The following is a 54,282-nucleotide window of genomic DNA, read 5'->3' on the forward strand; positions in this document are numbered from 1 at the left end:
GATGACTTCAGCATCTTTGCGATGTCGGATCGTGATCTGGTGATGGCGGTGGTCGATCCTTCGGGGCAGGTGCATTGCAACGACGACGTGTACCAGCTGAATCCCGGCGTCACGCTGACAGGGGCGGCAGGCGATTATCAGATCTTCGTCGGCGGCTATGGACAGGGAGGCGACGGCTCGACCTATGATCTGTACACCTCGGTCGGCGCGCCGGCGTTCTCGAACGCCATCGTCGATCTGGACGGCGCGCCGCGCGCAGGCACAATCAGCTTCGATCTGAGCGATGCGGGGCAGGGGCAATTGCTGGCGACCGGGCCGGTCCACGCGTTTGATCCGGTCAATCTGTTGCCAATGAGCAGCGATTGCCGGGGGTACACCGATCTGTCGGCCCCCGATCTGGTCATGACGCTTGATGCCGCCGAGCCGATGATCTCGCTCTACGCACGCTCCGAGACGGATCTGGTCATGGCGGTGCGCGCGCCGGACGGCAGCTGGTCGTGCAACGATGACAGTTTCGAGCTGAACCCGGGCCTGAGTTTCACCGATGCGCAACCGGGTGAGTATCTGGTCTATGTCGGCGCCTATATGTCCGACGTGACGGGCGAGTATAACCTCTACGCGTCGATGGGGTCGCCCAACTGGGGCGGTGCGGTCCCGGCCGGGGGCTCGATGGCGCCCGACAGCCTGAACGTCACGGCCGAACCGACGGTGGGCACGCTGTCCTTCGGGCCGGACACTCTGCTTGATCCGCGTATCATCTTCGATATCGAGGCCAGCACCACCGAGGCTTTTGGCATGGGAACCGGCTGTGCCGGGTTCATCTCGCCCAGCCAGCCGGATCTGGTGATCGATGCGCAAAGCGGACTGCCGCAGCTGATGATCTACATGGTCGGCGATGTGGACAGCACGCTGGCTGTGGTCGGACCGGACGGTCAGATCTATTGCAACGATGATTTCGAGCAACTGAACCCCGGTGTGATGATCCCCAACCCGCAGCCCGGGCCCTATGCTGTCTTTGCGGGCAGCTATGGCGGCGATGGCGGTCTGGCGACGCTGGGTGTCACCATTGCCTCGCCGCAATGGGTCATGGACCGCGAGCACTGAGCACGCCCCGCCCCCCGGTTTTTGCGCCGGGGGGCGACCACGCTATTTTGCCGACGCGTATTTCCGGGGGGTTCCCATGCGTTTTTCCACTGATTCTTTGACCCGTTTGGGTTTTGCTCTTGGCGTCAGCCTGATGATCGGGCTGCCGGGGGCGGCTCTGGCGCAGGAAAACACCTGCCGCTGGGCGAATGACAACGAATGCGATGAAGCGCGCTATCAGGGGACCGGGGCCTGCGACAATGGCACCGACGCCAATGATTGCCGGGCCGAGGCCGCGGCGTGGCAGCGGCTGATGGACGCGGTGCCCTCGGCCGTGCGGGCCTCGTTGGGCACCGACAGCTGCCGCTGGGCCAATGACCGAGAATGCGACGACATCAATTTTGGCGGCACCGGGGCGTGCTCGCCGGGCACCGATGCGTCCGACTGCCGGGCGCTGGCAATCGGCGGCGACGAGAGCTGCCGCTGGGCGCATGACAATGAATGCGACGAACCGGGGATCGGCACGGGGGTCTGTACCTCGGGCACGGATACGTCGGATTGCGCGGCAGCGGCTTTCCTGCGCAACCGCTCGAACAATTGTGAGACCGCGTTCAACGATATCTGCGAAGAGCCGGGCAGCGGGCGCGGCTCGTGCCGGGCCTATACCGACACCGCCGATTGCGTGGGCCGGGATCGGCCCGTGACCGGGCGTGACCATTACTTTGGCCATGACGACCGCGTTCAGGTCGATGTCACGCAAATGCCGTGGCGGGCTGTCGGTTTGCTGACGCTCGAAGATGGCTCGTGCACCGCAACGCTGATCGCACCGCGACTGATCGCGACGGCAGCGCATTGCATGCAGGGCGAGAACGGCGCGATGGCCAAAGTGGTCAGCTTCCGCGCCGGGGCGCGCGGGGATACCGAACAGGGCCGCGCCGGTGTGATCAGCAGCGTGGTCGCGCCGGATTACTCGGATCAGAGCGCCCCGCCCAATGGGGGGAATGGCGACGACTGGGCGATCCTGACGCTGGACCGCGATCTGGGGACCGAAATCGGCTTTGTGCGGCCCTACGTGTTCGACAAGACCGACCTGTCGGCGATCAGAGCCGGGACATTTATGGTGAGCCAGGCGGGCTATAGCTGGGATACGGGCGGTTATCTGTCGGGGCACATGGATTGCCGGATCCTTACGGCCTATCGCGACGGTTCGATGATCCATACCTGCGACACCACCCGGGGCGACAGCGGTTCGCCGATCTTGCACCAGATCAACGGCGAGTGGCGGCTGATCGCGGTGGACAGCCAGTTCTTCGACGCGCAGCCGCCGTTCCCACAGATGTCGTCGTCGCATCTTGCCGTCGACACCCGCGCTTTCGCGGACGCGCTGCGCCGCGCTGGTGCGCTGAACTGAATGGATAGGCAGGGGCGGCGCTCGCCCCCATCGAGGGGGCTCGCGCCGCTCGGGGGCGCTGCCCCCGCCGGGCCGTTCCGGCCCGCCCCCGGGATATTTCAGGCATAAAGTTGGACAAGGTTAACGAAAAGTTAAGCCCAACTTTATGCTCTAAATATCCTCGGGGGGTGAATTTGGCTTTAGCCAAAGAGGGGGGCAGAAGGCCCCCCTTTCTACTGTCCTGTCAGCGGCGGGACTTCAGGGCCTGAGCCGAGCCATAGCCTTGCGCGAAGGCGGCGATTACCGCGGTCAGGGGGCTTGCCGGGGGCGGCGGCAGGCGACGGGGCCGGCGTATCAGCAGGGCCAGAGTCGCGCCGCCGATGATCAGCAAGGCACCGCCCATGGCAGCGGCGGTCCACATCGGGCCCCAACTCAAGACCAAGGCGATCCAGACAGCGCGCAGCAGCAAAACCAGCCCCGCCCCGGTGAGGGCGAGGCCGAGGGCCCCGACGACCGCCGTTTTAGCGATGTGACGGGGGTCAGGCAGCATCAGCGGCGCGTCGCCAGAGCGCCGACGAGAAAGCCCACCGCAGCGGCACCGGCAACGGCACCTGCGGGGTGTTCCTTGAGCAGATCTTCCGCGTTCCCTGCGACGGTTTCCGCCGTCGAGCGCAGGTTTTGCAGCTGCTTCTCACCTGTTTCACGGACCGAAGCGGTCACCGAGCCTGCGGTGTCGCGCACCGAGGCAGCCGTGTCGGCCGCGCGTTGGCTCATCGAGCGTTCCTGCGCCGAAGCAAAGGCGCGCAATTCACTGGTCAGCGCGCCGAGGTCTGCTTTCAGGGTGTCGAACTCTTTCTTCAGGTCGGCAGTGCTAGGCTGGGTCGTTCTGGCCATGGTGGCCTCCTTTGAATACGTTTCCACGTCTGGTGGTAAAACGCGTCAGCGCGGATCGGGTTCCACACCGCAAGCAGACTCTTTTTTCGGAACCAATTGTCGCAGGCCCCTGTTGATGTGGTGAAGGTCGGGCATTTTGCTCGCCACATTTTCAAAGGAGAACTGCCATGCTCGGTTGGGCCCTCACGTTCTTTGTCATCGCCATCATCGCCGCCGTCTTTGGGTTTGGCGGCATCGCCACTGCTTCGGCCGGGATCGCCAAGATCCTGTTCGTTATCTTCCTGGCGCTGTTCGTCATTGCCCTGATCGCCCGCGCCGTGCGCGGTCAGCCGCCAGTCTGACGCGCCGGTAAAAGGCTCAGTCAGCCTGACGACCGTCCTGAAAGGCTGACCAATCAAGGGGCGGGCAGTGTGCTCGCCCCCTGCTTTTTCAGCACCCTGAGACTATTCTGAGGAGACAACACCATGAAAGATCTTCGCACCGTTACGCCCGACGCCACCAAAGTGAACACCGGCGTCAAGAACCCCGAAAAAGTCGCGGAATCGCTGACGCAATTGCTCTCGGGCACCTACGATCTGCTGATCCGCACGCATGAAGTGCACTGGAATATCGAAGGTCCGATGTTCTACTCTGTCCACATGCTGACCGAAGGCCAGTACGGCGAGCTTTTCACCGCGACCGATGTGCTGGCCGAGCGTATCCGTGCCCTTGGTCAACTCGCGCCGATCCAGCCCGGTGGCTTGGTCCATCCCGACGCGCCCAAAAAGGACGCGGCACCGGCAACGGCCGAAAAGATGGTCGAAATGCTCAAAGACCGGCACGAGGCGCTGGCGCGTCTGTCGCACGAGTTGGTCGAGATTGCCGAAAAGGCGAAGGATCCGGTGACGGCCGATCTGGCGACTGCCCGGTCGACGGTTCACGAAAAGGCCGCGTGGATGTTGCGGTCGATGATCGCGCACTGACGGTCTGGTGCAGGCTCCGATCGATCCCTCGTACAACCGCTCGGGCTTGTAAAACTGCCCCGCGTCCAGACGGGCGCGGGGCTTTCTTTTCCGTCGCCTTCCGCGCTGTAACAAATAAGGGCGCCCCGAAGGGCGCCCTCATGCGATAAAAGCGACTGCAAATGCCGGATCAGGCGCGCAGTGTTTCGGTCGACGCGAAGAACATCGCCTGGCTGACCGCCGAGCGAACCTGTTCTTCGGTATAGGGTTTGGTGATGACAAACGCAGGCTCGGGCCGGTCGCCGGTCAGCAGACGCTCGGGGAAGGCGGTGATGAAGATCACCGGCACATCGGCGGCGCTTTTGAGGATCTCGTTCACGGCCTCGATGCCCGACGAGCCATCGGCCAACTGGATGTCCGACAGGATCAGATCCGGGCGTTCCTTGCCAAACAGGGCGGTTGCAGCCTTGTGGGTCGGTGCGACACCAGTGATCCGGTGGCCCATGTCGGCGACGATGGATTGCAGATCCAGCGCGATGATTGCCTCATCTTCGATGATCAGGACGCGGCCGGCGATGCTGTCTTCCATGTCGCGCAGGGCGATGCGGTACAGCTCGGTCACTTCGCTTTTCTCGACGCCCATGATCTCGGCGATCTCGTCTTCGGTGAATTCCTCGATGGTGCGCAGGAGCAGCACTTCACGGGTGTTGGGTGCCAGACGCGACAAATGGCGTTGGGCGCGCGCAGAGATACCGCTATCGGTGCTCTCGGTCAGGGCGCCTGAGGTGGACCAGATCGCATGAAACGACTTGAACAGCGCAACCTTGTGCGAATGCCCTTCGTCGAACACCGAACGATCAGTCAGCAAGGCTTCGAGCGTGGCGGCTGCATAGCGGTCGCCGGTGGACTGGTTTCCACTGAGGGCACGCGCGTAACGGCGCAGGAACGGCAGCAGATCAGCGACGATGACAGAGAGGAACTGCTCCTTCTGGGAGGTCGGCATTTTTTATCAGTCCTTTCGCGAATTTTCTTGGAACCAAACGCGGCTCAGGACGTTCGGTTCCAAACGACGTACAACTTTTTTGCGCCACAGGCACGCATCCCGAGAAGGGCACATGGATCAAGAAACAAATCAACACGACATCGAGGACCAGATCTCAGAGAATCTTCGCCGGGCGTTCAAAGAGCGCGCGGATGAAAAGGTTCCGGATCGGTTCCTCGATCTCCTTCGTCAACTCCGTGATCAGGACGGAGAGCAAATGAATGGCCAATGACACGCCACAGATCGATCCGAGAGACGATCTGGTCAATCACCTCGGACCGATGCGGGCCTTTGCGCTGTCCTTGACGCGCAACGGTGCCGAAGCTGATGATCTGGTACAAGAAGCGGTGATGAAAGCCTGGAAGAACATCGAAAGCTTCCAGGTTGGCACGAACATGCAGGCGTGGCTCTTCACCATCTTGCGCAACACGTTCTACTCGCTGCGCCGCAAACGCTCGCGCGAAGTGTCGGATCCCGATGGGATCGCCGCCTCGCAGCTGTCGGTGAAACCTGCGCATGATGGCCGGTTGCAACTGGGTGAGTTCTTCGAGGCCTTTGCCAAGCTGCCGGTCGAACAGCGCGAAGCGCTGGCGCTGGTCGGGGCATCTGGCTTTTCGTACGAAGAAGCGGCCGATATGTGCGGCGTTGCTGTCGGCACGATCAAGAGCCGCGCGAACCGCGGTCGTGCGCGGCTTGCCGAACTGATGCACACCGGCGAAGAGGGCTATGCCGACATGACGGACCGTGTCACAACGGCTATCGTCAATTCCGGTGCACAGGGGCGGCTGATCGCGTGACAAAGACATCCTGGTGGCCGTTCCGGGGCCTGGCGGCTCGGGTCGCCGGGACACTGGCAGTGGCGCTGCTGCCGATCGGGGCGATTGCCGTGTTTCAGGCCGTCCAGATCGGGGCGGAAGAACAGCGGCGCCTTGAAGCCGCCCTGCTGACCTCAACGGCCGAAGCGTCTGCCGGTGAAGCCCTGGCAATCGCCTCGGCTTCCGGGGCAGTGTCGACACTGGCCGCGCATATGGCTGCCGATGGCAGGACGGGCGACAACTGCTCGGACATGTTCGAGACGCTGGTGCAATACACGCGGCAGTTTTCCTTCGCCGGATACACCGATCTCGACGGCACGTTGCAATGTGCCTCGGAAGGGGTAGGGCGCGATATGCGCGACGGCATGGTCTTTCCGATCATGGACGAACAACGCCGCCCGTTGGTTCTGGCCAGCGGCTATGGTTCGATCAGCGGAACGTCGGTGATCGTGTCGGCAGCGCCGGTCTATCGCGGCACCGACTATCTGGGGTTCGTTGCGGTCTCGGTGCCGCATTCGCGTATTTTTGGGATTCCCGGGAGTGTAGGCACCGAAAGTGCCCTGAACATCGTCACCTTCAACGCCGACGGTGCCGTGCTGTCGGCGGATCGCGCGTTCGACCGGCTGGAGAACACGTTGCCCGTGGGGCGCGCGCTTACCTCGCTGGTCAGTCCGCGCCAGTATGCGTTTTCCGGGCGTTCCGTGGATGGCGAGGACCGGATGTTCGCCGTCGTTCCCATCATCCCCGGCGTGATCTACGCCCTTGGCAGCTGGCCGCGCGAGACCATCGTATGGTCGCGCCTTTCCCCCGTGCTGTTTCCGGTGCTGATGCTGATCGTCGGGCTGATCGTGGCCTTTGGCGCGGTGAATGCGCTGGTGATCCGCCATATCCGGCGGCTCAAGAACAACCTCAAGGTCTTCTCGGGCTCACGCCGCATCGTGCCGCTGTCGAATGGCCGGGGCATGGCGCAAGAGCTGGCCGAGATTGACGAGGCCTGGACCGATCTGGCCAGCCAACTGGTGCATGACGAGGCCGAGCTTGAGAACATGGTGCACGAAAAGAACGTGCTGCTCAAAGAGGTGCACCACCGGGTCAAGAACAACCTGCAACTGATCGCCTCGATCGTGAACCTGAAGATCCGGCGCGCCCATTCGCCCGAAGCCCGGCGCACCTTGAAAGAGGTGCAGGGCCGGGTGATGAGCATCGCGTCGGTACACCGGGCGCTCTATTCCAGCCCGAGCAACGCGCAGGTTCGCGCCGACGAACTGCTGCGCTCGGTGATCGACTCGACCATCATGGCGGGCACGACCGAGGATTGGAGCGTCGAGATCAACCAGACCTATGCGCCGGTGCTCTTGTATCCCGATCAGGCGGTGCCGCTGTTGCTGCTGGCCAGCGAAGCCGTCACCAACGCCTTGAAATATATCGGACGTCTGGACGATGGCCGCGCCGAGCTGGACATTGCCCTGACCTCGGTGACCGAGGATGAAGCGATGCTGCGCGTCAACAACACGCGCGGCACGCCGTTCATTCCACCTGATCAGGTGGCGGGTTCCGGGCTTGGTCGCTCGCTGATTGCCGGCTTTGCGACGCAGGTGGGTGGCACGGTCGAGACGCTGGTGGATGACAATTTCTACGACTTTCGCCTGACGTTCGAGGCCGAGGCTTTCGATCCCTCAGAGCGTGAAACCATCGTCGAGGATGTTGAACTCGACCGCGAGGGCGACAGCGATTGAACAAACACCGCGCAAGGCATGTGCCCTGCGCGGTGTTTGGCTTTCGCGGTGATGATCCGTTACGAATAGCTTGGATCAGAAGCCAGCCGTTGCGACGCCGCGCTCCACAGCGCTTGCGACCATAGCACCAGCGGGATCGCGACGATGCCGCCGATCGGCCCCCACAGCCACAGCCAGATCGTCAGCGACAAGAACACCAGCAGCGGGTCCAGTTTCAGGCGCTGGCCGACAACCATCGGGGTGACGAATTGCGCCTCGATCAGGTTGATCGACAGATAGATCACAGCGGGAACCACGACGGCGAACCCGTCAAAACTGACGGTCCCGGCCAGCAACAGGGCACCGGCCACCACCGCCGGGCCGAGATAGATCACGAAATTGGCCAGCGCCACGACCATGCCCCAGACCGGAGCACCAGGCAGGCCATAGGCGGTCAAGGCCAGCCCCACCGCCAGCCCGAGCCCGGCGTTGATCAGCGAGACCGCACCAAAATAATGCGCGACGCGCGCTTCGGCGTTCTCGAAATCCGCGCGGGTGAAACCGGCAACTTCGGCCCAGCCATACGCCCGGTCCTTGCCCAGCAGGAAAAAGAACAACCCGCCCAGAAACAGCAGCGCCTGCGCCATCACCTGCGGCGCCAGCCATGCCGCATCGGCGAGCGAGGGCAGGGCGCTGCCATCGCCGCCGGCATCTGCACCGGCGCTATCGGGGGCGATCGCCTCCATCACCTCGCGTTGCAGGTTGAACAGCCCGGTCAGCTTGCTGCGCAGGTCCAGCCCGGCCGAGCGCAGTTCGCGCACCAGTTGCGGCCAGTCGGCGATGATATCGGCCACCCAGGGCCGGAAGATCAGCATGAGCGCCGCAATCACCGACAGCGCCAGAAACAGCGTGGCCAGCGCAGCGGCGGCGGCGGGTGCGCCCATCCGGCGAAAGGCGTTCTGGGCCGGCGCAAGCACCAGAGCCGTGACGAAGGCCAACACCAGCGGCGCGAGGACGACTTCGGCCTCGCGCAGGGCAGCGGCGACAAGCAGCAAGGCGATGATCGTCTCGGGCCAGCGTTGGCGCAGAAAGGCGGACATGGGGAACCTGTGCGGTGAGAGGGGTGGGGGCACTTACGAAAAAGCGGGGCCCAAAGGCCCCGCTCTATGTAGCATAGTTACCGGATTACATCTCGACTTCCGGCATGGCTTCCAGTTCTTCCTCGGTGTAGCTCACGGTCACGAAGTCCAGATCGCCATTGTCATCCATCGACGCGGTGGCCGAGGTGGCGTCAATCGCAACCGGCTTTTCACCGATGCCCAGGAAACCACCCACGTCGATCACCAGACGCTCTTCACCTTGGGTCTGCGAAGCAGGCAGCACCGCGCTGATTTCGCCGACCAGCTCTTCGTTCTGGTCAAACACGCGGACGCCGACCAGCTCTTCAGCCGTCGCCAGCGTGGTAATCGACGGGGCCGCGTCCATCGGCGTGGTGGCGGTCGCGTTGTCGTCGGTCATCAGCAGCGGCGAGGTCGCATCGTCGGTCGCCTGATCTGCCGGGAGCGTCGCTGCCGGGGCTTCAGGCTGGATGGTCACGTCGGTATTGGTGTTGGCGTCCATGGTCTGGGCGTAAGCGGCGGTCGAACCGGCGGTCAGGCCAAGCATCATGGTGATAAGCAGAGCTTTGTTGGTACGCATAATCTCTCTCCATCATGTCGACGCGTTGCTGCGTCTTCTGGGTATACAACGCAAGGTTGGGTGGATGGTTCCTGACCGGGGCAGATTTCTTTCGCGAATCGGCGGATAATTTTCTTATAAAATCAATGTGATAAGCGGGATTTCGCCCAAAGGAAAGGCGCGGCTCACCTAAGGTGGGCCGCGCCGGTGGTCGGGTCCGAAGACCCGGCCGGGGGGAGCTGTTAGCGGACCACCTGCACGATGCGGCGGCTTTCGCGTTCCACAACGACCAGATCGCCGTTGACGTTCAGATAGGCCAGTTCAGAGGCCTGCGGCACGTCATACACCATGACGTCAGCCGGAACCGCCGCGCCAACCACCGGCTCACCGGTCAGGAACACGGGCTCGACCGGGTTTTCGGTGATGTAATAGGTGACCTCGGGGTCAACGGTCGCGTTGGCCGCAATGCCCGACACCATGCCGCCAACAACCGCACCCACCGGACCCGCGATCAGCGCCCCCGCGATGGCACCTGCACCGGCCATCACCGCCGTAGCCTCGTCGCGCTCACCGGTGTCTTCGATCACGGTGACAGTCTGCGCGGTCATCTCGGGCAGGGGTTTGGCCGTGCCTTCGTCATCGAACATCAGGTAAGGGGCATAGGCCCAGCCCTGTGCATCGCCATTGTTGACCTCGCACCAATCCTGGGTGGACAGGCAGCCGGAAACCATCACGCTCTCGTCGCTCTGGATCACGTCGAGGATGTTATACTGCGGCCCGGGACCGGCGCGCAGGTTCAGATCCGAGGTCGCCGACGCCGTCAGCGCAGCGGCCATACCGCCCGAGGTAGCAAGGGCCAGAATCGACGCAGCGGCGATGGTATAGGGTTTCTTGATCATAGGTCACTCCATTCATTCTCCGCTCGGGCAGTCGCTGCCTGCGGTCACGGGGTGAAAACAGCGGCCCCCTCAGATCGGTTCCGGCACAAATTTTTCGCACGGCGGGGAACCGCCTGCTGCTTGCCTGCGCAAACCGGTAGCCCAAACGCGGTTTTCTGCGCTTGCACGGTAGCGGGATAAGCCTATTCTGCCCGGCAAATGGAGGGACGCTGATGGCGAACCGGAACCTCAACTTGCTGGATTATTCGGAAATTACCGGAGCGGCGCCGATTGCGCTGCGCACCCATGGCTGGCGGGCCAAATGCCTGCAGCGGCTGGTCCGGCTGGACATGCCGGTGCCCAAAACGGTCGCATTGTCGTTCGAGGCCGTGCGCGCCATTGCCGCAGGGTCGATGCCGGATCTCAGCGGATTGGTAGGGCGGTTTGATGCGGGGCAGCTGTTGTCGGTGCGCCCTTCGGCCGAGAATACCGACTGGGGCGGTCCCGGTGCCGTGCTCAATATCGGCATGAACAACGCACGCTATGCCGACATCACCGAAACCCATGGCGAGAAAGTCGCCACGGCGCTGTATCTGAGCTTTGTGCAGGCCTACGCCCAGCACGTCGCGCGGCTGGACCCCGACATGTTCGCCGTCAGTGAACCCAGCCCGCGGGCGCTGGAAGCTGCGCTCGACGATTATGAAAAGGAAATGGAAGAGCCGTTTCCGCAAGATCCAAAGAAGCAGTTGGCCGAGGTGCTGCGCTCGATGGCCCGCGCGTGGGAGGGGACGTCGGCCCGCTTGTTGCGTCAGGCCAAGGGCGCGTCGGCCGAGGCCGGGCTGGGGCTGGTGGTACAGGCAATGGCAGGGGGTTACGGCGCGCCCGAAACCGGCGCCGGTGTCATCCAGTTCATCGAGCCGGTGACGGGCGCGCCGCAGATCACCGGGCGCTATGCCGAGCGGGGGCAGGGGCGCGAGGCGGTCTCGAACAACCCGCAAGCGATGTACCTGACCTGCGACCCACGGGGCGCCTCGCTGGAAGAACTGCACCCCGCCGCGTTCAAAAGCCTCGTGCGCCACGGGGCCGATTGTCGCGAGAAGTTGCGCGAAGAGATGCAGATCGAGTTCACGGTGGTGAATGGCGAGGTCTCGGTGCTGGATGCCGTCAAGGTGCAGCGCAACAGCCGTGCCGCTGTGCGCGTCGCCGTGTCGCTGGCCGAGGATGGCATCATCACCCGCAAGGAAGCGCTGATGCGCGTAACACCGCGTGCGCTGTCCGAGCTGCTGCACCGTCAGGTCGATCCGCGCGGCCCGCGCGACGTGCTGGCGCGCGGTATCGCCGCCAGTCCGGGTGCTGCCACCGGGCGGCTGGTCTTCACCTCGACTGCCGCGCAGGCCAGTGCCTCACGCGGGGAACCCTGCATTCTGGTGCGCCGCGAAACCTCGCCCGAGGATATTCGCGGCATGCACGCCGCCGCCGGTGTCCTGACCGAGCGTGGCGGGATGACCAGCCATGCCGCCGTGATCGGGCGGGGGCTGGGCGTGCCCTGCATCGTGGGGGCAACGGGGCTGCGCATTGATCTGAAGAACCGTCAGTTGCACACGGGCCGTCGCGTTCTGTCCGAGGGCGATCTGATCACCATCGACGGCACCGCCGGGGAAATCCTGCCGGGCGAGGCTGATATGCTGGAACCGGCGCTGGACCAATGGTTCACCACGCTGCTCGACTGGGCGGACGCACTGCGCGACATCGGCGTGCGCGCCAATGCCGACACCCCCGCCGACGCCCGCATCGCGCGTGGCTTCAAGGCTGAAGGGATCGGTCTGTGCCGTACCGAGCATATGTTCTTCGAGGATGATCGCCTGACGGTCATGCGCGAGATGATCTTTGCCGACACCGGCCCTGACCGGGCGGCGGCGCTGGCGCGGCTGTTGCCGATGCAACGCTCGGATTTCATCGAGCTGTTCTCGATCATGGAGGGATTGCCGGTCTGCATCCGCCTGTTCGATCCGCCGCTGCATGAATTCCTGCCCCATACCCGCGAGGGGATGAAACAACTGGCCGATGCGCTGGACAAGCCGCTCAGCGAAGTTGTGCGCCGGTCCGAGGAACTGGCCGAGTTCAACCCGATGCTGGGCCTGCGTGGCGTCCGGCTGGGCGTGACCCTGCCCGAGATCTACGAGATGCAGGCGCGCGCGATCTTCGAGGCGACGATTGCCATCGGACGGCGGGGCGGCAAGGTGGTGCCCGAGATCATGATCCCGCTCGTGTCGGCGATGCGTGAGGTCGAGCTGGTCAAGGCCCGTATCGACGCCGTCGCCGCTGCCGTCCGGGTCGAGCGCGGCAACGGGTTCGAATACCGGCTGGGCGTCATGGTCGAAACCCCACGCGCTGCGCTGCGCGCCGGTGAGATCGCTCAGCATGCCGAGTTCATGTCATTTGGCACAAACGATCTGACGCAGATGACCTATGGCCTGTCGCGCGACGATGCCGGGCGCTTCATGTCGTACTATGTGCAGGCCGGGGTCTTCCCCGAAGACCCGTTCCATGTGCTCGACACCGATGGGGTCGGAGAGCTTTTGCTCATCGCTGCCGAGCGCGGCCGCAAGGCGCGTAAAAGTCTGACATTGTCCATTTGCGGCGAGCATGGCGGCAGCCCCGAATCGATAGCGTTCTGTCGCGATGCGGGCTTTGACTATGTGTCCTGCTCGCCGTTCCGTGTGCCCGTCGCACGGCTCGCTGCGGCGCAGCTGACGATCAAGGGCGACGAAGCGTCGGATCAAATGCCAGACCTTCGATGACTGACGTCTGCGCTTGAATCTTAGCGATAATTTAACCTGTGACGGACCGATGAACCCGCACGCTGCGCCCGAGTCGCGGCGCTGCGGCAATCGGCTTGGGCGCTGATCCGGGAAAACTGTTTCGATTTCTGGACTTGTGACGCGTTTTGCGCTATCCGATGTGACGGTGATACTGCGGCCGGGGGGGGAATCCGGGCCGCGATACTCCCCAAAACAACCAAAAGAGGCCGCCCTTTCCGGGCGGCACACCGGACGCCCTTGGCAAAGCCTTCGAGCTGCCTCTGGCTGACACAGGATGGACGGTATGGGACTCGTGAACCAATTGGCACCCCTCGGGGTCGCCCTTGCTGTCGCTTTGTCTGCGCAAAGCGCGGCGGCTGATTTGCCGCTGGAACAGTCACTGGCGCTGGCCTTCAGCGCCGAGCGTGAGGCGATGCGCGGCATGACCTCGTCGCTGGTCAGCCGGGCGACGACGCCGCTGGACGATCCGACGGCGATCCTGCGCTATGACGCCAGCTATCTGGTGACCATGCCGCAATCGAGCGACGAAACGGTGCAGTGTCTGGCCGAAGCGATCTACCACGAAGCGCGCGGCGAAGACGTGTATGGCCAGTTCGCCGTGGCCGAGGTGATTCTGAACCGCGTTGATCTGCCGAACTATCCCGGCAGCGTCTGCGGCGTGGTTCATCAGAACGCCAGCCGCCTCAACGCCTGCCAGTTTTCCTATGCCTGCAATGGCCGCTCGCGCGCCATGACAGAGCCGGGTGCGCGCCGGCTGGCCAATGCCATCGCGCAGGTCATGCTCGGCGGTGCGCCGCGTGAACTGACCGACGGGGCCACGCATTTCCACACCAACGGGGTGCGGCCCCGCTGGGCGCTCAGCTTTCACCGCACCGCGCAGTATGGATCGCATCTGTTTTACCGCGAGCCGGTGCAGCTGACCAGCAACTGACCGCCATGCGCTCGCGTTGCGCCGATCGGAAACGCCCGGGGGTCGCCTCGGGCGTTTTTCTTGCCGGGTTCAGACTGGGCATCGGGGCCTGCGCAGAGTAAGTCCCTGACAGGTTCCCTTGACCGGAGGCTCGCCATGAGCACCGACATCCATCTGGCCTTTGCCCATCCCGAAGAGCGCGCCGAGGCGACCGCCTCGGCAGATCCGCGCGACCGCATCTCGGTGCGCGATTTTCTGGTCGAGGCCGAAATCGGCGCCTTCCAGACCGAGCGTGGCCATACCCAGCGGCTGATGTTCAATGTCGTGGTCGAGGTCCGGCCGCAGACCGGCCCGGTCGATGACGACGTGGACCGCATCCTGTCCTATGACCGCATCACCGAGTCGATCACCGATGAGCTGGCTCTGGGCCGTCTCAACCTGCTCGAAACGCTGGCCGAGCATGTGGCCGAGCGCGTGCTAGCCTCGCCGCAGGCGATGCGCGCCTTTGTGCGGGTCGAAAAGCTGGATCGCGGGCCGTTCAAGCTGGGGGTCGAGATCGTGCGGACCCGCGCCGCGCAACCCGTTGCCAGCCAGATTGAGGGGGCGGATCTTCACCCCATCGTGGTCTATTTCGACAACGCCGCCATCGCCGCCGCCGATTTCAGCGACCGGCTGGACCGGCTGGAGAAGCGTGGCGCGCCGGTGGTGATCTGCGTCGGCTTGCCCGAAGCCACGGTGCCGCAGGTCGGCGTGACCGCCGTGCAGCGCCGTATCAACCTGCTGGCGGTCGAGCAGAACGCCTGGGCGCTGGCCGCGCGCGACCGCCGCTGTCTGGTGGTCGAAAGCCGGACCGAGATTGACTGGGCGATCCGGCAGGGCAACACCATCGTCTGGGCGCCGTCCAAGCTGGTGCTCGACGCGCCCGACGGCCCGTTGAACCATGCGCATAACGGCCCCGCTCTGGCGCAATGGCTGGCCGAGTCGCTGGCGGCGCAGGCGCTGCTCTTGCCGTGGGGCGTCAAGCTCTCGGCCGGAAGTCGCGTGCCGGTTGAAACATTTCCAGCCTGACATGCGGGATTCTTGCCAAGCGGACCGCGATCTGATTCACCAAGTGTCATGACAGCCTTCATCCCGTTCCGAGTAAGCCCGCGTACCGATATCCCGCGTCCCAAGAATGCGCTGCCGGTTGCCGGAAGTGCCCATGTCTGGTGGCGCGACGAGAGTGCCGCACAAAACCCTGTCTGCCGCGCCCGGATCATGGCGCCGCGGGTTATTCTGCCCTCATTGCCCACCGACCGCCCTCTGGTCATGGGCATCGTCAATGTGACCCCCGACAGCTTCAGCGACGGCGGCACGGCGGACACGCTGCACAGCGCGCTGGCGCGGACGCGCGCGCTGGTGGATGCCGGGGCCGATATTCTGGACATCGGCGGCGAAAGTACGCGCCCCGGTGCTTCGGTGGTGCCGCTGGTTGATGAGATCGCGCGCACCGCCCCGGTGATCGCCGCCATCCGCGCTGCCGGGATCACGACGCCGATCTCGATTGACACACGCAAGGCCGCCGTGGCCGAGGCGGCGCTGCAGGCCGGGGCGGACATCGTCAATGACGTGTCGGCGCTGACATGGGATCCCGATCTGGCCCGTGTCACCGCCGAGGCCGGCGCGCCGATCTGTCTGATGCACGCGCAGGGCACGCCGCAGACCATGCAGAGCGATCCGCGCTATGGCGATGTGCTGCATGAGGTTTACGACTATCTGGCCCGCCGCATGGATTACGCGGTGTCGAAAGGCATTCATCCCGAGCGTATCATCACCGACCCCGGCATCGGTTTTGGCAAGACAGTACAGCATAATTTGACTCTATTGCAGGGCCTCGCCCTGCTGCACTCTCTGGGCGCGCCGATCCTGCTGGGAGCGTCGCGCAAGGGCTTCATTGGCGCCATTTCGGGCGTTCAGAAAGCCTCGGCGCGCATGCCCGGCTCGCTTGCCGTGGCTTTGGCCGCCGCCGCGCAGGGGGCGCAGATCATCCGTGTGCATGATGTCGCGGAGACGGTACAGGCGCTGGCGCTCTGGCGCGCGCTGACGACGGCGGAGGACGGGAAATGAGCCGGAAACTTTTTGGCACCGATGGCGTGCGCGGACAGGCCAATTCATGGCCGATGACCGCCGAGCTGGCGCTGAAACTGGGGGCCGCCGCCGGTCGCTATTTCCGTCAGGACGGCAAGAACGGCCACCGCGTCGTGATCGGCAAGGACACGCGCCTGTCGTGCTACATGCTGGAAAACGCGCTGACCGCCGGGCTGACCTCGACGGGCATGAATGTGCTGCTGCTGGGGCCGGTGCCGACGCCAGCGGTAGGGTTCCTGACCCGCTCGATGCGGGCGGATCTGGGGATCATGATCTCGGCCAGTCACAACCCGGCCACCGATAACGGCATCAAGTTCTTTGGCCCTGATGGGTTCAAACTGTCGGACGAGGCGGAATCCGAGATCGAAGCGATCCTTGCCGCCGAGGCGCAGCTCGCCGCACCGCTGGAAATCGGCCGGGCGCGGCGCATTGACGATGGTCTGGGGCGCTATGTCGAATACGCCAAGACGACGCTGCCGCGCGGGGCGCGGCTTGGCGGTCTCAAGGTGGTGATCGATTGCGCCAATGGCGCGGCCTACAAGGCTGCGCCCGAGGTGCTGTGGGAATTGGGGGCCGAGGTAATCCCGCTGGGCGTCACGCCCAATGGCACCAACATCAATCAGGGCGTCGGCTCGACCGCGCCCAAGACCGCAGCGGAAACCGTGGTGGCGCATGGCGCGGATCTGGGCATTTGTCTGGATGGCGACGCCGACCGGGTCATTCTGATCGACGAACACGGTCAGGTGGCCGATGGCGATCAGCTCATGGCGCTGCTGGCCGCGCGCTGGGGGGCGGACGGGCGGCTCAACGCGGGCACTCTGGTGGCGACGGTGATGTCGAACCTCGGGCTTGAGCGCTTCTTGCAAGGGCAGGGGCTGCATCTGGAACGCACCGCTGTCGGTGACCGCTACGTGGTCGAGCGGATGCGCGCGCAGGGGCTCAATCTGGGGGGCGAGCAGTCGGGTCACATCGTGATGACCGACTACGCCACCACTGGCGACGGGTTGATCGCCGGGCTGCAATTCCTGCTGGCGATGGCCGAAACCGGCCAACCGGCCAGCGCGCTGACCCGCCAGTTCGAGCCGGTGCCGCAAAAGCTGCAGAACGTGCGCTACGCGGCGGGGCAGGTACCGATGGAGGCCGCCTCGGTCGTCGCAGCCATTGCCGAGGCTGAAGCACAGCTGGTTGGCCGTGGCCGTCTGCTGATCCGCAAATCGGGCACCGAGCCTTTGGTGCGGGTCATGGCCGAGTGCGAGGATCCCGGCCTGCTGGATACCATCGTCGCCGGGCTGGTCGCCGAAATCGAAGCCGCGCTCTAAACCGGCGCGCGGCGGCGGCGCCAGCTGACCCGGCTGACCGCAAGCCCGGTCAGGATCAGCCCCAGTGCTGCCAGAAACTGTGGCGGCAGGGGTTCGCTCAGGACCAGAACGCCGAACAGCACGGACCAGACCGGCACCTGATAGTTGGTCTGGGTCAGGAAGGTCGGCCCCGCCGAGCGGATCACATGCACCATGATCAGCGTCGCCAGCGCCGTGGGCATCAGACCCAGATACACCAGCGCCAGCGCCGAGCGCAGCGGCGGCATCGGGGGCAACCCGCCTTCAACCGCGAACGTCAGCGGAACCATGATCATCCCGGCCAGAATCAGCGCGGCAGTGGAAAACGCGATCGGGTCCACGCGCGGGCTGCGCCGGGTGATGATCGACCCGACAGAATAACTGAGCGTCACGCCGATGCAGGCGATCCGGGCCACCATGTCCAGCGCATTGTTGCCCATGTCCAGCGCGCCGACGCCGATCAGCACGACCACCCCGACCAGACCCAGCGCCACACCTGCCATGCGCGACAGCGTCAGCCGTTCACCGGGCAGGAACCCATGCGCCAGCACCAGCGTGAACAGCGGCACCAGCGCCATCGTGATGCCGACAAAGCTGGATTGCACATGCGTTTGTGCCCAGGCGATCAGCGTGAACGGCAGCGCGTTGGAAAACACCGCAAAACCCAGCGCATGCAGCCAGACCTTGCGCTCGGCCAGCGGGGGCAGGCGCAGCCCCATGGCCATGCTCAGCGCCCCAAGGGTCAGCGCGGCCAGCGCGATGCGGCCCGTGGCGATCCACAGCGGCTGCATCCCGTCCAGCGCGATGCGCACCGACAGGAAACTGCCGCCCCAGATGATCCCGAGGGCAACGACTTCAAGCCAGTTCAAAAGACTGGGTTTGCTGGGGCTGGATATGTCGGTCATGGTGGTCCTCCCCGCATGACGTCCCACGGACGCTGAACATGTGCAAGAGCCTCCCCCTCGCCATGAGCGTGACAGCGTGTCAGGATAGCGCAGGATCGGAGGCAGCATGAGCAACAGCGACGGGTTCACGGGCAAGGTCGGGGCGCTGGTTCAGGCGATGCCGCTGCGCGCGGCGGGGTTCATCGTGACGCTGTATGGCGACGCGGTGGTGCCGCGCGGCGGGGAGATCTGGATCGGCACGATCATCGAGACCTGCGCGCTGGTCGGCATCTCGGAAACGCTGGTGCGCACGGCGGTGTCGCGGCTGGTCGCGGCTGGTCAGCTTGAGGGCTGGCGGCGCGGACGGCGCAGTTTCTATCGGCTGAGCGAGCGGCTGCAGGCCGAGTCCGAGGCGGCCTCGCGCCTGATCTACGGCCCGCCCGAGCCGTGGCGCTGGCGTTTCGTGCATCTGCCCGAGGTCGGCGCGGACAGTCTGATGGCGCTTCTGGAGCGCGAGGGCTTCGCGCGCCTGCGTCCGCAACTGGCTGTCGGCCCGGCGCGGGGCACGCTGCCCAAGGGCGTGCTGGTGTTCGACGCCGCGCCTGCGGCGGGCGAGGCGTTGCTGGCCGACTTCGCGGCACAGGCCTGGGATCTGACCCCGCATTCTGCCGCTTATGCGACGTTGCTGGCGCAGTTCGGCCCGCTGGACGGGGTGCCGCCCGACGACGGCGCAGCGGCGCTGACCGCGCGTCTGCTGCTGGTCCACGCCTGGCGTCACGCCCTGTTGCGCGACCCGCGCCTGCCCGATGCCGCACTGCCCGCCGACTGGCCCGGCCACGCCGCGCGGGCCTTGTTCCACAGGCTCTATGCCACGCTGTCCCCCGCTGCCGATTCGCAGATCGGCACGCGGTTCGAGGGCGCGCAGGGGCCCTTGCCGGTCAGCACACCGCACCTCACCGCGCGGCTTGCGGTTGAGAATTCCGAGCCGGGCCAAGGGCTTTACCCGGCGGCACAGCTGGCGGGATGACATGTCACAAGATTTCTGAACATGAGCGTTGATTTGTGACACGTCAAAGTCTATACAATGACCGAGCGGTCAGCGAATTTGGGAGGGGACGATGACTGAGGCCTTTATCTGCGATGCCGTGCGCACACCGATTGGTCGCTACGGCGGGGCGCTGTCCTCGGTCCGCGCCGACGATCTGGCCGCAGCCCCGATCAAAGCCCTGATGTCGCGCAACGCCGCTGTCGACTGGTCGCAGGTCGATGACGTGATCTATGGCTGCGCCAATCAGGCCGGTGAAGACAACCGCAACGTGGCGCGCATGGCCGTGCTGCTGGCGGGCCTGCCGGTCAGCGTGCCGGGCACCACGGTGAACCGCCTTTGCGGCTCGGGCATGGATGCCATCGGCATGGCGGCGCGGGCGATCCGGGCGGATGATGCCGACATGCTGATCGCCGGTGGCGTCGAAAGCATGAGCCGCGCGCCCTTCGTGATGCCGAAAGCCGACAGCGCCTTTTCGCGCGCCAATGCGGTCTATGACACCACCATCGGCTGGCGCTTTATCAACCCGGCGATGAAGGCAGCGTTCGGCGTGGATTCCATGCCGCAGACCGCCGACAACGTCGCAGCCGACTGGGGCATCAACCGCGCCGATCAGGACGCCTTCGCGCTGCGCAGTCAGGAACGCTGGGCGGCGGCCCATGCTGCCGGGCTGTTCGCGGATGAGATCGCCGCAGTCCTCATCCCGCAGCGCAAGGGCGATCCCAGGATCGTCGACACCGACGAACACCCGCGCCCCGACGTGACGGCGGCGCAACTGGCCAAGCTGCGCGGCGTGAATGGCGCCGAGCTGAGCGTGACGGCGGGCAATGCCTCGGGCGTGAACGACGGGGCGGCGGCGGTGGTCGTGGCCTCGGAAGCCAGCGCCAAGGCCAACGGCTTGACCCCGCGCGCCCGTGTCGTCGGCATGGCTGCCGCCGGTGTCGAGCCGCGCGTGATGGGCGTCGGTCCGGTGCCTGCGGTGCGCAAACTGCTGGCGCGGACGGGGCTGAGCCTTGAGCAGATGGACGTGATCGAACTGAACGAAGCCTTCGCCGCGCAGGGCCTTGCCGTGCTGCGCGACCTCGGCCTTGCGGGTGATGATCCGCGCGTGAACCCGCTGGGCGGGGCGATCGCGCTGGGGCATCCGCTGGGCATGTCCGGTGCCCGCCTTGTCGGCACCGCGATGTGGCAATTGCAACGCAGTGGCGGGCGCTATGCGCTGTGCACCATGTGCGTTGGCGTCGGTCAGGGCATCGCCCTGATCCTTGAACGGGTCTGAACAGGAGAGACTGTCATGTATGCTCAAATGGTGAAGTCCGAAGCGGCAAACGACGATCCCGCGCTGCTGGCCGCGTTTCAGGCCCGCATCGACGCGGGCGAGCGTATCGAGCCGAAAGACTGGATGCCCGACGCTTACCGCAAGACGCTGATCCGCCAGATCGGCCAGCATGCGCATTCCGAGATCGTCGGTCAGCTGCCCGAGGGCAACTGGATCACCCGCGCCCCAACGCTGGAGCGCAAGGCGATCCTGCTGGCCAAGGTGCAGGATGAGGCGGGGCACGGGCTGTACCTGTACTGCGCCGCCGAGACGCTGGGCGTCACGCGCGACGATCTGACCGAGCAGCTCTTGTCGGGCCGGATGAAATATTCCTCGATCTTCAACTATCCCACCCTGACCTGGGCCGATATTGGCGCGGTCGGCTGGCTGGTCGATGGCGCGGCGATCATGAATCAGGTGCCGCTGCAGCGCACGTCGTTCGGTCCCTATGCCCGCGCCATGGTGCGGATCTGCAAGGAAGAGAGCTTTCACCAGCGGCAGGGCTATGACCTGATCACCAAGATGGCGCAGGGCACGGCTGAGCAGAAGGCGATGGCGCAGGATGCGCTCAACCGCTTCTGGTATCCGTCGCTGATGATGTTCGGGCCGTCCGACAAGGATTCGGTCCATTCCACGCAGTCGATGGCGTGGAAGATCAAGATCAACACCAATGACGAACTGCGGCAGAAATTCGTCGATCAGACCGTGCCGCAGGCGAAATACCTCGGCCTGACGGTGCCCGATGAGAACCTGAAGTGGAACGATGATAAGGACGGCTGGGACTTCAGCGAGCCGGACTGGAACGAGTTCTACGACGTGCTCAAGGGCAACGGGCCGTGCAACACGGACCGGCTGTCGGCGCGCCAGAAGGCCTGGAGCGACGGCGCGTGGTTCCGTGACGGGCTGATGGCGCATGCGAAGAAGGCCGAAGCCCGGCGCGTGGCGGCCAAGGTCGCGGCAGAGTAACAGGGAGGGGGGCTAGCCCCCCTCTGGGCCCTTGGCCCATTCACCCCCCAGCGTATTTTCAGCAAGATGAAAGGGCTACGTCGTGTCCAATGAATGGCCGCTATGGGAAGTCTTTATCCGGGGTCAGCACGGGCTGAACCACCGGCACGTCGGCAGCCTGCATGCCCCCGACGCCGAACTGGCGATGCGCCATGCGCGCGATGTCTACACCCGGCGTAACGAGGGGGTCAGCATCTGGGTGGTGCCCTCGGCGCAGATCACCGCCTCGGCCCCGTCGGACAAGGGTCCGCTGTTCGAGCCGGCGAATGACAAGGTGTATCGTCACCCGACGTTTTACGACATTCCCGATGAAGTGGGGCATATGTGATGCCCTCGCTTCCCGATGTGATGACCCCCGACGCCGCACAACTGGCGCAGGCGGCGGGCGGCGAGGGGCGCGCGCCCTTGGAGACGGGCTCGCCCGAGCATGACCTTTTCACCGGGCTGACTCGGCTGGGCGATACCACGCTGATTCTGGGACACCGGGTCAGCGAATGGTGCGGGCTGGCGCCGGTGCTGGAAGAGGACATCGCGCTGGCCAATATGGCGCTGGACCTGATCGGGCAGACGCAGCTGTGGCTGGGGCTGGCCGGTGAGGTCGAGGGCCGGGGCCGCGACGCGGATGCGCTGGCCTTTCGGCGCGACGGCTGGGAGTTCCACAATCTGCTGCTGGTCGAGCGCCCGAATGGCGATTTCGGCCGGACGCTGATGCGCCAGTTCCTGTTTGACGCCTATCACCTGCCGCTCTTGAAGGCGCTGGAAGGTTCGACCAACCCGCGCATCGCCGAAATCGCGGCGAAGGCGGGCAAGGAAGTGGCCTATCACGTCGAGCGCTCCGCCGATCTGGTGATCCGGCTGGGCGATGGCACCGACGAGAGCCACGCGCGCATGCAATCCTCGCTGGACGCGCTCTGGGGCTATACCGGCGAGGCGTTTATCGGCGATGCGGTTGACGCCCGGCTGGGCGAGGCCGGGGTCATGCCCGCGCCCGAAAGCCTGCGCTCCGACTGGGACCGGACCGTCAACGCGGTGCTGGCCGAGGCGACGCTGGAGCGCCCGGCGAGCGACTTTGCCCACAAGGGTGGCAAGCAGGGCCGGCACAGCGAGCATCTGGGTCATCTGCTGACGTCGATGCAGTGGCTGCAGCGCTCGTATCCTGACGCCACGTGGTAAGATGAAACCCGCCGTCGAACAGGTCTGGCAGTGGCTGGGCGAGGTGCCGGACCCGGAAATCCCGGTGATCTCGCTCACCGATCTGGGGGTCATCCGCGACGTCGCCTATGAGGGCGACACGCTGGTGGTCACGGTCACGCCGACCTATTCGGGCTGCCCGGCGACGGCGGTGATCAATCTCGATATCGAGAACAAGCTGCGCGACAACGGCGTCACCGATCTGCGCCTGAGCCGTCAGTTGTCACCGCCCTGGAGCAGCGACTGGATCAACCCGGCTGCGCGCGAGGCGCTCAAGGACTACGGCATCGCGCCGCCCATTGACGGCACCGCCGCCGATGGCGTGCTGGCCGGGCGCATCGCGCGGCTGGGCGGGGCTGGCAATCTGGTGGTGGCCTGCCCGCGCTGTGGGTCAAACCATACCGAGAAGATCAGCCAGTTCGGCTCGACCCCCTGCAAAGCGGCGTATCAGTGCCGCGACTGTCTGGAACCCTTCGACTATTTCAAATGTATTTGAGGCACTGACATGGCCCGTTTCCTGCCCCTTGAAGTGACCGACGTCCGCAAGGACACCCGCGACGCCGTCGTCGTCACCCTGCGCCCGCGCCCCGAGGATGCGGCGCGCTTTGCCTTCATTCAGGGCCAGTACCTGACCTTTCGCCGCGAGTTCGACGGCGAGGAGCTGCGCCGCTCGTATTCGATCTGCGCCGGGCTGGACGAGGGGCTGCTGAAGGTTGGCATCAAGCGTGTCGATGGCGGCGCGTTCAGCACCTGGGCGAATGAGAACCTCGCACCCGGCGCGGTGATCGAAGCCATGCCGCCGATGGGCAATTTCCACACTGCCTTGCAGGCTGAAACACCCCGGCACTATCTGGGTTTTGCCGGCGGGTCAGGCATCACGCCGGTGCTGTCGATCCTGAAAACCGTGCTGGCGCGCGAACCCAAATCGCGCTTCACGCTGGTCTATGCAAACCGGCAGATCAACTCGATCATGTTCCGCGAAGATCTTGAGGATTTGAAGAATTCCTACCTTGGGCGGCTGTCTGTGCTGCATGTGCTCGAGGCAGAAGGTCAGGAAATCGACCTGTTCACAGGCCGCATCGACGCCGAGAAAATGTCTGCCCTTTTCACCCATTGGGTCGATCCGGCCAGTGTCGATACCGCATTCATATGCGGGCCCGAACCCATGATGTTGACCATCGCCGACAGCCTCAAGGCCAACGGACTGAGTGACACGCAGATCAAGTTCGAGCTGTTCGCCAGCGGGCAGCCGGGCCGCGCCAAGACCAAGGCGGTGAGCACGGTTGCCGACAGCGGCGAGGCTTGCGAGGCGACCGTTACACTGGACGGCACCACCCGTACCTTCCGAATGCCCAAGACCGGGGAGAGCCTGCTCGACGCGGCGCTGTCGAACCGGCTGGACGCGCCCTATGCCTGCAAGGCCGGGGTCTGCTCGACCTGCCGCGCCAAGGTGCTTGAGGGCGAGGTCGAGATGATGACCAACCACGCGCTTGAGGATTACGAGGTCCGGCAAGGCTATGTGCTGACCTGCCAATGCTACCCACTAAGCGACCGCGTGGTCGTGAGCTATGACCAGTAACCCGGGGGAGCGATCATGACCGATATGAGCATCGAGGACTATCTCGCCCATGGCGGCAAGCTGACCTCGCCGGGGAATGTTCCGGCGCGCTATCGCGGCGAGCTTTTGCGCCTGATGGCGTCATTTGTGGACAGCGAACTGGCGGCCTCGGCCGGGTTCGCCGACACGATCAACGATGCGCCGGGCATCAAAAGCCGCATCGCCGCCGCGCGGATCACGCTGGAAAAGGCCGACCATGCCGAGCGCGTGTTGCGCCTGATGTCGGAATTCGGCGTCGATACCGAGCGGTATGAAGACGTCCACCCTTGGGCTGCGCGCGTCGCGCGTGACGCCGATCTGGGCGCGCAGCGCCATGGCGGCGACATGCGGCTGTCGGTGTTCCACTACCCGCTGACCGGCTGGATCGACGCCGTGGTGATGAACGTGTTGCAGGGGCTGGCGGCCAAGGTGCAGTTGGCCGAGCTGTCGCAGGTCTCGTACCAGCCGCTGGCCGAGGTGTTCCGCGCCATCGCCCCGACCGAGACGCGCCATGCCGAGCTGGGCGTCGAGGGGCTGGCGCAGATCGTCCAGTCCGAAGAGGGGCGCGCCGCCGCCGAAGCCTCGATCGCCTACTGGCGGCCCCATGTTGCCGCCGGTTTCGGCGCGACCAATTCGGCCCGTTACGAGCGGCTGTCGCGGCTTGGCCTGCGCCACCGCCCTAACGCCGCCATGCTGGCCGAGTGGGAGGCGACCCTTGCCACCACGCTGGCCGATCTGTCTCTCTGAAAGGACGCGCGATGAACGCTCAGACCCCTTACGCGCTGAAAAGCTACATCTGCGGTGACTGGAAAGCCGGGGCCCGCGACGGCGTGCTGTTGCGCGATGCGGGCACCGGCGCGCCGGTTGCGACCATCGACGCCAGCGGCATCGACATGGCCGAGGCGCTGGCCTATGGCCGTGCCTCCGGTGCGGCGCTGCGGGCGATGAGTTTCCACCAGCGCGCCGAGATGCTCAAGGCGCTGGCCAAGGCGCTGAGCGCGCAAAAGGATGCCTTCCACGCGCTGTCGCTGGCCACCGGGGCCACGCCGCGCGACGGCATGGTCGACATCGAGGGCGGCTTTCACACGCTGTTTTCCTATTCCAGCCAGGGACGGCGCGAGCTGCCAAATACCAAGCTGCTGGTCGAAGGCTCGGTTGAGGGGCTGTCCAAGGACGGCAGCTTCAGCGCCCAGCACATTCTGACGCCGCTGCAGGGCGTGGCGGTGCATATCAACGCCTTCAACTTCCCGGTCTGGGGGATGCTCGAGAAACTGGCACCGACGCTACTGGCGGGCATGCCCGCGATCATCAAACCGGCCTCGCAGACGGCCTATCTGACCGAACTGGTGGTCCGCGCGATCATCGAGACCGGCATCCTGCCGACGGGCGCGCTGCAACTGATTTGCGGCTCGACCGGCGACCTGCTGGACCATGTGACCGGGCAGGACGTGGTGACCTTTACTGGCTCGGCCTCGACCGGGCGGATGCTGCGCACGTCGAAAGCGATCGTCGAGAATTCGGTGCGCTTCACGATGGAAGCTGACAGCCTGAACGCCTCCGTACTGGGGCCGGATGCCGTGGCAGGCACGCCCGAGTTCGACCTCTTCGTCAAGGAAGTCACCCGCGAGATGACCGTCAAGGCGGGCCAGAAATGCACCGCTATCCGCCGCGTTCTGGTGCCCCGGGCGCAGGCTGACGCGGTGATCGCGGCGCTGGGCGAGGCGCTGGGCAAGATGAACGCCGGTCTGCCGGGCGACGCCGCCACCCGCATGGGCGCGCTGGCCAGCCACGCGCAGCGCGACGAAGTCCGCGCCCGCATCCGCGATCTGCAGGCCGATGGCGAGATCGTCGTCGGCGACCCGGACGCGGTGAGCGTCAGCTCGGGTGATCCCGACGAGGGCGCGTTCCTCAATCCGGTGGTGCTCTATTGCGATCAGCCTTTGAGCGCCAAAGCCGCGCATGATGTCGAAGCCTTCGGGCCGGTCAGCACCGTCATGGCCTATGACGACCTCGATGAGGCGATTGCCCTGACGCAACGCGGCAAAGGCTCGCTGGCCGCGTCGGTGTTCACCAATGCACCCGAGGTCGCCGAGGCCGCCGTGCTCGGCATGGCCCCGTTCCACGGCCGCATCCTGCTGGGCAATCGCGCCAGCGCGAAAACCTCGACCGGCCACGGCGCGCCGCTGCCCAATCTGGTGCACGGCGGGCCGGGCCGCGCCGGTGGCGGTGAGGAAATGGGCGGCATCCGCGGCGTGAAACACTTCATGCAGCGCACGGCGGTGCAGGGCACGCCCGCGCTGCTCAGTGCGGTGACGGGGCGCTGGATCGAGGGCGCTCCAACCCGCGCCGACTGCCACCCGTTCCGCAAATCGCTGGAAACGCTAAAGGTCGGCGACCAGATCGTTACGGCGACGCGGGAGGTCACGCTTGAGGACATCGAGCATTTCGCGGCCTTCACCGGCGACACCTTCTACGCCCACATGGACGAAGACGCCGCCCGCGCCAACCCGTTCTTCGACGGCCGCGTCGCGCACGGCTACCTGATCGTCAGCTTCGCCGCCGGGCTGTTCGTGCAGCCCGATCCCGGCCCGGTGCTGGCCAATTACGGCGTCGACAACCTGCGCTTCCTGACCCCGGTGAACCCCGGCGACGTGCTCGGCGTCCGGTTGACCTGCAAAGAGATCAACCCCCGCGAAAACGCCGAACACGGCGAGGTGCGCTGGGATTGTCAGGTGACCAATCAGGACGGAGCGGTGGTCGCGCAATACGACGTGCTGACCATGGTGGCCAAAACCTGGCCGCAGTAAGGGCATTACCGGCGCGCGCCCCACAGGCCGACCGGGAGGGTTTTCCACCCTCCCGGACCCTCCCGGAGGATATTTGCAGAGCAAAGAGGGGCGTTAACGAAGGGTTAACCGCGCTTTCTTTGCTCCCTAAATATCCTCGGGGGGTGAATTCGCTGAAAGCGAAGAGGGGGGTCCGAGGACCCCCTTGTTGCGCGCCGCGACAGCGGCGCGCCGGGTCGCGTGAGGGCGAGGCGGCGTCAGCCGTCTCGGCCGAGGGCGAAACCCCTCACCGGCTTGCAAGGTCCGCCACGATGGCGCGGGCTGCCGCGACCGGGTCGGTTGCCGCCCAGACCGGTCGGCCGACGACGATGTGATCCGCGCCGTTGCGCACCGCGTCTGACGGCGTTGCGATGCGTTTCTGATCGTTCGAGGCGCTGCCAGCCGGGCGTACCCCCGGCGTCACGATCAGCCGACCTGCCGCATTGGGCAGCGCGCGGATCATCGCGGCCTCGAAGGGGCTGGCGATCACGCCGTCAGCCCCGGCCTCGAACGCCCGCGCCGCGCGCTCGGTCACGATCTCGGCGATGTCGCCGGGCTTGATCATGGCTCCGTCCAGATCGGCGCGGTCCATCGAGGTCAGCACCGTGACGCCCAGAATTTTCAGTCCCGTGCCCGCCGCGCCTTGCTTGGCGGCTTGCACGACCATCGGATCGCCATGCACGGTCAGAAAGTCGAGATTGTACTGGGCGATACCGCGTACTGCCGCTTCAACCGTTGCCGGAATGTCGAAAAACTTCATGTCCAGGAAGATGCGTTTGCCCCGTTCCTGTTTCAGCTCATTCGCCAGGGCCAGCCCGCCGCCGGTCAGCATGCCCAGACCGATCTTGTAGAAACTGACCTGATCACCGATCCGCTCGGCGATCTCGAGTCCCTGCACCACATTGGGCACGTCCAGCGCCACGATCAGGCGGTCGTCGGCGGGCAGGTTGTCTTGGGCATGGGCGGGCATGGACATGGCGCAGTCTCCTGAGGGCACGGGTTCTTGGGGGCTGGCGCGCTGATACGCGCATTGCCGCAGCCGGGCAAGCTTGCGCATTGGCTGCACCGGGGGCAGCATGGCGTCATGACGCAAACAGCCCCCAACCGCATTGACGGCACCCGCCCCGATTCGCCCTGTCTTTCCGGGCATGGCACATGGCCCGTCGGGGTGCAGACCCTGACGCTGACCGATCCCGCGCGGGTCGATCTGGACGGCGAGACTCGCCCACGCCCTTTGACCGTCGAGCTGTGGTATCCCGCCGCGCCCGGCACCGCACCGGGCGGCAGCTACGACACGTTGCTGCGCGACGGCGAGACGCCGGTCACCGTGCACGGCAGCGCCGCGCGCGATGCCGACCCTGCGCAGGCGCGCTGGCCTTTGGTGCTGATCAGCCACGGCTATCCCGGCAACCGCTTTCTGATGAGCCATCTGGCCGAGGCGTTGGCCTCGCGCGGGTATCTGGTCGCCGCGGCGGATCATCCGTTGAGCACCTATCAGGATCAGGGCCCGTTTGGCGCGACGCTTTATCACCGGCCGCTGGATCAGCGGTTTCTGCTGGGAGCGCTGGCCGGGCATCCGCTGGCGCTGCCTGATACCGCGGCCGTGATCGGCTATTCGATGGGGGGCTACGGCGCCTTGGTGACCGCCGGGGCCGGGCTGGTTGACGGAATGGAGGCGCATGAGCAAGCCCCGGCGGGCGGGCTGCTCGCCGTCCATCTGGCGCGAAACCTGCCGCTGCCGCCTGCCAATCTGCGCGCGGTCATTGCCTTTGGGCCGTGGGGCAACGGGCATGGCGTCTGGTCACCCGAAGGGCTGAGCGGCATCGCCTTGCCGCTGTTGGTGATCGCGGGCAGCGTCGATACCGTGTCGGTCTATGAGGGGATGCGCGGCATCGCCCGGGACGCGGGCGGCACGCTTCAGACCTTCGTCAACGCCGGCCACAATGCCGGTGCGCCGATCCCGGCCCCGGCCGAGAGCCATGCGCATAGCGAGAAACTCGGCTGGGCGCCGTTCCTGCATTACGCCGATCCGGTCTGGGACTCGGTACGGATGAACGCCATCGCCCAGCATTTCGCCGCCGCATTTCTGGACCGGCACCTGAAGGGCGAGACCGCGCGCGATGCGCTGCTTGCGCCCGTGACGGCGCTGGGTGCCGAGGCCGGGTTTGGCGACGGGATGGCCGCTGGGCTGACGGTCGAGAGCTGGGCGTAAGGGCTGATGCTGCCCTTTGACGGTCCGGTGTGGCGGCTCTTGCCGCGCGGCATGGCCGCTGATGCTGCGGCCCGCGCGCCCGAAGGGCGGTTTCACCATGCCGGACAGATCGCGGCCTATGCCTCGCTGAGTGCCGAGGGGGCGCATGTGGCGATCAAGCGGTATCTGGGTGACGGGGCTGAGCGGGTGCTCATCCCGATGTGGCTGCGCGCCGAGCGTGTGGATGATGCGCGCGGCAACCCGGCAGTGTCTGTCGTCTGGCAGGACATCCGCGCGGCCGGTCAGCCTGCGCCGACATGGGCGCTGTCGGATGCCGCTCGGGCGGCGGGGGCGCAGGCGATGCTGTACAGTTCGCGCTCGCGGCCGGATCTTGCGCATATCGTGGTGTTCGACACGCGCTGCCTGCGACGAAACTCAACGGCTTAGCCGCAGATCAGGCGATGGACTCCATGCGTTCCTTGTCCATCGTGCCCGGCACGATGGTGATCGGCACCGGCAGCGAGCCTGAGCTGCGTGACAGCTGCGTGACCAGCGGGCCGGGGCCCGAGCGGTCCGAACCTGCACCCAGCACCAGAACGCCGATCTGCGGGTCTTCCGCGATCTGGGCGAGGATTTCGTCCACGGGCTGGCCTTCGCGGATCACCAGTTCAGGCTGGATCGCGTGCTTGTCGCGCATCCATTTGGCGAAGACTTCGAAATGGGCCTCGATCCGTTCACGGGCTTCTTCGCGCATCAGGTCGGCCACGCCGATCCAATGCTGGAACTCTTCGGGCGGGATGATCGACAGGATCGTCACGCCGCCCTCGGTGTGCGCGGCCCTGAGAGCCGCGAAACGGATCGCGTTCAGGCATTCGCGGCTGTCATCCAGCACGACGAGAAACTTGCGCATCATCAACTCCGGTTGTGCGCGCCATCATGGCGCATGGTCGCAAAGCTGTCCAGCAGGGCCAGGGGCCGCCGGGAAAGGTCTCAGTCAGAAAATCCATGTGTCGGAATTTTCACCGGTGCGCCGCAATGTTTGCAATGCACGGCGTCGGGGTCGTGGCGGTTCAGGCCACATTCCTGACAGGTGTATTTCACCTTCTTGGGCTGAAACAGCGCGCGGGCGAATTGGACGAACAGGGCAACGCCCACCACCATCACCAGCACCGAGAACAGCTTGCCGCCGGGCGAATCCAGCGTGATGTCGCCAAAGCCGGTGGTCGTCAGGGTGGCGACGGTGAAATAGAGCGCGTCGATATAGGCGGTGACGCCTGTATGGGCCTCGAAGAACAGCGCAAAGGCCAGCGAGGAGGTGACGAAGATGAACACGAACAGGTTCATGCCCGCCAGAAAGGTATCCTCGTGCCGCCGAAACAGGTCGGAATCGCGCCGAAGATCGTGGACCAGATGGTACGAATGCAGCAGCCTGAGCCCGCGCAGGATGCGCAGAAAGGTGATGTCATCGGGTACAAAGGGGGCCACGAACAGCGAGACCAGCACGATGATATCCGCGATCGTGTAGATCCGCCGCAGCATCTGCAGCCGGTCGGGCGCAACCCAGAGCCGGGCGAGAAAATCGGCAAAGATGATCACGCCCAGGACTGCGTTTGTCACCGTCAGCGGCGTCGTATAAGGAAGCGCCGCCGCGACGATGAAGTACAAAATAGACGCCACATCGAAAACAATCAGCGCATAGCGGAACCGCTTGGCGCGCTCGCTGCGTCCGTTATAGAGCAGCCGAAGTTCCCGGTGTAGCGGGTGTTCACTCACCGTTGCGAGGCCGCCCAGTCCCAGTAAAGCTGCCGGGTGCGTTTGGTCACCGGGCCGGTCTGATAGCGGCGGTCGTCAAAGGCCGAAACCGGCGTGACCTTGGACATGTTGCCCGACAGGAACACCTCATCGGCATCGCGGAAATCGTCCAGCGTCAGGACGGTTTCGTGGACCTTCACGCCATCGGCGGTCAGGTTCGAGATGTGGCGCGCGCGGGTGATGCCCGACAGGAAGGTGCCGTTGGCGATGGGGGTGAAAACCTCACCATCCTTGACCATGAAGGCATTCGCCGTGGCGCTTTCAGCCACATTGCCCTGACTGTCGCAGACCAGCGCGTTGTCAAAGCCCTTGGCGTTGGCCTCGGCCAGCATGCGGGCGTTGTTGGGATACAGGCACCCTGCCTTGGCATTGGTCACCGCACTGTCCAGCGTCGGGCGGCGGAAGCGGGTGGTCGTCAGCGAGGTTGTCGCGGTTTCCGGGGCCATGCCGATCGCCTCAAGGCAGATGCAGAACCCAGTCGCATCCTGCGAGGCCAGCACGCCCGACGGCCCGCCGTTGATCGCCCAGTACATCGGGCGGATGTAGACGGAATCCGCAAAGCCATCGAGCCCCTCGCGGGTGATTTCGAGCATCTCTTCGACGCTCATCGTCGGCTTGATCATCAGCGCCTCGGCCGAGCGGTTGATGCGCGCAAGGTGGCGGTCCAGATCCGGCGTCATGCCGTCGAAGAGCCGCGCGCCGTCAAACACAGTGGTGCCCAGCCAAGCGCCGTGGTCGGCGGCCTTCATGACGGGGACGTCGCCCTCGTGCCAGCGGCCCTCAAAATACGTGCGGATGCGTGAACCGACAGCCATGATGCGTCTCCCTGAAGCGTGTTGCGCCTGTTAAACACCCTGTGATGCCGGGCGTCCAGAGGAGCGCAGCGTCGCTTTCAGAGGTTGAACACCCGGTTGGGATGCAGTTCGCCGCCCATATAGACGCCGACGCCGACCGGCTTGCCCTCATAGCTGGCCCAGGCGGTTTCGCCGGGCGCGGCGCGGGACGAGAGCACCTGACCGGGGTTGCCGTTCTTCAGCCGCACAGCGCCTTCGGCCGACAGCGGCAGTTCCTGCAGGGCGAACAGGCCAATTTCCAGCGGCAACAGGCGGGCCTCAAGCTCGGGGGTCTTGGCCAGCGCGTCCAGTTCTTCCAGCGTGATGCCCTGTGCGGCCTGAAACGGCCCCGACCATTCGCGCCGCAGCCACGCGACATGGCCCAGACAGCCCAGCGCCACGCCCAGATCGCGGGCGATCGAGCGCACATAGCCGCCCTTGCCGCAGACCATCTCGAACTCGGCGCAATCGGCGTCCGGGCGGGCGGTCAGCACCAGCTTTTCCACCAGCAGCGGGCGGGCAGCCAGATCCATCGCCTCACCGGTGCGGGCAATGTCATAGGCGCGCTCGCCCTCGACCTTGACGGCGGAGTATTGCGGCGGGACTTGCTCGATCTGGCCGCGGAAGGCCTCAAGCGCGGCTTCGATCTGCGCGTCGTCGGGGCGTGTTTCGCTGCGGGCGATCACCTGGCCCTCGGCATCGTCGGTATCGGTGGCAGCGCCAAAATTGACGCGGAAGCGGTAGCATTTGGCGGCATCGGTGACATAAGGCACGGTCTTTGTCGCCTCGCCTAGCGCCACGGCCAGCACGCCGGTTGCCGCCGGGTCGAGCGTGCCCGCGTGCCCGGCCTTCTGCGCGCCCAGTGCCCAGCGGACCTTGCCCACCACCGAGGTCGAGGTGATCCCCGCCGGTTTGTCTACAACCAGCCAGCCCGAAATCGCGCGACCTTTGCTTTTGCGTGCCATGCTTACCCCCTTGAGATCAGGCGCGCGGGCATAGCGGCTCACCCGCTGCACCGCAACCCCTGCGCTCAACGCAGATCGTCGGCCAGAAAACAGGCGTCGGGATCGCCCAATGTGCAGGCACGCTCCAACACGGCCAGCGCGCGGGGAACGTCGGGGGGAACGCCGCGTCCCTCGGCCAGAATATCGCCCAGCGTCACGCAGGCATAGGGATCGTTGCCGTCGCAGCCCAGCGCGAACAGGCGCACCGCTTCGGTGATGTCAGGCTGAACGCCTAGGCCCGAGCGGTAAATTTCGCCCAGATAGCTGCAGCCCTGCGACTCGCCCCCTTCGCAGGACTGGCTGTAGAGCGTGGCGGCGCGGGACACGTCCATCTCGACCCCGTCGCCCAGTTCGAGCCGGAAGCCGAATTGCGAGCAGGCGAGCAGGTCGCCTCCCTCACAGCCCGCTTCAAACAGCCCCGCGACGCGCTGTGAGATCGTTTCCAGATCGCCCAGCCCGTTCAGATCGGTCTGAAACGCCAGCTCGGTGCAGGCTTCGGCCCAGCCGCCCGTGCACAGGTCACCCAGCAGGGCAGCGCCGCCCGGCAGATCTTCAGCACCGCCGCGCCCTTGTATCATCATCAGTGCCAGCCCGGCACAGCCGGCGGCGGCGTGGCGGTCGGGCCAGTCGGTGCAGGCGGTCTGGTAGTGCGCGCGGGCGGTGGGGTCTGCCTGCGGCAAACCGGCCAGCCCGACTTCATAAAGCTGTCCAAGCACGCCGGAGGCGAGCGCGGGCAGGGTCTGCGTCGCTTCGGTCAACAGGGGCAACGCGCCGCTGTCCTGCGGATCGAGCGCAAGACGCGCGCGGGCTTCGAGGATGGCAAGAAAGGCGTCATTGGGCGCTGCGGCACGCGCCGCTTCACAGGCCGCAACCGCCTCCACCGGCGCGCGGACGGCATAGACGCCGACCGCCCCCTCAACCCGCGGGATCAGCGGATAGCCCGCCAACCGGTCGCAGTCGGTTTGTTGTGCCTGCGCAGGCAGGGCGGTCAGCAGCGCGATAACGGCCCCGATCAGGCGCATAGGTTCCCTCGTCTTCCCTGTTCAGGAAAGACGCTAACACTGCCTGCGGCAGGCCCCAAGCCCTCGATTCAGGCCTTGGGCCGCTGTGCGCGCATGAGCATGCCGTAGAGGTCACGCGGATCATCGGGATCGGCGATCACATCCAGCATCTGCGATCCGGCATGGACCTGATCGTACAGCCAGTTCAGCGCGGTGAAATCCTCGATGGCAAAGCCGACACCATCGAAAAGGGTGATCTGCCCGGTGTCCCGCCGCCCCTCGACCGCGCCGGTGATCACCTGCCACAAGGCGGCGACCGGATAGTCCGCCGGCATCTGCTGGATCTCGCCTTCGACCCGTGTTTGCGGCTCGAATTCCACAAAGGTCTGCGCGCGCTCAAGAATGGCCGGGGCCAGCTCGGTCTTGCCCGGACAATCCCCGCCAATCGCGTTGATATGCACGCCCGCGCCGATCATGTTGTCATGCAGCACGGTCGCATTGCGCTTGTCGGCGGTGCAGGTGGTGATGATCTGCGCGCCCTCTATGGCGGCTTCGGCGCTGGTACACCCGATCACGGTCAGCCCGCTTCCCTTGAGGTTGCGTTCGCATTTCTCGGTCGCAGCGGGGTCCACGTCATAAAGCCGCACGGTGTCGATGCCGCAAACCGCCTTGAGCGCCAGCGCCTGAAACTCGGCCTGCGCGCCATTGCCGATCAACGCCATCACCCGCGCACCCTTGGGCGCCAGATGCCGCGCGGCAAGGGCCGAGGTCGCGGCGGTTCTGAGCGCGGTCAGCACCGTCATCTCGGCGAACATCAGCGGATAGCCGGTGGCCACCTGCGAGAGCACACCAAAGGCGGTCACCGTCTGCAACCCGGCGCGGGTATTGGCGGGATGGCCGTTCACATACTTGAACGCATAGCGCTCGCCGTCCGAGGTCGGCATCAGCTCGATCACCCCGATGTCGGAATGCGAGGCGACGCGGGCGGTCTTGTCGAAGGTTGCCCAGCGGCGGAAATCGGCCTCGATCCGGTCGGTGAGATCACGCAGCGCGGCCTCCAGCCCGACCCGGTGAATGATCGCCATCATATCCGCGACAGAAATGAACGGCACCAGAGCCTGCGCCGAGGGCTGGGGAAGATCGCGCATCACATCTGCCCCCTGAAGCTGCGGGTCGGGCGGTCAAAGACTTTCTTGCCCATCAGGCTGGCGACCAGATCGACCATCAGATGCGCGGTGCGGCCGCGCTCGTCCAGAAAGGGGTTCAGCTCGACCAGATCCAGCGAAGTGACGCGCCCGGATTCGTGCAAGAGTTCCATCACCAGATGCGCCTCGCGGAACGTCGCGCCGCCCGGAACGGTGGTGCCGACAGCGGGGGCAACCGAGGGATCGAGGAAGTCGACATCCAGCGAGACATGCAGCAACCCATCCGCGGCCTCAACCAGTTCAAGGAACTCGCGCAGCGGCGCGACGACGCCGCGCTCATCGAGCACCCGCATGTCGTTGATGGCGATCTCATGCTCCAGCAGGGCGGCGTGTTCGGCAGCATCGACGCTGCGGATCCCGAACAGGCAGATGTTTTCCGGCGGGACGGGGGCGGGGAAGGGCGGGAACTCAGGAAACTCGCGCCCGGCCAGATAGGCGACAGGCGTACCGTGCAGATTGCCCGAGACGGTGGTGCTGGGGGTATGGAAGTCGCTGTGCGCATCGAGCCAGAGCACGAACAGCGGCCTGCCCGACGCCTTGGCGGCGGCGGCGACCCCGGCGACAGACCCCAACGCGAGGCTGTGATCCCCGCCCATGAAAATCGGCATGCCCTTTGCGCATGCGGCCTCTCCGGCTTCGGCCAGCGCGCGGGTCCAGCCCAAGGTTTCGGGCAGGTGATGCACGGCAGAATTGGCGCTGGTCGCAGGGATCGGCGCGCAGGCAACGTCGCCCAGATCGGTCACGCTATGCCCCAGCGCCTCCAGCGCGCCCGCCAGCCCGGCGGTACGGTAGGCGGCCGGGCCCATCAGGCAACCGGGGCGGTGCTGGCCAGAGTCGACGGGGGCACCGATGAGCAGGCAATGGGTCTGGGGCATGGGGAAACCTTTGTGTGGGGCGTGTTCGGGTCAGTGTAGCCTTTGACGGGACGCGTTCCACTTGACGGAATGACCGTTTCGGTCGGATCATAGCGCAAAATGATCAGTCAAACTGCCCGGATTGGAATTCCAATGCTCGACGAAACCGATCTCGCCCTCATCGCTGCCCTGAAGCGCGACGGGAGGGCGGGGCTCTCCGAGCTTGCTGCCCGGCTGGGGCTGAGTCGCGCGACGGTCCGTAACCGGCTGGCCCGGCTGCAAGAGACCGGCGAGGTGCAGGGTTTCACCGTCCTGACCCGCAGTGATCTTGCCGACAGCCCGGTGCGCGCGCTGATGATGGTGGCGATCGAAGGAACCGGCACCGACCGCGCGGTCGGTCGAATGCTGACGATGCCTGCCGTCCGGGCGGTACATTCTACATCGGGCCGCTGGGATGTGATCGTGGATCTGGCGACCGACAGCTTGTCGGCGCTCGACGAAACCATCTCGCGCATCCGCAAGCTCGACAGCGTCAGCCAGTCGGAAACCCATCTCTTGATGTCGACCCGCCGCGCGCAGGGAGGGCGGGGTCAGGGGGGCTAGCCCTCCTCTGCGCGCAAGCGCGCATTCACCCCCCAGGATATTTACGGACAGATGATAAGGTTTTCTTAACCCTGCTTCATTTTCTGTCTCTAAATATCCACGGGAGGAGTCCAGAGGAGGGGGCGTGCCCCCTCCTCTGGCGAGGGGGGCTCGGGGGGGCGAGAAGCCCCCCCGATTACCCGCGCGACGCTTTCTCGGTGATGCCCGATACGCCCTCACGCCGGGCCAGTTCGGCTTCGATATCGTCCAGCGAAACGCCACGGGCGGTACACATGACCAGCAGATGGAACAGTACATCCGCGGCCTCGGCGGTCAGCCGCGCCTTGTCCCCCTTGACCGCCTCGATCACCGCCTCGATCGCCTCTTCGCCGAATTTCTCGGCGCATTTCTCGGGGCCCTTGGCGAAGAGCTTGGCGGTCCAGCTGGTGTCGGGGTCGGCGGTTTTGCGCGCTTCAACGGTAGCGGCGAGACGGTGGAGAGCGCTCATGTCAGCCTCACAGGGATGCCGGCGGCGGCCATATGGGCCTTGGCCTGACCGATGGTATAGGTGCCGAAATGGAAAATCGACGCGGCCAGCACCGCCGAGGCGTGGCCTTCGGTGACGCCTTCGACCAGATGGTCCAGCGTCCCCACGCCGCCCGAGGCGATCACCGGCACGTCGACCGCATCCGCAATCGCGCGCGTCAGCGGCAGGTTGAAACCGGCTTTGGTGCCGTCGCGGTCCATTGAGGTCAGCAGGATCTCTCCCGCGCCCTTGGCCGCCACCGTCCGCGCGAACGCCACCGCGTCGATGCCGGTCGCCTTGCGCCCGCCGTGGGTGAAGATCTCCCACCGGCCCGTCTCGACCGTCTTGGCGTCAATCGCCACGACGATGCATTGCGAGCCGAAGCGATCCGCGGCTTCGGCCACCACATCGGGGTTGGCGACGGCCGCCGAGTTGAACGAGACCTTGTCCGCCCCCGCCAGCAAAAGCGCGCGCACATCGTGATGCGTGCGCACCCCGCCGCCCACGGTCAGCGGCATGAAGCATTGCTCGGCCGTGCGGGTCACCAGATCGAACATCGTGCCGCGATTTTCATGCGTGGCGTGGATGTCCAGAAAACACAGCTCGTCCGCGCCTGCCGCGTCATAGGCCTTGGCGGCCTCGACCGGGTCGCCGGCATCGATCAGGTTGACGAAGTTCACGCCCTTGACCACGCGCCCGTCGGCGACGTCAAGGCAGGGGATGATGCGGGTTTTCAGCATGGCGGGGCTCCTTGCCCCTTCCCTAGCGCCAGAGCGCCGGTTCGGAAAGGGGGAAGCATCCTAATCGCGCGCCCGGCGGATCAGCGACACCAGCGCCAGCCAGATCCCCAGCGCCATCCCGGCCAATGCGATGGGGGCGGTCAGGATCAGAAACCAGCCCGAGATGGACAGCGCATACAGGAACCGGCCCCCGTCCAGACCCATGATAACGCAAGGCCGCGCGCCGCTTTGTGTCACCGTGCAGCCGCTCACACCGGCCAAGGCCCAGGCCAGCGCGATGCCGAACACCGGCAACAGGCCGACAATGATCATCAATCCGGCAAGTACCCAACCGCGTTGCATCCGCTCTCCTGTCGCGTTTCCGCGCGGACTCTGCGCCTTGCTGCCGGTGAGCCCAAGCAACGCTTGCGTGAGGCGCGATTTACAGGCGGCGGGGGGCGCAGTAGAACGCGAGACATGCGTATTGCCTTTCTCCTTCCCCTCGCCCTTGCCGCCTGTACCGCGTCGCCCCGCGCCGTGCCCGATGGTGGGCCCGACCCTGCACCCGCGCCGCAGGACCGGATCGCTGCCGAATGCGCGCTGCTGGACCGCGCGGTGACGATGCTGGCCGCCAATGGCACGCCCGCGCATGACGGCCTGACCGAGGGCTGCCCCGGCGTCGCGGCACGCGACACCCGCCCGCTGCCCGAGCAACTGGCGTCTCTGCGCGCGGCCAATGCCGCCGCCTTGCCCCCGGCGATGCAGGCAGGCACCCGGGCCGAGGCGGTCTATCGCCGCATGATCACCCGCGGCGTGCCGGTGTCGCTGGCGCTTCACCTGACCTCGGACCCGTTGTTCTCCGCGGCCGCGCGCTAAGGTCGCAAGCGCGCGATATCCGACCCGGGGGCTGGACACTGCCCCTTGACCGCGCCACTTTGAGGCGAAACCGAGAAGGCACCCGACCATGGCTCAACCCACTGCTCCTGCCCCGTCGCATCTGATCTTCGTTGCCCTGCTTTTGCTGCTCTGGCACGGGCTGCTGGGGGCCGATTACGTCATCGAGCGTTTCGCGCTGGGCGAGCCGGGCTGGCCCGCGCTGATGTCCGCCCTGCCGCTGGACGCGCTGTGGATGCGGGTCGTCTGGGCGCTGGGCGTCTGGCTGGGCGTCGCGGCGGCGCTTTTTCTGGCGCTGAAAGACGATGCCTCGGTCCTTTTGTTCTTCGCCGCTGCCGCTGCCAATGTGGCGCTGGCCGTCGGTCTGATCCTGAACGCACCGCCGGTCTTGGTGCTGCCCTTGCCCTTGCCCGCCCTGTTGGGCCTGCTGGTCGTGGTGCCGCTGATGGGCTGGCTCTATGCCCGCACGCTGAACCGTGCGGGTGTGCTGCACTAATCTCTACGTCCTTGAAAGGATTTCTGCGATGATCCGCCGCAATCTGGCCGAAGCCATCGGCAATACCCCCCTGATCCGGCTGCGCAAAGCCAGCGAAGAGACGGGCTGCGAGATTCTCGGCAAGGCCGAGTTCCTGAACCCCGGCCAGTCGGTCAAGGACCGCGCCGCGCTGTACATCATTCGTGATGCCATCGCGCGCGGCGATCTGAAGCCGGGCGGCACGATTGTCGAGGGGACGGCGGGCAATACCGGCATCGGGCTGGCGCTGGTCGGCGCGTCGATGGGCTTCAAGTCGGTTATCGTGATCCCCGAGACGCAGAGTCAGGAAAAGAAGGACATGCTGCGTCTGGCAGGGGCCGAGCTGGTCGAGGTTCCGGCAGCGCCCTACAAGGACATCAACAACTACATCCGCTATTCCAGCCGTCTGGCCGAGGAACTGGCGAAAACCGAACCCAATGGGGCGATCTGGGCCAATCAGTTCGACAACGTGGCTAACCGTCAGGCGCATATCGAAACCACCGGGCCCGAGATCTGGTCGCAGACCGGTGGCAAGGTTGACGGCTTCACCTGCGCCGTAGGTTCTGGCGGCACGCTGGCCGGGGTCGGCATGGCGTTGCAGCCGCGTGGCGTGAAAGTGGCGCTGGCGGACCCCGAGGGTGCCGGTCTGCTCAAGCTCTACACCGGGCAGGAAAATCCGGGCAATTCGATCACCGAGGGCATCGGACAGGGCCGGATCACCGCCAATCTGGAAGGTTTCACGCCCGACATGGCGTGGCGCATTTCCGATGCCGAGGCGGTGCAGGTGGTGTTCGACCTGCTCGAACACGAGGGGCTGTGCCTTGGCGGTTCGTCGGGCGTCAACGTGGCCGGTGCGATCCGCATGGCCAAAGAGATGGGGCCTGGCCATACCATCGTGACCATTCTGTGCGACTACGGCACCCGTTATCAGTCCAAGCTGTATAATCCGGCCTTCCTGCGCGCCAAAAACCTGCCGGTTCCCGGCTGGCTGGACCGCGACGCGCGCGCGCTGCCGGACATGCGCGCGCAGTGATCGGGTCCGCCATGCGTCCTGTCTTGATGGTTCGTTGGCCGCTGGCGGCACTGATCGCGGTGCTGCTGGCGTTCAGCCTTGCCGCGCCGCTCACCGCGCAAACCTCTGACCCCACGGCTGCCGCCACCGCTCAGGCGGCACCGACCGAGATCAACTACGACGCTTGGAATGCGCTGGCGTCGCTGGCCGAGCAGACGCTCGAGGATAGCGGCGCGGCGGATGAGGTGCTGAACTCGATCCGCGCCGAAGTCGTCACCATGCGCACGCAGTTCATCGATGCGCAGACCGCGATGCAGGGCCGGATCGATGCGCTGCGCGAACAGATTGCCGCCCTTGGCCCGGTGCCCGAAGAGGGCCAGACCGAGTCGCAGGAGGTGGCAGACCGCCGCAACGAGCTGAACGCGCTGCTGGCCGAACGCGAAGCGCCGATGCGCGCGGCGGATGAGGCGCTGACCCGCGCCGAGCGTATCATCCGCGACATCGACCGCGAGCTGCGCCTGCGTCAGGCCAATGCGCTGATGACGCTGGGGCCGACACCGTTGAACCCGTCCACCTGGCTGGACGCGGCAGACGCGGTGATCAATTCGGTGCTGACGCTCAAGGGCGAGGCGATGAACGCCTGGCAGGACCCGGCGCACCGCGAGGAGATGATCAGCGATCTGCCCCTGACGCTGGGCACGCTGGCGCTGGCCGCGCTGTTGCTGTTTCGCGGGCGGCACTGGATGGAAACGCTCACCATGCGGCTGCTGCAAAGCACCACGCTGCTGCGGGGGCGGGCGGTTGCCGCGTTCTTCCTGTCCCTGTCACAGTTGATCGTACCCTTCCTGGGGCTGCTGCTGCTGTCGACGGCGATCAAACTGTCGCGGATGACCGGCCCGACGATTCTTGAGATTTCGGACGCGCTGGTGCCGGCAGGCATGGCGATATTCTTCACCCGCTGGCTGTCGCTGCATATCTTCCCCATCGTCGATGACCCGCGCCTGTCGCTGAACCTGAACGCCATTGACCGCCGCCGCGCGCGTGGGCTGGCGCTGGTGTTCGGCTTCCTGTCGGCCATCGAGACCCTGTTCACCCCGTTCATCGCGCCGCAATGGCAGCCGGACACGGCGATGTCGGCGCTGAATTTCCCGCTGGTGGTGCTCTGCGCGCTGACCATGCTGCGCTTCTCGCGCCTGCTGCGCCGGCACGAGCCGCGCCGGGCCATCGAAGACGGGGTCGAGGTCGACACCTCGCCCTATTTCGACCGCATGCTCACGCTGGGCAGCCGGGTGCTGATGTTCTTTGGCATCGCCGCCCCCTTGCTGGGGGCCGCGGGCTATATGGCCGCCGCGCTGCAACTGACCTATCCGGCGATCAAGTCGCTGGCTTTGATTGCGCTGATCATGGTGCTGCACCGGCTGATCACGGCGATCTACATCACCATTGTGGGCGATGACGAACGCTCGGCACGGGGGCTGGTTCCGGCGCTGGCCGGGCTTTTGCTGTCGATGCTGGCGCTGGCGCCGCTGGCGCTGATCTGGGGCGCGCGTCAGACCGATCTGGTCGAGATCTGGACCCGCTTCAGCGAAGGCGTCAGCCTTGGCGGCGCGCGCATTTCTCCGGCCAGCGTGTTCTGGTTCTTCATTGTCTTTGCCATCGGCTTTCTGGTCACACGCGCGCTGCAAGGCGCGCTGGGCACCTCGGTGCTGCCCAAGACCTCGATGGAAAAGGGCGCGCAAAAGGCGATCATCTCTGGCGTCGGCTATGTCGGCATCACGGCGGCGGCGCTCGCGGCCTTCTCGGTTGCCGGGATCGACCTGTCCGGCCTTGCCATCGTCGCCGGCGCACTGTCGGTCGGTGTCGGTTTCGGTCTGCAGGCCATCGTGTCGAACTTTGTGTCCGGCATCATCCTGCTGATCGAGCGCCCGGTGTCCGAGGGCGACTGGATCGAGGTCGGCCCGACGCAGGGTACCGTTCAGCGGATCTCGGTGCGCTCGACCACGATCGAGACGTTCGACCGCTCCAAGGTCATCGTGCCGAACGCGGATCTGATCTCAGGCGCGGTGACGAACTACACCAAGTCGTCCAAGACCGGGCGTGTGGTGATGACCGTCGGCGTGGCTTACGGCACCGATACCCGCAAGGTCGAACGCATCCTGCGCGAGATCATCGAGGCCGAGCCGCTGGTTGTGCTCGACCCGGCGCCGGGCATCGATTTTCTGGGCTTCGGGGCGGATGCGCTCGATTTCCGCATCCGGGCGATCCTGCGGGATGTGACCTATAAGGTCGTTGTCGCGTCCGAGGTGAACCACAAGATCGCTGCGCGCTTCATCGAGGAAGGCATCGAGATCCCCTATGCGCAACGCGACATCTGGCTGCGCAACCCCGAGGCGCTGACGCAGATGCCGCCGGCGGCGAAGAAGCCGGTTGAGCCCGAAGACCGGCCAGCCAGAGAGTTCCAGCCCGAGCCACGCATGGACCGCGACACCGCAGATTCCGCCGGGATCAGCTCTGACGAGAGTGACGACATACCCCCCGAGGACGCCCGATGACCGACACCGCTGCCCTGTTTCGCGATGATGCCTATGCCCGCAGCTGCCGCACCACCGTCACCCGTATCGCCGAGGATGGCGCGCTGGTGGTGGCCCAGTCGGTGTTCTATCCGACCGGCGGCGGACAGCCGGGCGACAGCGGGCGGCTGATCTGGGACGGCGGCGATATCGCCATCACCACCACCCGCAAGGAAGACGCAACCGGCGTCGCGCTGGTGCCTGAGGCGGGCGCGGAGACACCGCCAGCGGGCACGGCGGTCGAGATGGTTCTCGACTGGGAGCCCCGCTATCAGCGCATGCGCATTCACACGGCGCTGCACCTGTTGTCGGTGGTGATCCCGCTGCCGGTGACCGGCGGCTCGATCGGACCGGGCAAAGGGCGGCTCGATTTCGACATGGCTGAGCCACCCGAAGACAAGCAGGCGCTGGAAGATCAGCTCAACGCCCTGATCGCGCGGGATCTGGTGGTCAGCGACAACTGGATCACCGACGCCGAACTCGAGGCCAATCCGGGGCTGGTGAAAACCATGTCCGTGCGCCCGCCGATGGGCCAGGGCCGGGTGCGGCTGGTGCGGATCGGCACGGCGGATGAACAGATCGACCTGCAACCCTGCGGCGGCACTCATGTCCGCACCACCGCCGAAATTGGTCGTATCGCGCTGGGCAAGGTCGAGAAGAAGGGCAAGCAGAACCGCCGGGTGACGCTGACCCTCGCCTGACAGGCGGGGCGCGCCGGGTTTCAGACGTCGCGAAAGATGTTGCCGTCGTCTTCGAAGATGATCTGTTCGTGCTCGACCGTGCCTTGCCCGATATCGCGCGTCTCGACCCGGCCATCGCCATAGCCGATCACCACCGCGTCGCAGATGTCGATGAACAGCCCGTTCTCGACCACGCCGGGCACCTGATTGAGCGCCAGCGACAGCTGCCGCGCATTGCCGATCCGGCCCAGGGCAAGGTCGAGGATATGGTTGCCCTCATCGGTCACGAACGGTCGCGCGCCGTTCATCCGCAGGGTCGCGCTGGTGCCCATGACGTCCATGGCGTTCAAGAGCTCTTCGATCAGCATCCGGCTTGCCTGCCAGCCGAAAGGGATCACCTCGACCGAAAGCGGGAAGTGGCCCAGCGTCTTTACCTCCTTGGAGGCATCGGTGATCACCACCATCCTGTCGCTGGCGGTGGCGACGATCTTTTCCATCAACAGCGCCCCGCCGCCGCCCTTGATCAGCGTCAGATCCGCATCGAACTCGTCGGTGCCGTCGATGGTCAGGTCCAGCCAGCCAGCCTCGTCGAGTGAGACGATCTTCAGCCCCAGCTCGCGCCCCAGATCCGCCGTGCGCGCCGAGGTCGGCACGCAGCTCAGCCGCAACCCTTCCTCGCGCACCCGTTCGGCCAGCGCGCGCACCATCCACGCAGCGGTCGAGCCGGTGCCGAGGCCCAGCTTCATGCCGTCCTCGACCAGATCGACGGCCCGGCGGGCAGCGGCATATTTCGCGCGGTCGATGGGGGTCAGCTGAATGGCCATGACAGGGCTCCTGAGCGGGTTGAGGCCGTTATAACACGGGGTTTGCGTGTTCAAAGGGGGCAGGGGGGATTTTCGGCGGGGCCCGGGTGTCCCACGATGGGACATTTTTCGATTGACGGGAAATCAAGGGGTTACCAAGGTCGATTCATACATCTTTAACGAGTGTCCCCGGTTGGAGGCGACCCCATGATCCGCAGCTGGAGCGATATTGAAGCGCTGGACCCGCCCCTGACCGCGCCGGAACGGCAGTTGATTGAGGCGTGCAAGGCGGGCGTGGAATGCGTGCTAGGCGACGGCACGCGTCCCGAGGGAGCCGACCCCGCCCGCACCATCCGCGCCGATCTGCTGCGCTACCTGATCCTCGGCGGCTGCGCCGACTGCCTTGTGCATGAATGGGGGGTGCTGCTGGCAGGGGCGTGGATCAGCGGTGAGCTGGATCTGTCCTTTGCAACGGCCAAGGGGCAGACCTTGTTGATCAGGTGTGGGTTTGAGAAGCCGGTGCTGGCGCTGCAAACTGCGTTCGAGGTTCTCAATCTCACCGGCAGCGCCCTGAAGGGCCTGAACGCCCAAGGCGCACGCGTGACGGGCGATGTGTTCCTGCGCGACGGGTTTGAGGCCGAGGGCACGGTCAGCTTTTCGGGGGCGGTGATCGGCGGGCAACTGGATTGCAGTGGAAGCAAGTTTTGCAACCCTGAGGGCGACGCCTTTAGCGCGCAAGGCGCACAGGTGACAGGCGATGTGTTCCTGCGCGACGGGTTTGAGGCCGAGGGCGCGGTCAGCTTGTTGGGGGCTGTGATCGGCGGTCAACTGGAGTGCAGCGGTAGCAAGTTTCGCAACCCTGAGGGCAAGGCCCTTCAAGCCCAAAATGCACGCGTGACGGGCGGTGCGTTCCTGTGCGACGGGTTCGAGGCCGAGGGCGAGGTCCGCTTGTCGGGGGCTGTGATCGGCGGCCAGCTGGTGTGCAGGGGTGGCAAGTTTCGCAACCCTGAAGGCATCGCTCTGAACGCCCACAGCGTCCAAGTTTCGGGCGCAGTGTTCCTGAGCGACGGGTTTGGCGCCGAAGGAGGGGTTTACCTATTGGGGGCCGCGATAGGCGGGCAACTTTCCTGCAACGGTAGCAAGTTTCGCAACGCAAAGGGCTCTGCGTTTGACGGGCAGCGGATGGCGGTGAATGAGGGTTTCTATTGGCGCGAGGTGGCGGTCGATAAGGGTAGTGTCAATTTGGCCTCGGCTCGGGTTGGGGACCTAGTCGATGATCTGAAAAGCTGGCCTTCGGGCGAGAACCGCCTGTACCTTGACGGCTTCATTTATGAACGCATTTCAGCCTCTTTCATCGATGCCGAGCGCCGCCTCAAGTGGCTGTCGCGCGGGACGATTTGGAAGGGGGAGTTTCACCCCCAGCCCTATTCCCATCTGGCCAAGGTCCTGCGTGAGATGGGGCATGAGCGGGCGGCCAAGGATGTTATGGTCGAGCAGCGAAAACTGATCGCTTTTCACATTCGCAAGCGGGCAAGGATCGCCCCCAATGGCGACTGGGACGTCGCGTTTCGCGGTCTGGGCGTTGATTTGCTGAATGCGTGGCGCTGGTTTTGGGATTTCGCTGTGCGCGCGGTTGCGGGGTATGGCTTCAAGCCCGCGCGGTCGGTGATCGTGCTGGCGGTTCTGTTTGTCGTGGCGGTTTTCGTTGCAAACAGAGCGTGGAACGAAGGCTCGATGGTGCCGAACTCGGATGTGATCCTTGTCTCCGAGGGATGGCGCGCGGTTGCCGAGCAACGCGACGCCTCGGCCCTGTGGACGGACACGGGCGCGCCGGGACAGGATTGGGAGACCTTCAACCGCTATGCCTGGGGCTTCGATGTGGTGGTGCCGATCCTCAGTCTGGGGCAGGCCGAGGCCTGGGCGCCCTCGACCGAGCGCGGGCCTTGGGGGGTGACGGCGTGGTGGTCGCGCTGGGTGTTGTCGACGTTGGGCTGGGGCGTCGTGGCGCTGGCCGCCGCCGCCGTTACGGGCATGATCCGGCGGGAGGGGGAGTGAGGCTCTCGGGCCTTAGCGGCATCAAGGACGCGGGGCACGCCTAAAGCGGCAGGACCGGCGCGGCAGGAAGACCGGTTCGGGCTGCCAACAACCGACCGCAAGCCAAGCCAGTCTTACGCCGCGCTCTTCCACATCACGGGGGTGAGGTTGACGATGTGATCGTCGACACTGACCATCACCTCGCCCTCGTGAATATTGATCTGCAACTTCATCGCGCGGCTTGCCAGTTTTGCCAGCGCGCGGGTGTCGGTTTCGGAAAAATTGACGACCTGCAGATTGTCGAACCGGGTGGTGCTGGTCTTGATCTTGTCCCACCACATCTCGGCGGTCCGGCCGCCATAGGGATAGACGAAGACCTTGTCGGCCTTGGCACAGGACTGCCGCACCACCTTCTCGCTGGGCAGCCCCAGCGCGACCCAGACATCGAGCGCGCCGCTGAGGCTTTTCTGCCAGATGTCGGGCTCGTCATCGGTGGACAGGCCCTTGGTCATTTCCAAATGCTCATGGGCATTCAGCGCAAAGGCGACAAGGCGCACCATCAGCCGCTCGTCCGTCTCGGAGGGGTGCCTGGCGACGGTGAGTTTATGCGTCTCGTAATAGTGGCGATCCATGTCCGAGACGGAGAGTTCAACTTTGTAAATGGTGGCGTTTTGCGCCATGATTTGCCCCAGATCCTCAAGGATGGGGATGAGTAGCCGGTCTGCGGACCGTTGGAAAGCGGATACGAAGACCCCGGGTGACGGGGCGCGCGGCGCGGGTATGCCTGGCGGCGCGGGAGGGTGTTTTATGGCGATGATCACCGACATCGAGGATTTCTTCACCAGGGGCTGTGGCCGGTGTGACCGCTTCGACACGCCCGCGTGTTCGGTGCAGCTGTGGCGGGACGGGCTGACGGCGCTGCGGCGGATCTGTCTGGACGCCGGGCTTGAGGAGGTGGTGAAATGGGCGCATCCGACCTATGTGCATGCCGGGCGCAACATCGCGCTCTTTGGCGCGTTCCGGGGGGATTTCCGGCTGAGTTTCCTCAATCCGGGTCTGCTGGACGACACCGAGGGGGTGCTGGAACCCGCCGGTCCGAACAGCCAGACGCCGGGGGTGCTCCGCTTCACCGATGCTGGGCAGGTCGCGACGTTGGAGCCGGTGATCCGCGCCTATCTGCGCCAGCTGATGGACCATGCCGAGGCGGGCACCCGGCCGCCCAGGGTGACGCGCGAGATCGAGGTCCCCGACGAGCTGACCGAGGCGCTGGACGCCGATCCCGAGCTGGCCGACGCCTTTCACGCGCTGACACCGGGGCGGCAAAAGAGCTATGCCTTCGCGCTCAATCAGGCAAAGCAAGCCGCCACCCGCCGCGCCCGGATCGAGAAATTCCGCCCTCATATCCTTGCCGGCAAGGGCGCGACCGAGCGTTAACCCGGAGATCCCGATGCTCACCCTCCATTACGCCCCCGATAACGCCTCGCTGATCGTGCGCCTCGCGCTGCTCGAGCTGGGCGTGCCCTTTACCACCACGCTGGTCGACCGCCGCGCGCGTCAACACAAGAGCGCGGCCTACCGGGCGCTCAATCCGGCGGGGCTGATCCCGGTGCTGGAAACGCCCGAGGGGCCGGTCAGCGAGACGGCGGCGGTGCTGTTGTGGCTGGTCGATCGCTACGGCGCGCTGGGGCCGCAGGTGGGGGAGGCGGGACGCGGTGCGTTCCTGAAATGGCTGTTCTTCACCTCGAACACCCTGCACGCTGACCTGCGCATGGTGTTCTACCCCGGCCAATACGCGCCCGGCGCCGAAGCCGCATTGCACGCCGGTGTCACCGCGCGCTTGCAGCAGCATTACGCGCTGCTCGACGCGCTGTGCGGGACGGTGCCGTGGTTCGGCGGCGCGCAGCCTTCGGTGCTCGACTTTTACGTCGCCGCCACGCTGCGCTGGGCCGCGCTCTATGCGCCGGGTGGGGCGTGGTTCAGCCTTGCGGACTGCCCCAACCTGCGCGCCATGCTCGCCCGGCTGGAAACCCGCACCTCGGTCGCCACGGCCAGCACCGCCGAGGGCCTTGGCCCGCACCCCTTCACCAACCCACAGCCCTGCACACCCCCCGAAGGCTCCCCACATTAGGTTAACACCACGTAAACGCCCCATCATCTGTCGATAAATATCCTCGGGGGGGCTTCGGCCCCTGGCCGAAGCGGGGGGCAGAAGGCCCCCCTCCGCCACCCCCACACGGCGCAAACGGCAACCCGAGGGTCGCTGTTGGCTGACACGGCCCCGGCCCCTCGGTTAGGCTGGCCAAAACCGAACCCCGGAGCCCTGCGCATGTTTCTCTCCGTCTTTGACATCTTCAAGATCGGCGTCGGCCCGTCCTCGTCGCACACGATGGGGCCGATGGTGGCGGCGGGGCGGTTTCTGGACCGGCTCAGGGCCTCGCCCTTCACCGCGCACGGGCTGCGCGCGTCCTTGCACGGCTCGCTGGCCTTCACCGGCGTCGGCCATGGCACCGACCGCGCGGTGATCCTGGGGCTGGCGGGGTTCTTGCCCGAAAGCTTCGATGCCGAGCGCGGCGAGCTGACGCTGGCCGCGATCCACGCCGAGCATCAAGTCACGCCCCCCGACCTGCCCGCGCTGCGCTTTGATCCCAAGGCTGATCTCATTTTCGACTACGCCAACCCGCTCACCGGCCACGCCAACGGTATGGTGCTGATGGCCACCGACGCGCAGGGCGATGTCATCTTGCGCGAGGTCTATTATTCCATCGGCGGCGGCTTCGTGGTGACCGAGGCCGAGCTGCGCGCGGGCAGCGCCGCCACCTCGGGCCCGCCGGTCCGCTACCCGTTCGAGAGCGCCGAGGCGATGCTGGCCATGGCCCGCGACTCAGGACTGGACATCGCCACGATGAAACGCGCCAATGAGTTGAGCCGCCGCGATCCCGCCGCCCTGTCGGCCGGGATCGCCCGGATCTGGGCGGTGATGAATGCCTGTATCGAGCGCGGGCTTGAGGGCGAAGGCATCCTGCCCGGCGGTCTCAAGGTCCGCCGCCGCGCCAAGGGCATCCACGAGCAGCTCCTGGCCGAGCGCGGCCTGAACCTGACCGCGCCGCATGTGATCAACGACTGGATGTCGCTCTATGCGATGGCGGTGAATGAGGAAAACGCGGCGGGCGGGCAGGTGGTCACCGCGCCGACCAATGGTGCGGCGGGGGTGATCCCGGCGGTGATCCGTTACTGGCAGGACCATGTGCCGGGCGCGCGTCAGGACAAGATCGAGGATTTCCTGCTCACGGCCGCCGCGATTGGCGGGCTGATCAAGCATAACGCCAGCATTTCCGGCGCGGAATGCGGCTGTCAGGCCGAGGTCGGCTCGGCCGCCGCGATGGCGGCGGCGGGCCTGTGTGCCGTGTTGGGTGGCAGCCCCGAGCAGGTCGAGAACGCCGCCGAGATCGCGCTCGAGCATCACCTCGGCATGACCTGCGATCCGGTCAAGGGGCTGGTGCAGGTGCCCTGCATCGAGCGCAATGGCTTGGGCGCGATCAAGGCGATCAGCGCCGCCTCGCTGGCACTGCGCGGCGACGGGCAGCATTTCATGCCGCTCGACAATTGCATCGAGGCGATGCGCCAGACCGGCGCCGATATGAGCGAGAAATACAAGGAAACCGCGCTGGGCGGGCTGGCGGTCAACGTCCCGAACTGCTGAGCGCCTGCCAGCTGACCGCGCCCAGCACCAGCGCACCGCCAAGTATCGTGGTGAGCGGCGGCACCTCGCCCAGCAGCAGGGCGGCCAGCAGCGCCGCCAGCGGCACCTCGGCCCCGCCGAGCAGCGCCACCTGCGCCGCAGGCAGGCGGCGCGCGCCCTCGGTGATCAGGATCGTTGCCAGCGCAAAGGCCGCACCGAAGGCCAGCAGCAGCCCGGCGTCCGCGGGACTCACCGCAAAGGGCGCGCCCCAGGCCAGCCCGGCAATCGCCAGCGGCAGCGCCGCCGCCGCCATCGCGCGCAGCGCCGGGGCTTGCGGGTGGGCGCGGATCAAGACCGTCGTCAGCGCCATCAGCCCGGTCATCAGCGCCGCCAGCACGATCCCCAGCACCGACCCGCCGCCCCCGCCGCCCGCCACCAGCGCCACCCCGGCCAGCGACACAGCTGCCGCCCCCAGCACGCCGCGCCCTGCCGCCGGACCACCCAACGCCCGGCTCAAGCCCGCCGCCGCGAAGGGTGCCAGCGCATAGACCAGCGCCACGGTGGCCACGGGTGCCTGCCGGAACGCCCCCAGAAACGCCGCACTCGCCGCGGCGCTGCTCAGCGCAATCGCCCAGCCCCAGCGCCCCATCGGCGCGCGCCCCTCGACGCGCAGCGCATAAAGTGCCACCAGCGTCCCGCCGATCACCCCGCGCCAGGCCAGCACCGTCCACAGATCGGCGCTGATCGCCTTGGTGAAAATCCCCGCCAGCGCAAACGGCAGGGTCGAGGCGAGGACCAAAAGACTCCCCAAACGATGTGATGGCGGCATACGGCACTCCCATGGCTGAACGCCCCGCTGTCCCACACCCTTCCTGCCACCTAGCTGTCAGCACAGATTTCGCCCGATCATCTGTCCTCAAATATCCACAGGGGGTTTCCAAAGGGGGCGCGTGCGCCCCCTTTGGCGGGGGGTGCGGGGGGCTGGCCCCCCGCCTCTTGCCATCCGCGCAAGCGCCGGGCACCAAGAGCCATGAGCCGCGCGATCCGCCAGCTTGAGACCATCGGCCTGCTGCGCGCCGCGCGCCGGGGGATGACCGCACAGGCGCTGGCCGCGCGGCTCGAGGTCTCGGCGCGCACCGTTTACCGCGACATTGCGCTGTTGCAGGCGTCGGGCGTGCCGATCGAGGGGGCGGCGGGCGTCGGCTATGTGCTGCGGCCCGGCTTCGATCTGCCGCCGCTGCATTTCAACGCCGACGAGGCCGAGGCGATCCGCGTCGCCCTCGCGCTCTTGCCGCGCACCGGCGATGCCGGGCTGATCGCGGCGGCTGAAAGTGTGGCGCATAAGTTGGGGGCGGGGACGGGCGCGCCGCTGTCGGCCTCGGGCTGGCACGAGATCCCGTCGGGCGTCGATCCGCAGGTCTTGCGGCGGGCGATCCGCGACGCGCGCGTCCTGCGCCTGACCTACCGCGACGAGGCCGGGCTTGAGAGCACGCGCGCGGTGTTGCCACTGGATCTGACCTACTTCGTCGAGGCGCAGGTGCTGGGCGCATGGTGCCGGTTGCGCGGCGCGATTCGGCATTTCCGGCTGGACCGGATGGTCAGCGCCTCGCTCACCGGTGCGCGGTTCACCGAGGAACGCGCCGCCTGTTTGCGCGCGCTGCGCCGCAACCGGAACGAGAGTGTCGCAAACGCGTTGGACGGACCCCCGGCAACGCGGGTAAGGCGTGATCCATGACCGCAGCAGCCCAACCCCCGACCCTCGACCGCGTGCCTCTGGCGATTGGCATGATGCTGGCGTTCTGCGCCATCGCGCCGCTGATCGACGTCTCGGCCAAATTCGCCTCGCAGGCGGTGAGCGTCACGCAGGTGACGTTCTTTCGGATGGTTGTGCAGGCCGTGCTCATGCTGCCGGTGCTTCTGGTGTTGCGTCAGAGCCTGCGGATCGGGCTGCGGCCCGCCCTGTGGGTGGCGGCGCGGGCGTTGATGCTGATCGGGTCGACCTATGCGTTCGTCGGTGCGGTCAAGGTGATGCCGCTGGCCGATGCGCTGGCCATCGCCTTTGTCGAGCCCTTCATCCTGCTGGCGCTGGGCGCGCTGTTCTTTGGCGATCAGGTCGGCCCCCGACGGATCGGCGCGGCGGTGGTGGGGTTTTGCGGCGCGCTGATGGTGATCCAGCCGAACTTTGCCGCCTTCGGCGCGGTGGCGCTGTATCCGCTGGCGACGGCGGTGTTCTTTGCGTTCTATATGCTGCTGACCCGCCGTGTTTCGCGCATGGTGGCGCCGGTGGCGATGCAGTTTCACACCGCGTGGATCGGCGTGGTCTGGATGCTGCCGGTGTTGGCACTGGGGCATGGCAGGGGGTGGGAGCTGCTCACCCTGAGCAACCCTGAGGCGATTGTCTGGGTGCAGCTGATCTGTGTCGGGCTGGCGGCAAGCGTGTCGCATATGGCGATCACCGTGGCGCTGCGCTTTGCGCCTTCGGCCACGCTGGCCCCGTTGCACTATCTTGAGATCATCAACGCCGTTCTGTTCGGCTGGTTCTTCTTTGGCGATCTGCCCAATCTTCTCAGCTGGGCCGGGATTGCGGTGATCGTGGCCTCGGGCCTTTACATCATTGCGCGCGAGCGGGCGCTGGCCAGAGCGGCGCGTCTGCCCATCCATCTGTAAGCGCGCCCAGCTGATCGAGCGGCAGCATCAGCAACATCTGTGGCCCGGCCGGATGCAGGGTCACCGGCCCACCCTTGGCTGCGTTCGAGGTGCCGATACGGCCCAGCGGGTCAAAGAGATGGTGATCCGTGGCCCAGCTCAGCCCGGTCGAGGCGCAGCGGACAGGCGCGAGCGGATAAAGCGACACGCGGCACTCGGCGGGCAGGGTCAGCGTCAACGCGGGCGGGCAGATCAGGCAGAGGTCTTCGCCCGTATCCATCACCAGCCGGCGGTGCGGGTTCTGCGCCATGGTGCTGATCGCTGCCAGCGTGTGATCCATCCGTCCGCCGCTGAACCCCACGGCAACCAGCAGGGGCGCTTCGACCGCCGCCAGCACCTTGTCGAAATCGGTGGTTTCCTGATCGGGGTTGTGGTGCAGGCGGTCCGCGCCCAGAACCTCGCGCGCGCTTTCTGAGATCGAATCGAAATCGCCGACCGCCAGATCCGGCGTGAACCCGAATCCCAGCGCCGCATCCGCGCCCCCGTCGGCTGCCACCAGATGCGGCGCGATGGTCAGCGCACGGGCCAACGCATCGCGCGAGGGCACGCCGCCCCCCACAAGTGTGATCCCTTGAGATTTTGCAAAGCGCGCCACCATATGGTGTTCTTGTCAATTGAGGCGTCGGAAGGCAAGCTTGGCCACAATCCGATCAAGAAATAACCTTGTGCGCTCCACACTGGCGCACCGTGAGGCAGGCACATTCGAGCTCGAGTATGACAAGGGACGTAAGCGTATGGTCGGTCCGAGCAAAATCCTGACGGTGTCTTACGGCACCTTCTCTTGCACGTTGGAAGGTTTTGACGAGCCGTTCAACACGATGAAGGCGATTGCCGAGTATTTCCGCGACCTCGCTGCCGAGGATCGCTATTTCGGGGCTGAACCTCCGACGCCGGATGCAGAGATGCTGCACCGGATTGCCGAGCGTGAGATCAAGCGCCGGGTCGAAGCCAAGATCGAAGAGAATGGCGTTGTTCTGCGTCCGCAGATCGAGGCTGACGAGGCGCCGGGCGACCGTCGCCCCAGCCGGTTCCGGGCCGAAGCTGCGGTCAATCCGGTGAGCGCGGCGGCTGCGGCCGTGCAGGCAGCCGCCGAGCCTGATGCGGCTCCGGCTGCCCCGGTTGAGGACGGGACGACCACGGGCATCTCGGCCAAGCTGCAACGCATCC

General features: G+C 65.9%; 58 protein-coding genes (2 of these 58 running past the window's edge). 36 read left to right on the forward strand and 22 right to left on the reverse strand.

Annotated features, from left to right (window positions below; translation table 11 throughout):
- Together EAE28_RS08620 and EAE28_RS08625 are read left to right on the forward strand one after the other, a co-directional pair.
- On the forward strand, window positions 1-1,104 hold the 3' portion of the coding sequence (locus EAE28_RS08620; RefSeq protein ID WP_127105448.1) for a hypothetical protein. Its footprint begins 663 nt before the window's first position; 1,104 of the gene's 1,767 nt are visible here — the last part of the coding sequence; its start codon lies beyond the left edge, outside the window; it ends in the stop codon at window positions 1,102-1,104.
- Window positions 1,105-1,180: 76 nt separating this feature from the next.
- On the forward strand, window positions 1,181-2,494 hold the full coding sequence (locus EAE28_RS08625) for a trypsin-like serine peptidase (protein WP_164736587.1): 1,314 nt from the start codon (window positions 1,181-1,183) through the stop codon (window positions 2,492-2,494).
- Between the two features lie 223 nt (window positions 2,495-2,717).
- On the opposite strand, the gene EAE28_RS08630 is transcribed toward EAE28_RS08625, so the two are convergent.
- Window positions 2,718-3,023, reverse strand: a complete 306-nt coding sequence (locus EAE28_RS08630) for a hypothetical protein (protein WP_127105450.1) — start codon at window positions 3,021-3,023, stop codon at window positions 2,718-2,720.
- Window positions 3,023-3,367 carry a DUF883 family protein gene (locus EAE28_RS08635; protein ID WP_127105451.1) on the reverse strand — a complete coding sequence of 115 codons (345 nt, stop codon included), beginning with the start codon at window positions 3,365-3,367 and terminating at the stop codon, window positions 3,023-3,025. The genes EAE28_RS08630 and EAE28_RS08635 overlap by 1 nt, the downstream gene beginning before the upstream one ends.
- Before the next feature lie 167 nt (window positions 3,368-3,534).
- Between EAE28_RS08635 and EAE28_RS08640 the strand changes: the two genes are divergently transcribed.
- Window positions 3,535-3,708, forward strand: coding sequence for a DUF1328 domain-containing protein (locus EAE28_RS08640; protein WP_127105452.1), 174 nt, complete (start codon window positions 3,535-3,537; stop codon window positions 3,706-3,708).
- A 123-nt stretch (window positions 3,709-3,831) separates the two neighbouring features.
- A complete protein-coding gene (locus EAE28_RS08645) occupies window positions 3,832-4,329 on the forward strand; it encodes a Dps family protein (protein WP_246022315.1) in 498 nt (165 codons plus the stop codon).
- Window positions 4,330-4,498: 169 nt separating this feature from the next.
- Here EAE28_RS08645 and EAE28_RS08650 read toward each other — a convergent pair whose 3' ends face one another.
- A complete protein-coding gene (locus tag EAE28_RS08650; protein WP_127105453.1) occupies window positions 4,499-5,311 on the reverse strand; it encodes a response regulator in 813 nt (270 codons plus the stop codon).
- A 112-nt stretch (window positions 5,312-5,423) separates the two neighbouring features.
- Here EAE28_RS08650 and EAE28_RS08655 point away from each other — a divergent pair, with 112 nt between their 5' ends.
- Genes EAE28_RS08655 through EAE28_RS08665 form a run of 3 tightly spaced genes read left to right on the forward strand, consistent with a single transcriptional unit; the run spans window position 5,424 to window position 7,901 of the window.
- Complete coding sequence (locus EAE28_RS08655) at window positions 5,424-5,582, forward strand: NepR family anti-sigma factor (RefSeq protein ID WP_127105454.1); 159 nt, start codon at window positions 5,424-5,426, stop codon at window positions 5,580-5,582.
- Window positions 5,572-6,147, forward strand: coding sequence for an RNA polymerase sigma factor (locus tag EAE28_RS08660; protein WP_127105455.1), 576 nt, complete (start codon window positions 5,572-5,574; stop codon window positions 6,145-6,147). Before EAE28_RS08655 ends, EAE28_RS08660 begins: the two co-directional genes overlap by 11 nt.
- Window positions 6,144-7,901 carry a sensor histidine kinase gene (locus EAE28_RS08665; protein WP_127105456.1) on the forward strand — a complete coding sequence of 586 codons (1,758 nt, stop codon included), beginning with the start codon at window positions 6,144-6,146 and terminating at the stop codon, window positions 7,899-7,901. The genes EAE28_RS08660 and EAE28_RS08665 overlap by 4 nt, the downstream gene beginning before the upstream one ends.
- 59 nt (window positions 7,902-7,960) lie before the next feature.
- Here EAE28_RS08665 and EAE28_RS08670 read toward each other — a convergent pair whose 3' ends face one another.
- The 3 genes from EAE28_RS08670 to EAE28_RS08680 all read right to left on the reverse strand — a co-directional run bounded on the left by EAE28_RS08670 (window position 7,961) and on the right by EAE28_RS08680 (window position 10,456).
- Window positions 7,961-8,980, reverse strand: a complete 1,020-nt coding sequence (locus EAE28_RS08670; RefSeq protein WP_127105457.1) for an AI-2E family transporter — start codon at window positions 8,978-8,980, stop codon at window positions 7,961-7,963.
- A gap of 85 nt (window positions 8,981-9,065) precedes the next feature.
- Window positions 9,066-9,578, reverse strand: a complete 513-nt coding sequence (locus tag EAE28_RS08675) for a PRC-barrel domain-containing protein (RefSeq protein WP_127105458.1) — start codon at window positions 9,576-9,578, stop codon at window positions 9,066-9,068.
- A gap of 221 nt (window positions 9,579-9,799) precedes the next feature.
- Window positions 9,800-10,456 (reverse strand): DUF1236 domain-containing protein, encoded by a 657-nt coding sequence (locus tag EAE28_RS08680; protein WP_127105459.1) that lies wholly within the window; start codon window positions 10,454-10,456, stop codon window positions 9,800-9,802.
- Window positions 10,457-10,668: 212 nt separating this feature from the next.
- On the opposite strand from EAE28_RS08680, the gene EAE28_RS08685 reads away from it, so the two are divergent.
- The 5 genes from EAE28_RS08685 (at window position 10,669) to glmM (ending at window position 17,613) form a co-directional block, all read left to right on the forward strand.
- Window positions 10,669-13,236: a putative PEP-binding protein gene (locus tag EAE28_RS08685; protein ID WP_127105460.1), complete on the forward strand. Its 2,568-nt coding sequence runs from the start codon at window positions 10,669-10,671 to the stop codon at window positions 13,234-13,236.
- Window positions 13,237-13,540: 304 nt separating this feature from the next.
- Window positions 13,541-14,188, forward strand: a complete 648-nt coding sequence (locus tag EAE28_RS08690) for a cell wall hydrolase (protein WP_127105461.1) — start codon at window positions 13,541-13,543, stop codon at window positions 14,186-14,188.
- Between the two features lie 135 nt (window positions 14,189-14,323).
- On the forward strand, window positions 14,324-15,235 hold the full coding sequence (locus EAE28_RS08695; RefSeq protein WP_127105462.1) for a dihydroneopterin aldolase: 912 nt from the start codon (window positions 14,324-14,326) through the stop codon (window positions 15,233-15,235).
- Window positions 15,236-15,283: 48 nt separating this feature from the next.
- Window positions 15,284-16,273 (forward strand): dihydropteroate synthase, encoded by a 990-nt coding sequence (gene folP / locus EAE28_RS08700; RefSeq protein ID WP_127105463.1) that lies wholly within the window; start codon window positions 15,284-15,286, stop codon window positions 16,271-16,273.
- Window positions 16,270-17,613, forward strand: coding sequence for a phosphoglucosamine mutase (gene glmM, locus EAE28_RS08705; protein WP_127105464.1), 1,344 nt, complete (start codon window positions 16,270-16,272; stop codon window positions 17,611-17,613). The genes folP and glmM overlap by 4 nt, the downstream gene beginning before the upstream one ends.
- Here the strand turns inward: glmM and EAE28_RS08710 are convergent.
- Complete coding sequence (locus EAE28_RS08710) at window positions 17,610-18,536, reverse strand: DMT family transporter (protein ID WP_127105465.1); 927 nt, start codon at window positions 18,534-18,536, stop codon at window positions 17,610-17,612. The genes glmM and EAE28_RS08710 overlap by 4 nt on opposite strands.
- 106 nt (window positions 18,537-18,642) lie before the next feature.
- On the opposite strand from EAE28_RS08710, the gene EAE28_RS08715 reads away from it, so the two are divergent.
- The 9 genes from EAE28_RS08715 (at window position 18,643) to paaZ (ending at window position 27,478) form a co-directional block, all read left to right on the forward strand.
- The gene (locus EAE28_RS08715; RefSeq protein ID WP_127105466.1) at window positions 18,643-19,542 is read left to right on the forward strand and encodes a PaaX family transcriptional regulator C-terminal domain-containing protein; all 900 of its coding nucleotides are present in this window, start codon (window positions 18,643-18,645) and stop codon (window positions 19,540-19,542) included.
- A 91-nt stretch (window positions 19,543-19,633) separates the two neighbouring features.
- Window positions 19,634-20,839, forward strand: coding sequence for a 3-oxoadipyl-CoA thiolase (gene pcaF / locus EAE28_RS08720; RefSeq protein ID WP_127105467.1), 1,206 nt, complete (start codon window positions 19,634-19,636; stop codon window positions 20,837-20,839).
- 15 nt (window positions 20,840-20,854) lie between these two features.
- A complete protein-coding gene (paaA, locus tag EAE28_RS08725; RefSeq protein WP_127105468.1) occupies window positions 20,855-21,844 on the forward strand; it encodes a 1,2-phenylacetyl-CoA epoxidase subunit PaaA in 990 nt (329 codons plus the stop codon).
- Between the two features lie 82 nt (window positions 21,845-21,926).
- Complete coding sequence (gene paaB, locus EAE28_RS08730; RefSeq protein WP_127105469.1) at window positions 21,927-22,211, forward strand: 1,2-phenylacetyl-CoA epoxidase subunit PaaB; 285 nt, start codon at window positions 21,927-21,929, stop codon at window positions 22,209-22,211.
- Complete coding sequence (paaC, locus tag EAE28_RS08735) at window positions 22,211-23,056, forward strand: 1,2-phenylacetyl-CoA epoxidase subunit PaaC (RefSeq protein WP_127105470.1); 846 nt, start codon at window positions 22,211-22,213, stop codon at window positions 23,054-23,056. Before paaB ends, paaC begins: the two co-directional genes overlap by 1 nt.
- A 1-nt stretch (window position 23,057) precedes the next feature.
- A complete protein-coding gene (paaD, locus tag EAE28_RS08740; RefSeq protein ID WP_127105471.1) occupies window positions 23,058-23,570 on the forward strand; it encodes a 1,2-phenylacetyl-CoA epoxidase subunit PaaD in 513 nt (170 codons plus the stop codon).
- Between the two features lie 9 nt (window positions 23,571-23,579).
- Window positions 23,580-24,653 carry a 1,2-phenylacetyl-CoA epoxidase subunit PaaE gene (gene paaE, locus EAE28_RS08745; protein WP_127105472.1) on the forward strand — a complete coding sequence of 358 codons (1,074 nt, stop codon included), beginning with the start codon at window positions 23,580-23,582 and terminating at the stop codon, window positions 24,651-24,653.
- 15 nt (window positions 24,654-24,668) lie between these two features.
- Window positions 24,669-25,418: a Phenylacetic acid catabolic protein gene (locus EAE28_RS08750; RefSeq protein ID WP_127105473.1), complete on the forward strand. Its 750-nt coding sequence runs from the start codon at window positions 24,669-24,671 to the stop codon at window positions 25,416-25,418.
- An 11-nt stretch (window positions 25,419-25,429) separates the two neighbouring features.
- Window positions 25,430-27,478, forward strand: a complete 2,049-nt coding sequence (paaZ, locus tag EAE28_RS08755) for a phenylacetic acid degradation bifunctional protein PaaZ (protein ID WP_127105474.1) — start codon at window positions 25,430-25,432, stop codon at window positions 27,476-27,478.
- A gap of 265 nt (window positions 27,479-27,743) precedes the next feature.
- Here paaZ and pyrF read toward each other — a convergent pair whose 3' ends face one another.
- Window positions 27,744-28,472 (reverse strand): orotidine-5'-phosphate decarboxylase, encoded by a 729-nt coding sequence (gene pyrF, locus EAE28_RS08760; RefSeq protein WP_246022316.1) that lies wholly within the window; start codon window positions 28,470-28,472, stop codon window positions 27,744-27,746.
- A gap of 108 nt (window positions 28,473-28,580) precedes the next feature.
- Between pyrF and EAE28_RS08765 the strand changes: the two genes are divergently transcribed.
- Together EAE28_RS08765 and EAE28_RS08770 are read left to right on the forward strand one after the other, a co-directional pair.
- On the forward strand, window positions 28,581-29,708 hold the full coding sequence (locus tag EAE28_RS08765) for an alpha/beta hydrolase family protein (protein WP_127105475.1): 1,128 nt from the start codon (window positions 28,581-28,583) through the stop codon (window positions 29,706-29,708).
- A gap of 6 nt (window positions 29,709-29,714) precedes the next feature.
- Complete coding sequence (locus EAE28_RS08770; RefSeq protein WP_127105476.1) at window positions 29,715-30,134, forward strand: RES domain-containing protein; 420 nt, start codon at window positions 29,715-29,717, stop codon at window positions 30,132-30,134.
- Between the two features lie 7 nt (window positions 30,135-30,141).
- Here the strand turns inward: EAE28_RS08770 and EAE28_RS08775 are convergent, their stop codons facing one another.
- From EAE28_RS08775 to rocF, 7 genes are all read right to left on the reverse strand, one after another.
- Window positions 30,142-30,597 (reverse strand): universal stress protein, encoded by a 456-nt coding sequence (locus EAE28_RS08775; RefSeq protein ID WP_127105477.1) that lies wholly within the window; start codon window positions 30,595-30,597, stop codon window positions 30,142-30,144.
- Between the two features lie 80 nt (window positions 30,598-30,677).
- On the reverse strand, window positions 30,678-31,460 hold the full coding sequence (locus tag EAE28_RS08780) for a potassium channel family protein (RefSeq protein WP_246022317.1): 783 nt from the start codon (window positions 31,458-31,460) through the stop codon (window positions 30,678-30,680).
- Window positions 31,457-32,314 (reverse strand): branched-chain amino acid aminotransferase, encoded by an 858-nt coding sequence (locus EAE28_RS08785; RefSeq protein WP_127105478.1) that lies wholly within the window; start codon window positions 32,312-32,314, stop codon window positions 31,457-31,459. The genes EAE28_RS08780 and EAE28_RS08785 overlap by 4 nt, the downstream gene beginning before the upstream one ends.
- Window positions 32,315-32,391: 77 nt before the next feature.
- Window positions 32,392-33,297 carry a tRNA pseudouridine(55) synthase TruB gene (truB, locus tag EAE28_RS08790; RefSeq protein ID WP_127105479.1) on the reverse strand — a complete coding sequence of 302 codons (906 nt, stop codon included), beginning with the start codon at window positions 33,295-33,297 and terminating at the stop codon, window positions 32,392-32,394.
- A gap of 65 nt (window positions 33,298-33,362) precedes the next feature.
- The gene (locus EAE28_RS23705; protein WP_164736588.1) at window positions 33,363-34,358 is read right to left on the reverse strand and encodes a tetratricopeptide repeat protein; all 996 of its coding nucleotides are present in this window, start codon (window positions 34,356-34,358) and stop codon (window positions 33,363-33,365) included.
- A gap of 68 nt (window positions 34,359-34,426) precedes the next feature.
- On the reverse strand, window positions 34,427-35,485 hold the full coding sequence (locus tag EAE28_RS08805) for an ornithine cyclodeaminase (protein ID WP_127105481.1): 1,059 nt from the start codon (window positions 35,483-35,485) through the stop codon (window positions 34,427-34,429).
- Complete coding sequence (gene rocF / locus EAE28_RS08810) at window positions 35,485-36,417, reverse strand: arginase (RefSeq protein ID WP_127105482.1); 933 nt, start codon at window positions 36,415-36,417, stop codon at window positions 35,485-35,487. Before rocF ends, EAE28_RS08805 begins: the two co-directional genes overlap by 1 nt.
- 132 nt (window positions 36,418-36,549) lie before the next feature.
- On the opposite strand from rocF, the gene EAE28_RS08815 reads away from it, so the two are divergent.
- Window positions 36,550-36,999, forward strand: coding sequence for an Lrp/AsnC family transcriptional regulator (locus tag EAE28_RS08815; RefSeq protein ID WP_127105483.1), 450 nt, complete (start codon window positions 36,550-36,552; stop codon window positions 36,997-36,999).
- Window positions 37,000-37,174: 175 nt separating this feature from the next.
- Here the strand turns inward: EAE28_RS08815 and EAE28_RS08820 are convergent, their stop codons facing one another.
- The 3 genes from EAE28_RS08820 to EAE28_RS08830 are packed head-to-tail and all read right to left on the reverse strand — an operon-like array spanning window position 37,175 to window position 38,586.
- Window positions 37,175-37,486 carry a phosphoribosyl-ATP diphosphatase gene (locus tag EAE28_RS08820; protein ID WP_127105484.1) on the reverse strand — a complete coding sequence of 104 codons (312 nt, stop codon included), beginning with the start codon at window positions 37,484-37,486 and terminating at the stop codon, window positions 37,175-37,177.
- Complete coding sequence (gene hisF, locus EAE28_RS08825; protein WP_127105485.1) at window positions 37,483-38,244, reverse strand: imidazole glycerol phosphate synthase subunit HisF; 762 nt, start codon at window positions 38,242-38,244, stop codon at window positions 37,483-37,485. Before hisF ends, EAE28_RS08820 begins: the two co-directional genes overlap by 4 nt.
- Before the next feature lie 60 nt (window positions 38,245-38,304).
- Entirely contained in the window at window positions 38,305-38,586 is a 282-nt protein-coding gene (locus EAE28_RS08830) for a hypothetical protein (RefSeq protein WP_127105486.1), read from the reverse strand.
- 114 nt (window positions 38,587-38,700) lie between these two features.
- Here EAE28_RS08830 and EAE28_RS08835 point away from each other — a divergent pair, with 114 nt between their 5' ends.
- The 5 genes from EAE28_RS08835 to EAE28_RS08855 all read left to right on the forward strand — a co-directional run bounded on the left by EAE28_RS08835 (window position 38,701) and on the right by EAE28_RS08855 (window position 43,914).
- A complete protein-coding gene (locus tag EAE28_RS08835) occupies window positions 38,701-39,099 on the forward strand; it encodes a hypothetical protein (protein WP_127105487.1) in 399 nt (132 codons plus the stop codon).
- Between the two features lie 88 nt (window positions 39,100-39,187).
- On the forward strand, window positions 39,188-39,613 hold the full coding sequence (locus tag EAE28_RS08840; RefSeq protein WP_127105488.1) for a hypothetical protein: 426 nt from the start codon (window positions 39,188-39,190) through the stop codon (window positions 39,611-39,613).
- 28 nt (window positions 39,614-39,641) lie between these two features.
- Window positions 39,642-40,664, forward strand: a complete 1,023-nt coding sequence (locus tag EAE28_RS08845; RefSeq protein ID WP_127105489.1) for a cysteine synthase A — start codon at window positions 39,642-39,644, stop codon at window positions 40,662-40,664.
- Between the two features lie 26 nt (window positions 40,665-40,690).
- Entirely contained in the window at window positions 40,691-43,195 is a 2,505-nt protein-coding gene (locus EAE28_RS08850; RefSeq protein ID WP_164736589.1) for a DUF3772 domain-containing protein, read from the forward strand.
- Window positions 43,192-43,914, forward strand: a complete 723-nt coding sequence (locus EAE28_RS08855) for an alanyl-tRNA editing protein (RefSeq protein WP_127105491.1) — start codon at window positions 43,192-43,194, stop codon at window positions 43,912-43,914. Before EAE28_RS08850 ends, EAE28_RS08855 begins: the two co-directional genes overlap by 4 nt.
- 20 nt (window positions 43,915-43,934) lie before the next feature.
- Here the strand turns inward: EAE28_RS08855 and rpiA are convergent, their stop codons facing one another.
- Entirely contained in the window at window positions 43,935-44,717 is a 783-nt protein-coding gene (gene rpiA, locus EAE28_RS08860; protein WP_127105492.1) for a ribose-5-phosphate isomerase RpiA, read from the reverse strand.
- 186 nt (window positions 44,718-44,903) lie between these two features.
- Between rpiA and EAE28_RS08865 the strand changes: the two genes are divergently transcribed.
- Window positions 44,904-46,751 carry a hypothetical protein gene (locus tag EAE28_RS08865; RefSeq protein WP_127105493.1) on the forward strand — a complete coding sequence of 616 codons (1,848 nt, stop codon included), beginning with the start codon at window positions 44,904-44,906 and terminating at the stop codon, window positions 46,749-46,751.
- A gap of 113 nt (window positions 46,752-46,864) precedes the next feature.
- Here the strand turns inward: EAE28_RS08865 and EAE28_RS08870 are convergent, their stop codons facing one another.
- Window positions 46,865-47,410 (reverse strand): YaeQ family protein, encoded by a 546-nt coding sequence (locus EAE28_RS08870; protein ID WP_127105986.1) that lies wholly within the window; start codon window positions 47,408-47,410, stop codon window positions 46,865-46,867.
- A 127-nt stretch (window positions 47,411-47,537) separates the two neighbouring features.
- Between EAE28_RS08870 and EAE28_RS08875 the strand changes: the two genes are divergently transcribed.
- The 3 genes from EAE28_RS08875 (at window position 47,538) to EAE28_RS08885 (ending at window position 50,430) form a co-directional block, all read left to right on the forward strand.
- Entirely contained in the window at window positions 47,538-48,164 is a 627-nt protein-coding gene (locus EAE28_RS08875; protein WP_127105494.1) for a YdeI/OmpD-associated family protein, read from the forward strand.
- Window positions 48,165-48,177: 13 nt separating this feature from the next.
- Complete coding sequence (locus EAE28_RS08880) at window positions 48,178-48,858, forward strand: glutathione S-transferase family protein (RefSeq protein ID WP_127105495.1); 681 nt, start codon at window positions 48,178-48,180, stop codon at window positions 48,856-48,858.
- 198 nt (window positions 48,859-49,056) lie between these two features.
- Window positions 49,057-50,430, forward strand: a complete 1,374-nt coding sequence (locus tag EAE28_RS08885) for an L-serine ammonia-lyase (RefSeq protein ID WP_127105496.1) — start codon at window positions 49,057-49,059, stop codon at window positions 50,428-50,430.
- Here the strand turns inward: EAE28_RS08885 and EAE28_RS08890 are convergent.
- Complete coding sequence (locus tag EAE28_RS08890; RefSeq protein ID WP_127105497.1) at window positions 50,411-51,238, reverse strand: EamA family transporter; 828 nt, start codon at window positions 51,236-51,238, stop codon at window positions 50,411-50,413. The genes EAE28_RS08885 and EAE28_RS08890 overlap by 20 nt on opposite strands.
- Window positions 51,239-51,439: 201 nt before the next feature.
- Between EAE28_RS08890 and EAE28_RS08895 the strand changes: the two genes are divergently transcribed.
- Window positions 51,440-52,144, forward strand: a complete 705-nt coding sequence (locus EAE28_RS08895; RefSeq protein WP_127105498.1) for a helix-turn-helix transcriptional regulator — start codon at window positions 51,440-51,442, stop codon at window positions 52,142-52,144.
- Window positions 52,141-53,076, forward strand: a complete 936-nt coding sequence (locus EAE28_RS08900) for a DMT family transporter (RefSeq protein WP_127105499.1) — start codon at window positions 52,141-52,143, stop codon at window positions 53,074-53,076. The genes EAE28_RS08895 and EAE28_RS08900 overlap by 4 nt, the downstream gene beginning before the upstream one ends.
- Here EAE28_RS08900 and EAE28_RS08905 read toward each other — a convergent pair.
- The gene (locus EAE28_RS08905; protein WP_127105500.1) at window positions 53,021-53,713 is read right to left on the reverse strand and encodes a thiamine diphosphokinase; all 693 of its coding nucleotides are present in this window, start codon (window positions 53,711-53,713) and stop codon (window positions 53,021-53,023) included. The genes EAE28_RS08900 and EAE28_RS08905 overlap by 56 nt on opposite strands.
- A gap of 136 nt (window positions 53,714-53,849) precedes the next feature.
- Here EAE28_RS08905 and EAE28_RS23975 point away from each other — a divergent pair, with 136 nt between their 5' ends.
- A protein-coding gene (locus EAE28_RS23975; protein ID WP_181954483.1) for a hypothetical protein crosses the window boundary here: on the forward strand, window positions 53,850-54,282 show its 5' portion. It continues 2,360 nt past the right edge of the window; only the first 433 of its 2,793 coding nucleotides appear in the window; the start codon lies at window positions 53,850-53,852; the stop codon falls past the right edge of the window.

This window comes from Pararhodobacter zhoushanensis (assembly GCF_003990445.1).
GTDB lineage: Bacteria > Pseudomonadota > Alphaproteobacteria > Rhodobacterales > Rhodobacteraceae > Pararhodobacter > Pararhodobacter zhoushanensis.

What these genes read in the sequence shown, in the direction of transcription:
- EAE28_RS08875 (WP_127105494.1), top strand. Translation starts at nt 47,538, where the DNA reads ATGGCGATGATCACCGACATCGAGGATTTCTTCACCAGGGGCTGTGGC.
- EAE28_RS08870 (WP_127105986.1), bottom strand. Translation starts at nt 47,410, where the DNA reads ATGGCGCAAAACGCCACCATTTACAAAGTTGAACTCTCCGTCTCGGAC.
- rocF (WP_127105482.1), bottom strand. Translation starts at nt 36,417, where the DNA reads ATGCCCCAGACCCATTGCCTGCTCATCGGTGCCCCCGTCGACTCTGGC.
- EAE28_RS08710 (WP_127105465.1), bottom strand. Translation starts at nt 18,536, where the DNA reads ATGACCGACATATCCAGCCCCAGCAAACCCAGTCTTTTGAACTGGCTT.
- EAE28_RS08750 (WP_127105473.1), top strand. Translation starts at nt 24,669, where the DNA reads ATGACCGATATGAGCATCGAGGACTATCTCGCCCATGGCGGCAAGCTG.
- EAE28_RS08650 (WP_127105453.1), bottom strand. Translation starts at nt 5,311, where the DNA reads ATGCCGACCTCCCAGAAGGAGCAGTTCCTCTCTGTCATCGTCGCTGAT.
- EAE28_RS08880 (WP_127105495.1), top strand. Translation starts at nt 48,178, where the DNA reads ATGCTCACCCTCCATTACGCCCCCGATAACGCCTCGCTGATCGTGCGC.
- EAE28_RS08840 (WP_127105488.1), top strand. Translation starts at nt 39,188, where the DNA reads ATGGCTCAACCCACTGCTCCTGCCCCGTCGCATCTGATCTTCGTTGCC.
- EAE28_RS08885 (WP_127105496.1), top strand. Translation starts at nt 49,057, where the DNA reads ATGTTTCTCTCCGTCTTTGACATCTTCAAGATCGGCGTCGGCCCGTCC.
- EAE28_RS08815 (WP_127105483.1), top strand. Translation starts at nt 36,550, where the DNA reads ATGCTCGACGAAACCGATCTCGCCCTCATCGCTGCCCTGAAGCGCGAC.
- EAE28_RS08820 (WP_127105484.1), bottom strand. Translation starts at nt 37,486, where the DNA reads ATGAGCGCTCTCCACCGTCTCGCCGCTACCGTTGAAGCGCGCAAAACC.
- pyrF (WP_246022316.1), bottom strand. Translation starts at nt 28,472, where the DNA reads ATGTCCATGCCCGCCCATGCCCAAGACAACCTGCCCGCCGACGACCGC.
- EAE28_RS08660 (WP_127105455.1), top strand. Translation starts at nt 5,572, where the DNA reads ATGGCCAATGACACGCCACAGATCGATCCGAGAGACGATCTGGTCAAT.
- EAE28_RS08680 (WP_127105459.1), bottom strand. Translation starts at nt 10,456, where the DNA reads ATGATCAAGAAACCCTATACCATCGCCGCTGCGTCGATTCTGGCCCTT.
- paaA (WP_127105468.1), top strand. Translation starts at nt 20,855, where the DNA reads ATGTATGCTCAAATGGTGAAGTCCGAAGCGGCAAACGACGATCCCGCG.
- EAE28_RS08785 (WP_127105478.1), bottom strand. Translation starts at nt 32,314, where the DNA reads ATGGCTGTCGGTTCACGCATCCGCACGTATTTTGAGGGCCGCTGGCAC.
- EAE28_RS08630 (WP_127105450.1), bottom strand. Translation starts at nt 3,023, where the DNA reads ATGCTGCCTGACCCCCGTCACATCGCTAAAACGGCGGTCGTCGGGGCC.
- EAE28_RS08770 (WP_127105476.1), top strand. Translation starts at nt 29,715, where the DNA reads ATGCTGCCCTTTGACGGTCCGGTGTGGCGGCTCTTGCCGCGCGGCATG.
- EAE28_RS08675 (WP_127105458.1), bottom strand. Translation starts at nt 9,578, where the DNA reads ATGCGTACCAACAAAGCTCTGCTTATCACCATGATGCTTGGCCTGACC.
- EAE28_RS08830 (WP_127105486.1), bottom strand. Translation starts at nt 38,586, where the DNA reads ATGCAACGCGGTTGGGTACTTGCCGGATTGATGATCATTGTCGGCCTG.
- EAE28_RS08695 (WP_127105462.1), top strand. Translation starts at nt 14,324, where the DNA reads ATGAGCACCGACATCCATCTGGCCTTTGCCCATCCCGAAGAGCGCGCC.
- EAE28_RS08640 (WP_127105452.1), top strand. Translation starts at nt 3,535, where the DNA reads ATGCTCGGTTGGGCCCTCACGTTCTTTGTCATCGCCATCATCGCCGCC.
- glmM (WP_127105464.1), top strand. Translation starts at nt 16,270, where the DNA reads ATGAGCCGGAAACTTTTTGGCACCGATGGCGTGCGCGGACAGGCCAAT.
- EAE28_RS08645 (WP_246022315.1), top strand. Translation starts at nt 3,832, where the DNA reads ATGAAAGATCTTCGCACCGTTACGCCCGACGCCACCAAAGTGAACACC.
- truB (WP_127105479.1), bottom strand. Translation starts at nt 33,297, where the DNA reads ATGGCACGCAAAAGCAAAGGTCGCGCGATTTCGGGCTGGCTGGTTGTA.
- EAE28_RS08845 (WP_127105489.1), top strand. Translation starts at nt 39,642, where the DNA reads ATGATCCGCCGCAATCTGGCCGAAGCCATCGGCAATACCCCCCTGATC.
- EAE28_RS08905 (WP_127105500.1), bottom strand. Translation starts at nt 53,713, where the DNA reads ATGGTGGCGCGCTTTGCAAAATCTCAAGGGATCACACTTGTGGGGGGC.
- EAE28_RS08865 (WP_127105493.1), top strand. Translation starts at nt 44,904, where the DNA reads ATGATCCGCAGCTGGAGCGATATTGAAGCGCTGGACCCGCCCCTGACC.
- EAE28_RS08775 (WP_127105477.1), bottom strand. Translation starts at nt 30,597, where the DNA reads ATGCGCAAGTTTCTCGTCGTGCTGGATGACAGCCGCGAATGCCTGAAC.
- paaZ (WP_127105474.1), top strand. Translation starts at nt 25,430, where the DNA reads ATGAACGCTCAGACCCCTTACGCGCTGAAAAGCTACATCTGCGGTGAC.
- EAE28_RS08715 (WP_127105466.1), top strand. Translation starts at nt 18,643, where the DNA reads ATGAGCAACAGCGACGGGTTCACGGGCAAGGTCGGGGCGCTGGTTCAG.
- EAE28_RS08835 (WP_127105487.1), top strand. Translation starts at nt 38,701, where the DNA reads ATGCGTATTGCCTTTCTCCTTCCCCTCGCCCTTGCCGCCTGTACCGCG.
- EAE28_RS08895 (WP_127105498.1), top strand. Translation starts at nt 51,440, where the DNA reads ATGAGCCGCGCGATCCGCCAGCTTGAGACCATCGGCCTGCTGCGCGCC.
- EAE28_RS08900 (WP_127105499.1), top strand. Translation starts at nt 52,141, where the DNA reads ATGACCGCAGCAGCCCAACCCCCGACCCTCGACCGCGTGCCTCTGGCG.
- EAE28_RS08635 (WP_127105451.1), bottom strand. Translation starts at nt 3,367, where the DNA reads ATGGCCAGAACGACCCAGCCTAGCACTGCCGACCTGAAGAAAGAGTTC.
- rpiA (WP_127105492.1), bottom strand. Translation starts at nt 44,717, where the DNA reads ATGGCCATTCAGCTGACCCCCATCGACCGCGCGAAATATGCCGCTGCC.
- EAE28_RS08805 (WP_127105481.1), bottom strand. Translation starts at nt 35,485, where the DNA reads ATGCGCGATCTTCCCCAGCCCTCGGCGCAGGCTCTGGTGCCGTTCATT.
- paaE (WP_127105472.1), top strand. Translation starts at nt 23,580, where the DNA reads ATGGCCCGTTTCCTGCCCCTTGAAGTGACCGACGTCCGCAAGGACACC.
- EAE28_RS08685 (WP_127105460.1), top strand. Translation starts at nt 10,669, where the DNA reads ATGGCGAACCGGAACCTCAACTTGCTGGATTATTCGGAAATTACCGGA.
- paaD (WP_127105471.1), top strand. Translation starts at nt 23,058, where the DNA reads ATGAAACCCGCCGTCGAACAGGTCTGGCAGTGGCTGGGCGAGGTGCCG.
- EAE28_RS08690 (WP_127105461.1), top strand. Translation starts at nt 13,541, where the DNA reads ATGGGACTCGTGAACCAATTGGCACCCCTCGGGGTCGCCCTTGCTGTC.
- EAE28_RS08670 (WP_127105457.1), bottom strand. Translation starts at nt 8,980, where the DNA reads ATGTCCGCCTTTCTGCGCCAACGCTGGCCCGAGACGATCATCGCCTTG.
- EAE28_RS08850 (WP_164736589.1), top strand. Translation starts at nt 40,691, where the DNA reads ATGGTTCGTTGGCCGCTGGCGGCACTGATCGCGGTGCTGCTGGCGTTC.
- EAE28_RS08765 (WP_127105475.1), top strand. Translation starts at nt 28,581, where the DNA reads ATGACGCAAACAGCCCCCAACCGCATTGACGGCACCCGCCCCGATTCG.
- hisF (WP_127105485.1), bottom strand. Translation starts at nt 38,244, where the DNA reads ATGCTGAAAACCCGCATCATCCCCTGCCTTGACGTCGCCGACGGGCGC.
- EAE28_RS08655 (WP_127105454.1), top strand. Translation starts at nt 5,424, where the DNA reads ATGGATCAAGAAACAAATCAACACGACATCGAGGACCAGATCTCAGAG.
- EAE28_RS08625 (WP_164736587.1), top strand. Translation starts at nt 1,181, where the DNA reads ATGCGTTTTTCCACTGATTCTTTGACCCGTTTGGGTTTTGCTCTTGGC.
- EAE28_RS08890 (WP_127105497.1), bottom strand. Translation starts at nt 51,238, where the DNA reads ATGCCGCCATCACATCGTTTGGGGAGTCTTTTGGTCCTCGCCTCGACC.
- paaC (WP_127105470.1), top strand. Translation starts at nt 22,211, where the DNA reads ATGCCCTCGCTTCCCGATGTGATGACCCCCGACGCCGCACAACTGGCG.
- folP (WP_127105463.1), top strand. Translation starts at nt 15,284, where the DNA reads ATGACAGCCTTCATCCCGTTCCGAGTAAGCCCGCGTACCGATATCCCG.
- EAE28_RS08855 (WP_127105491.1), top strand. Translation starts at nt 43,192, where the DNA reads ATGACCGACACCGCTGCCCTGTTTCGCGATGATGCCTATGCCCGCAGC.
- pcaF (WP_127105467.1), top strand. Translation starts at nt 19,634, where the DNA reads ATGACTGAGGCCTTTATCTGCGATGCCGTGCGCACACCGATTGGTCGC.
- EAE28_RS23705 (WP_164736588.1), bottom strand. Translation starts at nt 34,358, where the DNA reads ATGCGCCTGATCGGGGCCGTTATCGCGCTGCTGACCGCCCTGCCTGCG.